Origin of the sequence: Phocaeicola sp. GP0067, from assembly GCF_031119655.1 — a bacterium.
GTDB lineage: Bacteria > Bacteroidota > Bacteroidia > Bacteroidales > Bacteroidaceae > Phocaeicola > Phocaeicola vulgatus.
Map to the genome: position 1 here is coordinate 170300 of NZ_JAVHZY010000003.1, position 57671 is coordinate 227970.

Genomic DNA, 57671 nt, shown 5'->3' on the forward strand with positions numbered 1-57671 from the left:
TGGGGAAAACAGGAAGAATAAAAGAACTTTTCCGGAAAATGTTTGTCTGGTTCGTGAGGGGTGAATTTATGAATTAATGGAAGTAACGAAAGATTGTCTAGTATTTGCCGGTGTGGGTAGACCATCAGTTCTTCGCGGGTTGTCATGCCATTGAGCACACCTACGAAGTCTACTTTGGCTGCTTGGGCGGTTTCTGCGTCCACTGTGCTGTCACCGATGTAGAGTGTTTCGCTTTTCCGGCGATGCAGCCGGCGTAGTGCTTTTTTTATACCTTGGGGATCTGGCTTGGCTTGCTTTACATCCTCTCCTCCGATAATAATGTCAAAAAAATCTTTCGGAAAATGTTGGTCTACCATTTCGCGGATACGAAAACGGAATTTAGTGGAAATGATACCTATTTGGGCACCTTGGCTTTTCAGTGTTTTCAGCACGGTAACCGTTTCAGGAAAAAAGAAAGTGTTGACAGTCATGTATGTATCTGCTTCCTTTACATATTCTTTTTTATATTCGGCTAATGTTTCGGGAGTAGTGATTCCGCTCAAAATACTGAATGAATCTTCCAGTGTTTTTCCAATGGTGCGTTTTATGGCTTCATCACTGATGCCCGTATGCCCATGGCGTTCCAGTACATTACGAAAGCAGATAACGATGCCGCGTGAAGAATCGGCTAGTGTGTAATCAAAATCAAAAAGGTATGTTGTGTATTTCATTCTTTCAAATTAAATTCATTTTAGTGTAATGAATATATTGTCCGCAAGGATCTTGTCAAGGACGGCCTCCACTTAACCAGTGTTTACGGTAATAATCTTCATTCAGGCTGCTGATTATGACTCCCCGGCTGGTACTGGCATGGATGAACTTATTATCTTTCAAATAAATACCTACATGACTGGCAATCCGTTTTTTTCTGCCGTTATGGAAGAATACCAAATCTCCTTCGCGCAAGTTTCTCTTACTTACTTTATGGCAATCTTGGGTACGTTGGTCATCCGAATTACGTTTCAATTTTTTGTGGTATACCTTTTTATATAAATGTGAAGTCAGTCCGGAACAGTCCACTCCCCGTTTGCTGTTACCACCGCCACGGTAGGGGACTCCCAGCCATGCTGCTGATTCTACGTACAGTTGGTGATTGTCTTTCATGTCAATATCCATATTCAGACGGATGGAGGCACGCGCCAGTTCTTTGTAGTTATAACGTGGGGCAGAGGTACCGCATGAAACCAACAACATGGCCAGTGTACCTAATACCAGCAAATGGGATAGTAGTTTTTTCATTCTGTTACATTAAAATAGTCCTCTAATTCCTTTTCGGCGGAATTCCCTTTATTGTCAATATCTCGGATAATCTTTCCGTTTTCCAACAGAGCGATGCGTGGGCATATATCTACTGTGTGGTTCAGATTATGGCTGGATACCAGTATGGTGGCTCCGGTTTCTTCATTATAAGCTTTCAGTAAATGCTTGATAATGGACTGCGAACTAGGGTCCAGAAAGTTGAACGGTTCATCTAGAACCAGTACCTGCGGTTGGTGCAGCATAGCCGAAATGATACCTATTTTCTGTTTGTTGCCTGCCGAATAGTTACGAATCAGTTTTTTTTGTCCGATGACTTCGCCATTCATAAAACGTTCAAACCTAGCGACACGTTTATCTACTTCTTCTTTTGTTAGTCCGTACATTTTTCCTACAAAGTAGAAATATTCTTCGGGGGTAAGATAATCTATCAGGAAACCTTCGTCAATGAAAGCTCCCGTTATATTTTTCCATTCCTCACTCCGGCTCACATCGATGTTTCCGATATGTACACTGCCTCCGTCGGCTTTCAGCAAGTCCAGCATCAGGCGGAACAGGGTCGTTTTTCCTGCTCCGTTATTGCCCACCAGTCCCAACATGTTACCGCTTTGAATGGAGTAATTTTCTATGTCTACAGCCACTTTCGGGCCAAAGTTCTTTTGTAATTGGTTTATTATGATATTCATACGCAATTCGTTTTAACGTGAGTCACGGAAGCCTTCCATATTCTCATAACGGCGCTTCATGAAACGGTTATAGATATTTTTTATCCAAATATTGTGGGTTGCAATCAGTAACAACCCTATAATCATCATGATGATGCAGGCTGTATCCTGTTCAAAGAAAGCTGTCAGAGCTTTGTTGATAATCAAGGGCAGGAAAAAAGCACATGAGATGATAATGGTCTGGAATAAGGAACTTCCCCGATTGCTTCGCATGACATTGGCGTTTAACGGGAGTGTCTTTTTATTGTACACAGCCAGTTGCAGCATCATGGCGAATACGAATCCTGTTGTAAACAGCATATAGGATAGAGCCATGAGGAAGGGTATCTTGCCCTTAGCTACAGGGATCATCATAATCAGGAAAGGGATGAACACGATGATGCAGTTCAGGTAATACTTGGCACGAAGCAAGTTATAGATAGATTCCTTACGGCTCATAAGACCATCCAGATAGTTGCCCTCAAAAGACATCACTTGCCCCAGGGTCATGATACTTAAAATGGCAAAATTGTATATGCAGATAAAATTTATCATTCCTGTTCCGTCATACACATCCGTGAAGGCAATCAGTGCCGAAAAAGCCAGCATGATGATAAATCCCATGCGGAATTGTGTCTTTACGGTTTTGTTACGGAAACACAGTTTTAGTTCCAGACGTAGATATTCACCTACGTCACCATAGCGGTCCAGGAATTTATATTCGGATACATGCTTCATCTTGGTGTCTTCCACTTTGGCTATTTCATTATAGATGAAGTGTAGCTGTAGCTTGCGATTTACTAGCAGAAGTAACAGAATGGCTGCTATGACACCTAGAAAGGCGAGTATGTTTCCTTCTATAAATCCTTCTCCCAAATTCATCATGAACGTGGAAACCGGGTTTCCTTCGGGAATAAATTCAGTTCCCGCTAATAATCCGTATACTCCGATCGGGAGAAGTATATAAAGCAGTTTCTCATTCAGTAAAGTTTTGCATATCAAATACCAATAACTGTTCATAACCATCAGAAGCCAAATGCCGCACAGATAGCATAGGATGCCCGTGAGTCCGTAGAAACGGATAATCGTAAGCAGAGCAAAAGGTATGATCAGGAAAAACCAGAAGAAATTGTAACTGCTGATTCCAGATTGTAGTAACAGGGTATCCACCAGCTTATTCTTTTTTACCGGCATAAGCAGATAGGGCTTGATCTCTTGCGACATGGCCGGTTGGAGCATGAAGCGTAACAGGAAATCAAGTATCAGAAGATAAATCAATCCTTGGTTCATAATATGGTAAGGTTCCATGCTGGGAAAGATATCTTCAAAAGCAAAGGACAGCATGACCCCGATAAAGATGAGGTATGCTGCCCAAAAAGCGACCATAAAGTAAATTAAAAACTTGGCGAAGCGGTTCCTGTCAAATGCAGGATTCCGCTTGGCCGCAAGTTTTTGATTCTGTCTTATAATAGATAGAAGCATAGGCTTGGATTATTTTGTTTCTTCCGAGGTCATGCTTACTTCTACACGGTTATTCTGTTCCAACAAGGCTTTGGTAAATTCTTGCAGATCTTTAGCAGTAATGCTGTTTACGGTATTTGTGTAGCCGGTGTTCATGTCTGTCCCTTCCCAGAAATATTCACCCAGTATATTTACCCAATAACTGTTTTCTTTGGCATTTTCCTTGTATTTCTTCAGCATGAATTCTTTTACCTTGTTCAAATTTTCGGCAGACGGTCCTTGGTCGACAAACTGATTCAGTTCATTCAAAATGATATCCGTCATTTTGGCACGTTTGGCAGGATCGGTATCGAAATAGATTTGCAGAACCGCTTTCTCTTTTGGATATTTGGTCAGACTGCCGAATGCGCTTACTCCGTACGTACCGCCTTCTTTTTCACGCACACTTTCGGTATACATGATATTCAGTATCTGTGAAAGCATACTCATCATGATTTGGTTTTTCAGAGTATATGCACATTTACCATTGTTGATAACCAGTACAGAGGCTTTGGGCGTTTCCAGTTTTTTGCTGAAAATGTTCTTATAGTCGCCTTGGCGCATATCAATGTGATTGTCACGGAAGGTTTCCTTGCGGTTGACAGAAGGCAAAGCTCCCAGATAAGTTGCAATTAACGGCTCTACTTCTTCCGGTTTGATGTTTCCTACAAAGATGAAAGTAAAGTCGCTGGCGTCTTTGAAACGGTCTTTGTACATCTCCATAACTTTGGTATAGTCAATCTTGTCCACCATATCGGCTTTCATACGGATAGTACGCGGATGTCCCATATAGAGGGCTTTTTGCAACGTATCCTGTAAGGCAGTCATGGGGTTGGCCTCTTGATTTGCCAAAGATGCTTGCAGACGGTTCTTGAATGAAGTGAATGCATCATTGTCCATTCGTGGAGCCGTGAATGACAAATAGACTAATTGCATCAAGGTCTCAAAATCTTTGGGTGAGCAGCTTCCGCTCAGCCCCTCTGTATTGCCACCGACAGAAGCACTTACACTCGCTTTTTTACCTGCCAATACTTTCTCCAGATCAACATTGCTGAAGTTACCCAAACCGCCGATACTTGCCACATCATTCATGACATTGATATTGATAATTTCATCATTCGGGAACAAGGAACTGCCACCCGGACTGAAAGCTCTCATTCTGATTTCATCCGCTTTGAAATCGGTCGACTTTAAGATAACGCGTACTCCATTGGATAGAGTCAGGATAGTAGAACCGAACGGACCATTTTCCTGTTTTGTAATCTTTCCACCTTGGGGCTTTTCAGAAATCAAAGGTTCATCAGAAACTTTGTCTTCATAAGCAGTCAGTGTTTCAGCTTTTACCTTATTGACAGCAGCCAAAATTTCTTCCTTGGATGGAACTTTTAATCCTTCCTTTTCTGGGAAGAATACATTTACTACCAGATTGCTGTCGGTAACCAAGGCCGGGATCAGACTGTTTACCATTTCCACAGACAGGTTGGGGACGATCTGATTCATAATGGCATATTCATTTTCAATACCTGGAATCGGTTCGTTGTCAATGAAGTGGCGTACATATTCATCCACGTATGCACCGTTTTTCACTTTATTGCGTTCGTTGTATGCAGATTCTAGCATACGCAGATAATCCGCTTTGGCGCGGGCATATTCGGACGCGGTGAAACCAAATTTATGGACCCGTTCAATTTCGCGTACAATGGCAGTTATTGCACTGTCAATTCCATCTTCTTTGCTTGCTACTATTCCTGTAAAGGCATCTTTTGTTTTGGAAATCAGGAATTCTTGGTCGCTGACTTGAGCGAAGATGAAAGGAGGATTGGCTGTTTGGGTCAGTTCGTTCAGACGGGCGTTCAACATATTTTCTATCATGGATTTCATGTAGTTCACTACCAGATAATCCATGTTTCCCTTTTGTTCATTAGGAATAGCTTCATGTTTGTAGCATAAATAAGCTACTGGGTTTGCCTGTTCTTTATCTGTTTCTATTGCTACAATAGTTTCCTTATTGTCGGGAACTTGGAAGTATTCTCGTTCTGCCGGGTTGTCTGGCATTTTAATAGGAGAGAATATCTTCTTAATCTTTGCCTCAATCTTGTCTACATCTATATCGCCTACTACGACAATACCCTGTTGGTCCGGACGATACCATTTTTCATAATAATCGCGTAATGCCTGATAAGGGAAATTGTCTACTACTTCCATAATGCCGATGGGAAGCCTATAGGCATATTTACTTTCCGGATAAAGGGTAGGGAGGGCTTTTTCGTACATACGCATCATAGCGTTTGTGCTGGTACGCCATTCCTCATGAATCACACCGCGTTCGCTGTCTATTTCCTTAGGATCCAGTGTCAGGTCGTCGGCCCAGTCATGCAAAATCAGCAAACAAGAATCTACAACGCCGTCACGTATCACGGGAACATTGGAAATATTGTATACGGTTTCATCTATGCTGGTATAAGCATTCAGGTTTTCACCGAATTTCACCCCTATGCTTTCCAGATATTGGATGAGGGTTTTGTCGGGAAAGTTTTTAGTCCCGTTAAAGCACATGTGTTCTAAGAAGTGTGCCAAGCCTCGCTGGTTGTCTTCTTCCAAAATGGAACCTACTTTTTGAGCGATGTAGAAATCGGCTCTTTTTTCCGGGAGTTCGTTGTGACGGATGTAATAAGTCAATCCGTTGTCCAATTTACCGATGCGAACGTTAGGGTCCGTCGGGATGGGAGGCATTTGCTGTTGTGCAAAGCCCACCGACACGCTGCCTAGAATAATCCAGGCAGCTGCCATCTTCCTTAGAAAATGTGTCATAGTGTTTGTTGTGGGGTTAGTTTGTTTTTATTATAATAAGTCGTTGGCAGATAGGTATCTTTCTGCTTCTATGGCAGCCTTGCAGCCACTTCCGGCAGCAGTGATAGCCTGACGATAATGCGGGTCGGCCACATCACCGGCAGCGAACACACCGGGAACCTTCGTACGCGGAGTACCTGCTTCTGTTATAATGTAGCCTACTTCGTCTGTGTCCAAATAATCCTTGAAAATGTCTGAATTGGGTTTATGGCCGATAGCCAGAAAGAATCCGTCAATAGGCAAGTCATAACGTTCTTCGTTGCATTCACCCTGACGCTTTACCAAATGAACACCTTCTACGCCATTCTCTCCGTATAAGCCGACAGCGTTGTGCTCGAACAGTACCTTGATGTTAGGATGGTTCATAACACGTGCCTGCATAATCTTGGATGCGCGTAAGAACGGTTTGCGTACAATCAGGTAAACCTGTTTGGCCAGTCCTGCCAGATAGACAGCCTCCTCGCAAGCAGTGTCACCGCCACCTACTACAGCTACGGTTTTCTTGCGATAGAAGAAACCGTCGCAGGTGGCGCAGGCGCTTACACCCATTCCGGCATATTTCTGTTCGTCTTCCAGACCTAGATATTTGGCGGTGGCACCTGTGGATATAATTACAGTTTCTGCCTCAATCACTTTTTCGTCATCAATGGTGATACGGTAAGGACGTTTGCTCAGGTCGGCGGAGGTTGCAATGCCATTGCGGATATCCGCGCCGAAGCGTTCTGCTTGTTTGCGCAAGTCCTCCATCAGTTGGGTACCGCTGATACCTTCGGGATATCCGGGGAAATTTTCCACCTCGGTAGTGATGGTCAACTGGCCTCCGGGCTGTAGACCTTCATATAAGACCGGGGCGATGTTGGCACGTCCTGTATAAATGGCGGCGGTGTAGCCGGCAGGACCTGAGCCGATGATAAGGCATTTAACTTTTTCTGTACTCATAATACTTATTTCTTTACTTAATTTAATTTGATGAATATTATATTATCTCTCTATCTTGAACTCTGCTTGTTATCGTAAGTCTATCACTTCGGCATTTGGGAATTTCTTTTTATCAAACTTGAATGTCGCATTGTCCAGCGGCTGGTTGGTTTGGTAAGAAGTGACGATAATCTCATTTGCCGATTTATTACTTTGTTCTACCTTTATATATAAAGGCTGATATGTTTGGGAAACGAACAAGGTGATGGATGTGATATCCTGTTTATTCTCCGGAGTCAGTATCACTTCAAACCCCTGTTTGCCGTTACGGCTTTTGATCCCTGTATACTTATAATTATATCCGCTTTTGTAAATGGATAACAGTGCATAAGGATTGATGGTTTGCAACTCTTCCGGGGTAGGATTGCTCACATTCACTTCTTCGCTGCTTTCCAGATAACTCCATTGCGTTGTTCCGTCAAACCAGCTTTGTATTCCGCCACTGTTCAGATAGAACCGGTTGCCTTTTAGCAATAAGGTTCCATTTCCTGTCCCTCCAAAGGTGGCACGGATGCCTCCGGCCTGTTGCAGGGCATTGGCGGTTTTGTCCAATATCTCCCGTGCCTGTTTGTCCTTTTGTGCGGATAGGCTGACTGAAAGGAAAAGGATTAATACCAGTAAATATGTTCTTTTCATTTTTATCATAACATTATTAAACAACTTATTGTTGCAGATTGTTCAATTTCATTTCCAGGTCTGTTTCATCCATGCAGAGTACGTCACGCGCCTTGCTTCCTTGAGTGGGGCCAACAATTCCAGCTTTTTCCAGTTGGTCCATGATACGTCCCGCACGGTTATAGCCGATAGAGAACTTGCGTTGGATTAATGAGGTAGAGCCTTGCTGGTGAATCACGACCAGTCTGGCTGCGTCTTCAAACATAGGGTCTAACCGGTTCATGTCTACTTCGCCAACGCTGCTTTCACTCTCTTCGCCTACATATTCGGGCAACATGAATGCGGTGGTGTATCCTTGTTGTTTACTGATGTAATTGGCTATTTTTTCCACTTCAGGAGTATCCACGAATGCACATTGCACACGTACCGGATCATTACCTTGCAAGTAAAGCATATCTCCCTTACCAATCAGCTGTTGTGCTCCCGAACGGTCCAGAATAGTACGTGAGTCCATCATGGCAGCTACACGGAAGGCAACACGTGCCGGGAAGTTAGCTTTGATAGTACCGGTAATAATGTTCGTTGTCGGACGCTGGGTCGCGATAATGGCATGTATGCCTACTGCACGTGCCAACTGGGCGATACGGCAGATTGGTAATTCCACTTCCTTACCCGCAGTCATAATCAGGTCACCGAACTCATCAATGATAATCACTATGTAAGGCATGAAGCGGTGTCCTTTTTCCGGATTCAACTGCCGGTTGATGAATTTCGCGTTATATTCCTTAATATTACGGCAACCGGCTTTACGCAGCAAGTCGTATCGGCTGTCCATCTCTATACATAGTGAGTTCAAGGTTTGTACCACTTTGGTAACATCGGTGATAATCGCGTCTTCTCCATCCGGCAGCTTGGCCAGAAAATGCTTCTCAATCGGAGCATAGATAGCGAACTCCACCTTCTTGGGGTCTACAATTACAAACTTAAGTTCTGCCGGATGCTTCTTATATAATAAAGAGGTCACGATGGCATTTAATCCTACGGACTTACCCTGTCCGGTAGCGCCGGCTACCAACATATGGGGGGCTTTTGCCAAGTCCACCATAAAGACTTCGTTCGTAATGGTCTTGCCTAATGCCACAGGCAGCTCATAGGTGGTTTCTTGGAACTTTTTGCTGTTCAGGATGGATTTCATCGGTACAATGCGCGGATTGGCATTCGGAACCTCAATACCGATAGTGCCTTTGCCCGGTATCGGAGCAATGATGCGGATACCCAGTGCCGACAAACTTAATGCGATATCATCCTCCAAGTTCCTGATTTTAGAGATACGTACCCCCTCTGCCGGAGTAATTTCGTATAATGTGATGGTAGGACCTACACTTGCCTTGATGGAACTGATTTCAATACCGAAGCTACGTAAAACCTTGATGATGCGGTCTTTGTTGGCGTTTTGCTCTTCCATGTCAATATTAGGACCATCATCTTCATATTCATTTAGCAAATCCAAACTAGGGAATTTGTAGTTTTCCAAATCCAGACGAGGGTTGTATGGTGGAAGTACGGGACCTTTGTACGCCTCGTCTTCTTCATTTGTTTCTTCACTGATTGAAAAATCAGGTTCATCTGTATTTTCAACTTCCTCTTCTTCGTTTGTGTAGGCAGGTTCTTCTATCACTGCCGGTTCGGTAACCTGCTTGCTCTCAAAAGGGAAGGGCACTTGTTCTTCCACTTCCTCTTCTTTCTTTGTCGGCTGTTCTAATTCGAAATCTACGATAGCAGGACCGGGATTAGAGAATTCTTTCCTGGATTCTTCCTTCCGGGGAGCTTCTTTAATCGGATTTTCTTCAGTCGCAGAAATTGTTTGATCCTCTTTTTTCTTTCGTCTGAAGCTGGGACGCAGTGCTTTACGGATAACCAGTATGGTTTCGTTACTTAAATAGATAAAGAACAATAGTGCCGCTATGAACAGCAATAATCCCAAACCTGGAATCCCAATTTGTGAAATCAGCCAATTGCTTACATTATGTCCGTGCAATCCCCCCGGATAGATAAAACTATCCCCAAAGGTGCCGTCAAAAATAAATCCCAATGTGATAGAGAACCAGATGAGCAGGATAGAACAGGACATAAACCATTTCCAGATACGGAACTGGTAAGCTTTCATTAATTTCATACCCACTACGGCCAGGAATAAAATGATAAAATAAGCAGCTAAGCCGAAACATTCGTTTATAAGGAATTCGGCAAGTTGTGCACCGCGTGCTCCGGCGTAATTTTTTACATGATTGGCGGTTTGCATCAGTTCACCCGGCTGCTGATTATCCAAAATACTTTGGTCGGCGGCCCCCGTAAAGAAGAAAGAGGTAAATGCCAGTAACAGATAAACTGCAAAAATTACACTGATCAATCCGATTACAAAATGTGTGGTTTCGTTCTTTAAAAAAGCGGAGAATCGTTTGGTAGATACCTTTTTAGGCTCTGTCTCCTTATCTGATTTTTTCTTTGCCATAGGTCTTCGTTCTATTTATTATTTCGCAAATGTACATGAAAAACATTAATTATTGCCTTATTTAATCTCTTTTTTCTTAACTTTGCGATTCAATTTTAATGTTTATGGAAAAGTACAGTCAGGTGATATTTGACAAAAATACAGTAGAGTTTGTAACGGTAGCCGCCGAATTTTGTGGCTTTCTGGAACGTGCCCGTGATATGAAACGCTATGACTTTGTAGATACCGCCTTAAAAATACTTCCGTTGCTTTATTTGAAAGCGACTTTGTTGCCTCCGTGTGAGCCGATAGGAGAGGACGAACCCGAAACCTTCGTTACTGAAGAAGATTATGAACTGATACGTAGGGCTATAGCCGGTGTGTTAGGAGCCAAGGATGATTATCTGGAAGTGTTCTTGCCGGATATGGTGTACAGTGACACGCCCATCAAAAAATGTATTTCAGAGGATTTGGCAGATATCTATCAGGATTTGAAGGACTTTATCAGTGTGTTCCAACTGGGCCTGAATGAAACGATGAACGATTCTTTAGTGGTCTGCAAGGAACATTTCAGAGAGTTTTGGGGACAACGGCTGGTAAACACTATGCGTGCTTTGCATGATGTGAAGTACAGCCCTGCCGATGATGGCGAGGAGGAAGAAATGGAAGATGAGAATTCATTATTATGAAACAAATAAAGAAAACGATTACTAAAGCCGAGATAGCAGCAATGCCCAAGGTGCTTTTTCCGGGACGCATCTTCGTGATTTATACCGAGAGTGAGGCCGAAAAAGCGGTAGCCTATTTGAAAGATCAACGCATAGTGGGAGTGGATACGGAAACACGCCCTTCTTTTAAACGCGGTACTACCCATAAGGTAGCTTTGTTGCAAATATCTACGCAAGATACCTGTTTCTTGTTTCGCCTGAACCGGATAGGTATGCCCGATTCTCTGCAAGAGTTTTTGATGAGCGATACCTTGAAGATAGGTTTGTCTCTGAAAGACGATTTTAACTCGTTGCGGAAACGTGAGGATGTGCATCCCGACCGGGGAAACTGGATAGAGTTACAGGACTATGTAGGACGATTCGGCATAGCTGACCGGAGTCTGCAAAAAATCTTCGCCAATTTGTTTGGCCAGAAGATTTCAAAAAGCCAGCGTCTTTCCAATTGGGAGGCGGATGTGCTCAGCGAGGGACAGAAACTATATGCAGCCACGGATGCGTGGGCTTGTGTGGAAATTTACAATTGCCTGACGGAATTGGAACGTACGGGCGGTTATGAGATAACAGAGGAAGAACCAATAGAAACAACAGTAAATACAAATGGCTTATAAGAAAGTATACCTGAAACCGGGTAAGGAAGAGTCGTTAAAGCGTTTTCATCCGTGGGTATTCTCCGGAGCTATCCAGCGCATTGAGGGAGAACCCGAAGAAGGCGAGATAGTGGATGTGTACACTTCGAAGAAAGAGTTTATAGCTTGCGGGCATTTCCAGATAGGAAGTATTGCCGTGCGCGTGCTCTCTTTCAAGGAAGGTGAGATTGATCATGAATTTTGGAAGCATAAACTGGAAGTGGCATACGATTTGCGCCGCAGTTTGGGTTTGGCCGGTAATCCTGCAAACAATACTTACCGTCTGGTTCATGGCGAAGGAGACAACTTGCCGGGCTTGATTATTGATGTATATGATCATACAGCTGTGATGCAGGCACATTCGGCCGGAATGCATGTTTACCGTATGGAGATAGCCGATGCCTTGTCCGAGGTGATGGGGGATGTAGTCCGGAACATTTATTATAAATCAGAAACCACATTGCCTTTCAAGGCGGATTTGGGACCGGAGAATGGTTTTATCAAGGGGGGAAGCTCCGAAAACATAGCGATGGAATACGGCTTGAAATTCCATGTGGATTGGCTGAAAGGTCAGAAAACAGGCTTTTTTGTGGATCAGCGTGAGAACCGCCATTTGTTGGAGCGTTATGCCAAAGGGCGTAATGTATTGAATATGTTCTGCTATACAGGAGGCTTCTCTTTCTATGCCATGCGTGGAGGCGCGAATCTGGTACATTCGGTAGACAGTTCGGCAAAAGCTATTGATCTTACCAATATGAACGTGGAATTAAATTTTCCGGGTGATACCCGTCATAAGGCGTATGCTGAGGATGCTTTTAAATACCTGGATCGTATGGGGGATCAATATGATTTGATAATTCTTGACCCTCCTGCATTTGCCAAACACAAGGATGCTCTCCGCAATGCATTGCGCGGCTATACGAAATTGAACGCTAAAGCATTTGAGAAAATCAAACCGGGAGGCATTCTGTTTACTTTCTCTTGTTCGCAGGTGGTGGATAAGGTGAATTTCCGTAATGCGGTATTTACAGCTGCCGCACAAAGCGGACGTAGTGTGCGTATTCTGCATCAATTGACCCAGCCGGGAGATCACCCCGTAAATATTTACCATCCTGAAGGAGAGTATTTGAAAGGGCTGGTGTTGTATGTGGAATAATTTGATTGGTTTGTATAATCATATATAGTACAAAGGCGTTTTTACAGAATTTGAAACTGTAAAAGCGCCTTTAAAATTTAAATGATGTTAATTGAAAGCAAATAATTGTAGTGTTATTATGTTTGATAACATAAAACTACTTATCTTTGCACTGTGTTTTTCATGGTATTAGATTTAAGGTTAATGAAGATTGGGTGTCTGGGATAGATACCCTTCTTTTTTTATATATGATATAGGCCGTTTTTTTAGGCTTCTTCTTCCTGAAAAAAAGATTTGCTCTGTTTTTTCTTCCACTTCTTACATTTTCTCTTTTGGGGTGACAGCCCTCTGTTGGTTCTTCTTCAATGCTGTCGGCATAGTTTGTTCTGCCTGGGTTTAAAGCTTTATATACGCTCTCCTAAGTCTTTTCGGGCTGATGATTAAGGGGATTTGTACGGTTATGTAGTACAGACTCCGGCAGTGGACTGTACAGTCGCCTATAGTAGACTGTATAGTCTATTCCAATCGTCTGTACAGTCCACTGCCGGAGTCTGTATTAGGTGGCTGGAAGAAAAAGCTTAATGTAACAGAAGAAAATGCTTAGATGGCGGGTTATAACATCTTGGTAATTATAGTGTTGGTATAAACATGAAAGTAGTATAAATGGGTTGCCTCAATCATGAAGCTCACGGTGGCGCGTTATATAGAAACAGGAGGTGCTGAAGTAATTTCTGATATATTTTAACTGTGCCAGTACAGGATATAACTTTCGTGGCCGCAGATGGAACTTTTGTTGGTAGTGTGGATTGATGAACCATAATTGTCTGTCGGTTATTTCGTATCCATACTTTTCAGCAAGTTGTTCAAAGGTGTCTATGGTCATGCGGCAGCGTTTGATGTCTGATAATTCTTCAATACATGATGGTGTTTCATGGAAACATTTGAGCAGAAACCGATAGAGTATACCGGGACATAAATGAATGAAAGGGAGAGAGGAGACGAACCGGTTGTGGCAAATTTGCTGATGTCCGCCAAATGGCATTTGCCAAGACGGGAATTCCCAGAATATGATGCCTCCCTTAGCTAGAAGAGGAGAGAGGCAACGGAAGAATTCTTCTTTGTTACTGATGTGTTCAATAACATCGTGTATCAGGATGAGCTGGTAACGGGAAGCTGAGGAAAAGTTGAAGAAATCCGTTGTGGTGAATTCTCCTTTGTAGCCGGAGGCGGCGAAGAAGGTTTCTGCCTGGTGTATGCGACTGGCTGCACGGTCTATTCCTGTTACCTTGCAGCCTAGTTCGGCAAAGGGAAGCAGGTTGCCTCCTTCTCCGCAACCTATTTCCAGTATGTGGGTGGAAGGGCTGAGGGAGATAAATTGTTTCACATAGTCTATATAGAAACTACGGGACGTATTCGCTAGCTCGTTAAAATAACATTGTCTGTCTTTATGTCTTTTTTGCATGGTTGTTTTTTATCTTATAGATACAAGGATGGACAAAAGACTGCATGAAGTTTCCTTAATAATTCCAGCGCACCCCCAATTGCAGGTTGAAATGGAGCGGGTGTTTGTCACGTATGGTGTTTTTAAAGCTGCCGTCCTTGAAATAAAAAACTGTTCCGGGCTCAATGAAAGCACCTAGGGTGGGATTTATATTATATTGTATTCCCAATGCGGCGTGTATGGAGAATTGGAACGGTTTTATTTTCAGATTCTCTGTACTGGAATAGATTTTCTCTTTCTGAACGATGAAATCTTGTTCCAGTTTACCCGAAACGGATTTGTCTATTGTGCCTCCTCCTGTGGCATAAAAGGAAAAGGTGCGGGTGGTATAAAGCCGGCGGTCTAATTTCACAGACAAGCCTATGTAGTGGAGCTTTTGTCGTTTAACCCACTTGGAATCTTCTCCTATGGAACTCTCGGACGACAGATAGGTGTATTGCAGTCCTGCGCTGACCCCCCAGTGCCTGCTTATAGATTTACGGAGCGAAAGCTCAATGCTGACGGGGAGATTATAATGGGTATATTCTGTCATGGGTCGTCCCGTGTTGTCATTTGCTATTTGTAGTAGAGCTTCGTAAGCTTGTGCATCGGGAAAGTCCGATGGATATTCCTGCAAATAGTCTTTGAAGTCACTCCAATACATAATTTCATCCTTATGAGAACTCCCTATGTCTCCCCGGGAAAAAGTTTTGTTTATGAAGCCGGTACTTGCTCCGTTATTGCCGGCAGATATGGCAAGTGCCAAAGTATATCCGGAACGCTTATACGGTAATGCAAAGTGCTTGTGTCCGGAAGGGCGCTTGTGTACAGATTCTGTATCCCGGATTGTATCTTGTACCGGGGGCATACATTCTGTTTCTATATTATTTGCCGTATCGGTGTGGATACTTGTTTGGATTGGCGGCCTTGTCAAGGAAGCTGTCTTTGATTTGGTCCTGTCCTGTAACAGTTTGTTTTCAGGCATAATGGAAGGGCTGCCTGTAATGCTTCTTGGCTGGTATGCCGGTAAGGATACAACAGGTGAGGCTGCTTTATGTATTTCTGTCTGTAAAAAATAAAAAGTAGTGGCAAAAGGTATGAATATCAAGAAGAAAACGGCTGCTATACGCATCGTTTTCATCCTTCTTCTCTTATGTAGATAGGGAGTGAAAAATTCCGTTTGAAAATGATTCCAATCATTTCCTGGGAGTGGCTTTTCGTATTCGTTAACCCGTTGTTTCAAGTGGTCTATCCACGGTTCTTCTTCCTGTTTCATAATGATTGTCGAGTTAAGTATTCTTTAATTTTCTGAGCAAGTATACATTTGGCGCGGTACAGTTGTGAGGAGGATGAATGTTCGTTAATGCCTAATGTCTTCGCAATCTCCTTATGAGGCATTTCCTCGAATACGGCCAAGTTCAGTATGGTGCGATAGCCTGTCGGTAATTCAGCTATGAATTTCATCAGGGTTTCAATAGGAATTGAAATCATATCTTCTTCGTCCACAGGTTGCATATTTTCTTCCAGGTCATCTACAGAAAGGAAAGAGCTGTTTTTCTGTTTGCGGAGATGGTGCAAGGAGGTGGTTACCATGATACGGGTGATCCAGGATCTGAATCCATGCAGGTCGGTGGCATGTAGCTGGCCGATGGCGGAAAACACTTTGACGAATCCATCGTGCATGACGTCCAGTGCCGAATCTTCGCCTACATAGCGATAGCACACTCCATACATTTGGCGGGAGAAGAGCCTGTATATGGTTTCCAAAGCTTCCCGCTTTCCGGCTTTACATCCCTCTATTAGTTCTGTGTCATTCATTCTTCTTTTGTCATGTTATTATATGAAGATACAGGAGAGGGTAAAAGACTGCATGGAAACAGAAGTTTTTCTGAAAATAAATGTAAAAAGAAGATAATTGTCTGCATTTGTTAGGTTAAAACAAAACAGATGAAAAATATGAGAATACAACTTTATGCAACACTGGCTTGCTTTCTTTTAACTTTGGTCACAACTTACGGGCAGGGCTGAAAACCTTATGTGGAAGCAGGGATGAATGATTGTATGGCGAACGTTTCATTGTTTATAATCCGTACTGCATATGGTCCGGAAGCGGAAAAGATAAATCTGCTTGCAGGATTGTTGCAGGAGGCAGGATTACAAGGCGAGATTAAGGTTGCCTGTGGAGTGGAAGCACTAGGTTGTTTGTTTGGGCTTAAGCGTTATCAGTCAGTTATTTCTGGATTTTCCTATCATAGCGGGGCAGACAGGAATATCAGCCTGTCAATACGCTGGATGGTAAAAAGATGGTTTTGAAAGAGAGGAAGCGACAGGGTAAAAATTGGTTGAAATGGTTGAAAAGTTGGTCATCCTTTGAAAAAGGGAAGGCCGGCTTTTCTTATTTTCCATCGGAGGATTTACATTTGTGGTATTTAAAACCTATAAAATGAATGATATGAAAGGAAAACAGGGTCTGGTTTGTATGGGCTTGTTGCTGGTGCTCTCTTCTTGTCACACCGGTAAGCAAATCACAGCTTCTGGATTACAGCGGAAGGATTTTCAAACAGAAGTGAATGGGCAGCATACCGATTTATTTACATTGAGCAACAAGCAGGGAATGGAGGTCTGTATCACAAACTATGGGGCACGGGTGGTTTCTATCCTTGTCCCCGACAGAAATGGAAAACGGGAGGATGTGGTGTGCGGATTTTCCACGATTACTGAATATATGGAGCAACGGCAGAATTTTGGTTCTACGGTGGGGCGTTATATAGGACGTATTTTGAATGCGCGTTTCACGCTGGATGGAGTAGAGTATAAGCTGGTCCCTAACAATGGGAAGTCCGGGCATATATCACATGGAGGGAATCCCGGCTTTGCCGATAGAATATGGAAAGTGGAGCAGGCAGATACACATAGGGTCCGTCTGTCTTATCTTTCTCCTGATGGAGAAAATGGTTTCCCCGGAAACCTGAAAGTGACGTTGGTCTATAGTCTTGGTGAGGATGATAATGCGTTGGATTTGACATACGAGGCAACTACGGATGCACCCACGGTGCTTAATCTTTCCCATCATTCTTTTTTTAATATTTCGGGAAATTTTACGAAAAGCGTGGAGGACCAGCAACTTTGGGTAGACGCAGATCGTTTTACTCCATACGATGATAAGAAATGTGTTACAGGAGAATATCTTCCGGTGGCCGGTACTCCCCTTGATTTTCGTATGCCGCATGCTATCGGAGAATGTATAGATGCGGATCATCCCCAATTGAAGGTGGTAAACGGATATGATCATACTTGGGAATTGAATACGAAAGGAGATGATACAAGGCCGGCTGCCTGGGTGTATGATCCAGCAAGCGGGCGTAAGATGGAGATCTTCACCACCGAGCCGGGAATGCAAATTTATACCGGTAATGGACTGAAAGGAAAAATGACAGGTAAAGGAGGGATAGCTTATCCTTTCCGTTCGGCGGTATGTTTCGAAACGATGCATTTTCAAGATAGCCCCAACCAGCCCGGATTTCCTAGTACTGTACTCCGTCCGGGAGAGGTCTTCCGTAGTCATACGGTTTATAAGTTTGAATAATTGGTGCATCCGTCAACTGGCTGATGTGCCAATTAGCGGTGCTATATATGCCCATACGGTTATTGGTATATTGGTAAATTGACATGTCAGCAAATTTTTTTTTCATTTTGATGTAACGTTTCCCTACCTCTATGTGTCATACTGGTGAACATGGAACAAAATAGATTTGAAATAGAGGCAAAACGAATGCGGCCGGCTTTGTTAAGAATGGCTATCCGTTATTTGGAAGACTCCGACGAGGCAGAAGATGCAGTGCAAGATGCACTGTTGAAACTTTGGTTTCTTCGCGACCGTCTGGACCAATACCGCAGCGTGGATGCATTGGCTATTGTTATAACCAAGCATTTGTGCATCAACCGTCTGCGAGTCACTCGGATAGAGAAAGTCGATTTGGAGCAGGGCATCAGCATTGGTGGAGGTGAAAATCCTGAAATGAAACTGGTAGAGGAAGAGAATATGCAGGAGATACTGGAAGTAATAGGTACTTTGCCTGACTTGCAACAGTCTATTCTCCGCATGAAGCACCTGGAAGGTTTCGAAGTAGAGGAGATAGCCCGTCTCACAGGAAGTACGCCGGTGGCGGTACGAACCAATTTGTCGAGAGCTAGAAAAAGAGTAAAAGAACAATTTATGATACACAGTAAGGTATGGAATTAGATAAGAGGAATATAGAAGAATACATTAACCGTTTCCTGGAAGGGGAGACCACGAATGCCGAGGAGCAGGCTATTTATCGCTTCTTCCATACAGGGGATGTACCTTCTCATCTGATGGGATATGCTCCGATGTTTGCCTGGTATGAGGGAGGTATGCAGGGAGAACCGGGTATGTCGCAGCCAGACGGTCAGGAGGAGGTTGCCGGAGGGAAGAGATCGGAAAAGATACCGGTGGTTGGAAAAGAAGGCTTTTATCAGCGTATTCCGGTAGCTGTCTGGAGTGCCGGTATAGCGGCAATGATGGTCATTGCGCTGGGGTTAGGCTTGATTTTCTATTCGGAGAACCAAGCAGGCGGAAGTGGTGAATGGTCGTGCTACGAAGGTAGTTATGTGGAAGTGGGAGGCAAGCGAATTTCGGATGTGAAACAGATTATGCCTTGTATTATTGAAACACTGGAAGAGGCGGAACGGGTGGAGAAACTGGCTCAGGAGCGTGTGGAGGAAATTTGTCGTTCCGAGAAAGAGATAGAAGAAAAGGAATTATTGGTAAGCGAATAAAAAACATAAAAAAAATAAGATATGAAAACAAGATTTATTTTAGGAAGTGCATTGGCGGCTGTTTTGCTGGTGTGGGGTGGAACAGGTAAGGTTATGGCCCAGAAGAATATTGATAAAATGGCGGCGGAACTGGAAAAACGGGATGATGTGGCTATCAACTCTGTAACGAAACGTGACCCTAAAACCCGCAAAGTGGTGAAGGTGGTGAAAAGTTTCTCGTTAAAGGATGAGAATATAGGTGCAAGGTTGATTGAGGCTTTCGAGAAGGATGAGGAATATGCCGAAACTGCCATCAAGGATATGCCGAAGGGAAGAGGCAAGGCGCAGAAAGCGAATTTTACGTTCATTTATAAGACGGATAATGAGAAACGTACTTACACCCTTAATGTCAAAGAAAGCGGAAGTGTAAGCATGACCGTCATTATCAGTCCGATGAAGGATGGGCAAGAAGTATGTTCTGTTGTCCTTGACTCGGAATATTGGGATTCGTTCAATGAGCAGATGGCCGAATTAGGGAATAATCTAAGGGATTCCGGTATAGAGGTGCGCCAAATGAGTCGGGAAGAGATGGAGAAGATGCAGGAAACTATCCGCCAGTCATTGAAAGGACTGGATGCTTATGCCATAGCTGAATAGATGATGGCATTATTTTTCACGAACACAAGATAATAAAACACTCTCTTTTAGTTAGATTACAAAAACTTTTTAATTGTCTTGCCTTTCCGGAAGTTGTGAAACTGCCGGAAAGGCTTTGTTTTTTAAGATGAATCTCCATGAAAAATCGAATTGTTTTATATCTTTGCAAGTAATATAAAAAACACACATTAAAGAAGAAAGATGAAAAACGAAATTACCGGAATGAAACTCAGACTGATAGTCATGAACTTCTTGCAGTTTGCCGTATGGGGGGCTTATCTTACTTCCATGGGGACGTATTTGTTTAATATTGGCTTGGGGGCCAAGATAGGTCTGTTTTACGCCATGCAGGGGATTGTTTCCTTGTTTATGCCTGCCATAATGGGAATTATTGCCGACAGGTGGGTGCCTGCTCAAAAATTATATGGTTTCTGTCATTTTATGGCTGCCGTGTTTATGGTGGCTGCCGGGTGGTATGGCTATGTGGATGGTGAAGCGGTTAATTTCGGTACTTTGTTTACATTTTATTCTCTTAGTGTAGCTTTTTATATGCCAACATTGGCATTGACAAATTCGGTAGCCTATACCGCACTGGATAAAGTAAAACTGGACCCTGTCATCGCTTTTCCTCCCATCCGTATTTTCGGAACGATTGGTTTCATCTGCTCCATGTTGCTGACGGATATCTTGGGATTCCAAAATAATTATATGCAGTTTTTTTCTTGTGCTTGCTTTGGAGTGATACTGGCGGTTTATGCGCTTACTTTGCCTGAGTGTCCTGTAAGTCGTGGTGGAGAACAGAAATCGTTGGTAGATGCTATGGGATTGCGGGCGTTTACACTGTTCAAACAGAAAAAGATGGCTATTTTCTTTATATTTTCTATGTTGTTGGGGGTTTCTTTACAGATAACCAACGGTTTTGCCAATCCGTTTCTCAGCAGTTTCAAGGGAGTTCCGGAGTATGCCGATACGTTTGGAGTGAATCATGCCAATGCATTGATATCTTTGTCGCAGGTGTCGGAAACATTGTGTATCTTATTAATACCGTTTGTGTTGAAGCATTTCGGAATCAAGCGTGTTATGCTGATAGCCATGTTGGCATGGGTACTTCGTTTCGGATTGTTCGGACTGGGGAATCCTGGGCCGGGTGTCTGGATGTTTGTACTGTCCATGATTGTGTATGGGGTGGCTTTCGACTTCTTCAACATTTCTGGTTCGTTGTTTGTTAACAATGAAACTGATTTATCCATCCGTTCCAGTGCTCAGGGATTGTTCGTGATTATGACAAATGGTATTGGCGCTACGGTGGGAACGTTGGGAGCTCAGGCAGTGGTAAATCGTTTTGTTGATATGAACAGCAGTGCTCCGCAGATGGAGGGATGGAGCATGACATGGTTTGTCTTTGCGGGATATGCCTTGGCGGTTGCGGTATTGTTTGCTGTCATATTCAAGTATAAGCATCGTCCCGGGCAAGTTTGATAAATTATTTTTTGACCGTTTCCGATGTAGACGGGAATGGTGGAAGGAAAGTTAAATTATGGATGAAATAGAATTGAAGGTACATGATATGTCCTCTACATTGCAGCCGGCGGATGCATATGCGTTGGTGTTGGAAGAAGTGAACGGTAACCGTAAGCTGCCTATTATTATCGGTTCGTTGGAGGCGCAGGCTATTAAGGTGGTAATGATGGGCTATAAGATGCCCAGACCATTGACGCACGATCTTTTTCTGACGGTGACCAAAGAGTTGGGGACTGCTTTAAAGAAAGTATTGATATATAAGGTAAAGGATGGAGTCTATTATTCCTATCTGTTTTTGGAAAAGGAAGGTGAGGTATTTAAAATAGACTCACGTACTTCCGATGCGATTGCGTTGGCTATGCGTTGCGGGTGTCCTGTCTATACTACTGATGAGATTATGGAAAGTGAGCAGTTGCATGAAGTTGGGAATACGGCATTTTCTGTCAATGTAAATACAGTTGATGTGGTGATGCTGAAAGAAGCATTGTCAAAGGCTATAGAAGAAGAGAATTATGAGCAGGCATCCCGTTTGCGTGATGAGATAAAACGACGGGAACAAGAGGAGGAGAATACAATAGCTTGATATATAAATTGAAAAAACAAGAAGAACTATGCATGTTTTTTATACCCCTGATATAGCGAGTAACCTTGAGCTTCCGGAAGAGGAAGCAGGACATTGTTTACGGGTTTTGCGCCTTTCCATAGGCGATGAGATTATGTTGACCGATGGGAAAGGTTGTTTTTACAAAGCTGTAATCAGTGCTGCAAGCGGTAAACGTTGCCAAGTGAAGGTAACGGAAACGATTCCGCAGGAAAAAGGGTGGAACGGCTGGTTGCATATTGCCATGGCTCCCACTAAAAATATGGATCGTACTGAATGGTTTACAGAGAAAGCGACTGAAATAGGCTTTGATGAACTGTCTTTCCTGAATTGCCGTTATTCCGAACGGAAAGTAATCAAGAAGGAACGTATTGAAAAGATTCTGGTATCGGCAGTGAAACAATCGTTGAAGGCGACTATGCCGGTGCTGAATGAAATGACGGACTTTAATAAGTTTGTTTCACGGGATTTTAAAGGGCAGAAGTTCATCGCCCATTGCTATGAAGGGGAAAAACCTTTGTTGAAAGATATATTGCGTTCCGGAGAAGATGCTTTGGTGATGATAGGTCCGGAAGGAGATTTTAGCGAGGAAGAAGTGGCTAAGGCTATAGCGGCGGGTTTTCAGCCTGTCAGTTTGGGAAAGTCCCGTCTTCGCACGGAAACAGCTGCATTGGTAGCCTGTCATACGCTGAATTTATTAAACCAAAAATAAGAATATGAGAAAAGGTATTTGGGGATTTGCACTCGTAGCGATAGTGCTGCTTATGGCTTCTTGTTCGTCTGAAAGTGAGTATGCCAACGCTATTCCTAAGGATGCGGCAATGGTTATGTCATTCGATTTCAAGACGATGGCGGAGAAGAGCGGCATAAACGGTAAAGGAGGAGAAAAGGTTGTGGCCAAACTGACGGACGCATTGAAAAGCGGTTTGGAGGGTGAAGCTTACAAGACTGCCGAGAAGATTATTCAAAATCCGTCTGAATCGGGCTTGTCTTTTACCGATAAGGTGTATATGTTCATCACTCCTCATTCTAATGCTTTTGCTTTATTGGCGAAAGTGGATGATGAAGGTAAAGTGGAAGCTTTGCTGGAGGCATTAAAGAATGAGCAGATATGTACGGAGTTGAAAAGTGAAAGCGGATGTACATGGACACAGATGGGTACGGCGCTGTGCGCTTTTAATAAGGGGACTTTCTTATTGATGGGTAGTAATAAAGGAGATGCCCTCAGTTTGAAAGGAAGTTTGCTTTCATTGATGCGTCAGGATGCTGAAAACAGCTACGTAAAGACTACAGACTTTGGTAAGTTGGCTTCGGCAAAAGGTGAAGTCGTTACAGTGATGAATATGTCGTTCATTCCTAATGATATTACCATGCAGATGCGTATGGGAATGCCCGCCGATTTGAAACTGGAAGATATCAAATATCTGGTTTCCGCTACTTTCGAAAAAGGCAAAATTGTAGTGGACGTGGAGACTTTGATTGAAAACAAGGATTTGATTGCTATGTATGAAAAACAGTCGGCTGCTTCCTCATGTATTAAAGGAGCCTGTTTAGAGTATTTCCCAGCCAATACGTTGGTTTGGGCAGGAGGTAATATCAATGGAAAGGGTATTTATGATTTGCTTTGCGAAAATCCTACCATCAGGCAAGCGTTGGATAATCCGATGTTACCAATAGATATTGAAGGTATATTCTCTTCTATTCATGGAGATGTTGCGGTTGGCTATAATTCCTTGTCGAATAATGACTTGCTGATTTATGCTGATGTAACGAATAAAGACTTTTTGCAGTCCTTCGAAGACCTGAAACCTTTGTTGGCTATGACCGGTGGGCAGATGCAGTTGAACTCTACGGGTAAAGACCAATACGAGTTCCGTATGTATCGCCAAAGCATTTGGTTTGGTGTGAAGGACAATCTGCTTTATATCTCGAACAATGAAAGACTGGCAGATGAGGCAGGCCGCCGTTACGGAGTTTCTTTGCAGAATACTCCTTGGGCCGGACAGGTGACAAAGAACCGTTTCTTTATGGCGTTCAATGCGGCGCAGCTGGTGAAGGATGTTCAGGAGAATCCCCGGTTAACCCGTATGCTGGGCAGCGATGCCGCCATGTTCAATGCCATCCTGGGACCTTGCGACTATATGGATGTGATGGCTCCCGATTGGAAAAGCGCCCAAATGAATATTGTTATGAAAGATAAAGAGGTCAACGTGCTACAGTTGATTGTACGTGGATTGGAGAATTTATGAACACTATAGAATTACAACAGACCCTCCCTGCCGTTTTTGCAGGGAGGGATTCTATTATATCTGATGTCTGGCATCAGTCGTTGACTCTGAAGCGTGGAGAAGCTTATTTGGTGGAGGCAGCGTCCGGTACAGGAAAATCATCGCTTTGCAGCTACGTATACGGATACCGTAACGACTATCAAGGTATCATCTGTTTTGACGGGAAAAATATCCGTACGCTTTCGGTGCGCGACTGGGTGGAGATTCGGAAATGTTCCATCAGTATGTTGTTTCAGGAATTACGTTTGTTTACAGAACTGACAGCGTGGGAGAATGTGCAGTTGAAGAATTCGCTGACCGGATTTAAATCTAAGAAAGAAATCAAGGCTTGGTTTGAACAGTTCGGCATTGCCGATAAATGGGATACGCCAATAGCTAAAATGTCTTTCGGACAACAGCAGCGTGTTGCGTTGGTCCGCGCCCTTTGCCAACCTTTCGATTTTATTTTTCTGGATGAACCTATCAGCCATCTGGATGAGGAGAATGGACGGATTATGTCCCGGATATTGGTGGAGGAAGCGGATAGACAGGGGGCAGGTATCATTGTGACCTCTATCGGCAAGCATTTGGAGTTGAACTACACAAAAACGTTGAAGCTATGAGGTTGGTCTGGAAATTATTACGTCAGCATATCAGTTTTTCACAATTGGCGGGTTTTTTCTTTGCCAATCTGTGCGGTATGGTCATTGTGTTGCTGAGTGTTCAGTTTTATAAAGATGTGTTGCCGGTTTTTACAGAAGGTGACAGTTTCATGAAGAAAGACTATGTGATAGTAAGCAAGAAAGTGAGCACATTGGGTTCTTTTGTCGGTAAAAGCAAGACTTTTTCCGAACAAGACATTGCTGAAATCAGCGAACAGCCGTTTACCAAAGGGGTAGGGGCTTTTATCCCTTCCCAATTTAAAGTGTCGGCAGGCATGGGGATGGAGAACGTGGGATTGCACATGTCTACAGCCATGTTCTTTGAGTCTGTTCCCGATGAGTATGTGGATGTGAACCTGGATAAATGGGAGTTTGATGAATATGAACGGGTCGTTCCTATTATCATCCCCCGTAATTATCTGAATCTGTATAACTTCGGTTTTGCACAAAGCCGGAGCCTGCCGCAATTGTCGGAAGGGGTGATGGGTATGGTTAATTTGGATATACGTATTACCGGTGTGGGGCGTACGGAAAACTTTAAAGGAAAAATAGTTGGTTTCTCTAATCGTCTGAATACGATTCTTGTTCCGGAAACATTTATGACGTGGGCCAACAATGAGTTTGCCCCGGGGCAGAAAAGCGAACCGTCACGACTGATTGTTGAAGTGAACAATCCTACGGACGACCGTATTGCCAGGTTCTTTAAAGACAAGGGATATGATACGGAAGATGACAAGTTGGATGCGGGAAAGACTACCTGGTTCTTGAAAGTGATTATAGGAATTGTGCTTTCTGTAGGTTTGCTTATCAGTGTGCTCTCTTTCTATATTTTGATGCTCAGTATTTATTTGTTGCTGCAAAAGAATACATCCAAGTTAGAGAATCTGTTATTGATAGGTTACAGTCCGGCTAAGGTGGCGCTCCCTTATCAAATGCTGACATTGGCACTCAATGCTGTGGTGCTGTTTTTATCAGTGGGAATTGTGATTTATGTGCGGAGTAACTATATGGATATGATAGGAAAGTTATTCCCACAATTGGAAGCAGGAAATTTAGGACCGGCCTTGGTTATAGGTGTTTTGCTTTTTGTGGGTGTATCCTTATTTAATATAGTAGCGGTACGTCGTAAAGTGGCATCTATATGGATGCATAAAGGTTGATAATAGTTATGGTATCTCAGACAGAATTTACGCTTCGTCCCCGTACCAGGGGATTTCACCTGATTACTGATGAAGTGGTGCGCAATTTGCCGCCACTTCCCCAAACAGGTTTGCTTTATTTGTTCATCAAACATACTAGTGCGGCATTAAGTATCAATGAAAATGCCGATCCGGATGTCCGTACGGATATGGAATCTATTTTTAATCATTTGATAAAGGAACGTGAGCCTTATTACGAACATACTTTAGAAGGTTGGGATGACATGCCTGCTCATGCAAAAGCAACAATTATAGGCGTCAGCCTCACTATTCCTATTACAGAAGGTCGGTTGAATATGGGTATTTGGCAGGGAATTTACCTTTGTGAGTTCCGCAACCATGGAGGTGGTCGTAAAATTGTAGCTACTGTAATGGGGGAATAACTTTTTCAGATGTTCATCCGGGTTATTATTTATTTAAAAAAATAGATTAATTCCACTTTAATCAGAACTCTTTTTTTAACTTTGTACCAATTCTTGAAAACAGATGAAAATTCATTTGAAAACAAGAAGGAACATATATAATTAAGAGCGTTTAAAATATTACCTTGTCTTAGAAAATCCCCAATTTTCAAAGCTGCACAAGTGTAATACAACAAGCGCTCACGTCTTGTGTTTATACTCCTTAACAGGATTAGTATATTCATAAAGACGTGGGACACTGTTGTTATTATTTGTGCAGCTGGTATGGGGATACCTCTAAGGCAGATAAAATATTAAGCAGGTCCCACGTCTCTTTTTTATGTCTGTACCATAAAAATGAACGGATAAAACTAGCCTGAGTGATGAAAATTATTGTTTGGAATTCGCAGGATAAATGTGTGGCTGATTATCATAAATTGATAAGAGGCTGCGATGTGTTGTGCCTGTTGGATTGCGGGCAATGGACGGTTCCGGTGTATGCACTTCAGATACAGAATGGTCTGTTTCACTGGAAAGATGAGCATGAAGGCCTTTCCTATGATATATTTTATTGCTTGGAGAAGGTGGCGTTTATATGTCGGGATGGTTTGTACAGCGGAGAATCTGTTCTATATAGCATTCATTCCAATATAGGATCTTTGGTAGGTATTCGTTTGCAGGATGATTTTTGGCTGTTTGCCAACCATGAGTCTAATCGGAGCAATGCCTGTCATATAGGTGAGTTTTATTTGCGTGAAATCTCAGATCGTTTCAGAAAGGCAGCTTTTGTAGCCGATTTTAAGGAAAAGTCTTATTCTTGGGCACAGGAAACGATAGGTAGATTATATTGTATCGCTCCTCCCAAAGGATACCATCCGCATACCATCAATTATTTATTTACCATTCATGTGGCCTGTACGGATTTCTATTTGTTGGAAGGCTATAGTAGGGCTTCCAATCAGCCTACTTTCTTTAAATTGGAAATTTAATATGTTCCGGATTATAATTTTTCACTTTTTCCTTTGATAATAAAAGAATTAGTGTATATTTGCACATGAACAGTAACATTTTATAAGGAATTTACGTTATGGGCAGAGAACTTATATTTGACCGGTTTTCGCAGCAGGCTCTCCAGACCTTGCACCGGTATCGTGCCGTTATGTTCAGTCCTACGATGCTCATGTCTTTGGTTGTTTACCTATGATTTTTTTATCCTTAATTCTTACACATTAACATGAGTTTACTATGGACAACAGACCGACTATCGCTGAAGTACAAGAATGGGTACTGAAGCTTTATAACACGTGTGAACAAACCATCACTAGTGAGGAACGTAAAGAACAGCATAAATATGCCGTTATGGTACAACGGCCACAGGACAAAAAGTTCCTGGTGAAGATGCTGGACGAATCTTCTCAAATTCGTGATCGTAAGAAATTGGCAGAACGTATCAAGAAGCTGATAGACCGTTATGGTGTACCTGAGTTCTTGAATAAGCGTGATGCTTTCCTTTTTAAAATGTACCAGGCTTTTGGCCACCATTTTGATTTTATTGCCATACCAATCATAAAGAAGCGCCTTCGTATGGATACTTCTAAAGTGATTCTGGATGAGGCGCGTCCTAAATTAACAGCCCATTTGGCTGCCCGTTTTAAGCAAAAGATTGGTCAGAATGTAAATTTGCTGGGTGAGGTCGTATTAGGAAACGGAGAAGCAGACCATCGTTATTTCCATTATTTAGAAGCTTTGGAGGCTCCCGATATCAATTATATCTCCGTGAAAATATCGGGTATCTACGCACAGACCCATGCGCTGAATTATGAAGAAAGTTTTCCGGAACTGGTGAAACGTATGTGTGCGCTATATCAGAAAGCGATTGATTTTCCTTACGTAGATGAGAATGGTGTAAAACGTTCCAAGTTTGTCAATTTGGATATGGAGGAGTATAAAGATGCTCACTTTACATTGCGCTTGTTTAAAGAAGTGTTGAGCAGACCGGAATTTAAAAACTATTCGGCAGGTATTGTTGTACAGGCTTATCTGCCCGATGCGTATGAATTTCAGACTGAATTGTTGGACTTTGCCAAAGCGCGTATGGCTGATGGCGGTGCGCCATTGAAAATGCGGTTGGTAAAAGGTTGTAATCTGGAAATGGAAACGGTTATCTCTTCTCTTCGTGGCTGGCCTAATCCTGTGAGGACATCGAAAACAGAAGTCGATGCCAATTATTTGCATATTCTGGAACGGGCTTTGTTACCGGAGAATGCAAAAGCCTTGCATGTGGGGGTCGCTTCTCATAATTTGTTCACTATTGCATACGCCTATCTGTTGAGTCGGAAGCTGGGAAGCGCGGAGTACATGACTTTTGAGATGTTGGAAGGTATGGCTGATCATGTATGGCGTGCCCAATCCCAATTGGGAAATCATGTGATTTTATATGCACCGGTGGTAAAAGATGAGCATTTCCTGAATGCAGTATCTTACTTGGTCCGTCGTATGGATGAAAATACGGCTCCGGACAACTTTCTGACCCATTCGTTCAATTTGAAGCCGGGTACGGATACTTGGCGCTTCTTGCAGAACCAGTTTGGGGAAGCTTATAAGATGAAAGATGTTATTACGCATATTCCTACCCGTACACAAAACCGCTTGCATCGTTATACTCCCGTTCCACCAGCTGATGTAATGAAGAATGAACCTGATACTGATTTTGATTTGGCTCAGAACCAGGAGTGGGTTCGGAATATTTTTGCGAGGTGGAAGAAGTCACCGGCGGATTCACCTGAAATCATTCCTTTGCAGATAGGAGCTGAAAGGGTGGTTTGTGAGAAGCGTCATAAATATATGGACCGTTGTCAGGATGATGAAGTTTGTGTATGTGAAATGTCACAAGCTGATGCCGGACAGGTGATGAAAATTTTGGAAATAGCCGAAAAAGATCCTGCCGGATGGAGAAAGACCACATTGCAGGAACGGCATAAAATAATGTATGAAGCTGCCAACAGACTGGGTGAGATGCGTGGTGATTTGATAGGTTGTATGTGTGCTGTGACAGGGAAGACAGTGGTGGAAGGCGATGTGGAGGTATCGGAGGGGATCGATTATGCTCGTTTTTATACCACTAGCATGAAGCAGTTTGCAGAATTGCCGGATGTGGATATTGCTCCTAAAGGGACTATTTTGGTTATTTCTCCGTGGAACTTTCCGTGTGCCATACCTATTGGTGGTATTGTGGCAGGACTGGCAGGAGGAAATACTGTGATTCTGAAACCGGCTACTGTTGCCGCTCCTGTGGCATGGTTGTTTGCCAAGGCATTTTGGGATGCAGGTGTGCCTAAAGAGGCTTTGCAGGTTGTCATTACAGACCGTGAGGCATTAAAGGTATTGACTACGGCTCCGGCTGTCAAACATATTATTCTGACAGGAGGGACAGACACTGCCCAAAATATTGCACGCAGTAATCCGGCTACTCCATTGTCGGCAGAAACCGGTGGTAAGAATGCAATTATCTTGACAGCTTCCGGTGACCGTGACCATGCTATTATGAATATTGTGGCTTCTGCTTTTGGCAATGCCGGTCAAAAATGTTCCGCATGTTCTTTATTGCTGGTAGAACGCTCGGTCTATGAGGATAAGAACTTTCAAGATAAGTTGAAAGATGCCGCAACTAGTATGAAGGTGGGTAGTGTATGGAATCCTGGGAATGTGGTAGGTCCGATGATTACCAATAAGAATGATAAATTATTGAAAGCTCTGGAACTGGAAAAAGGGGAGTCTTGGCTGGTTCCACCTCGTTTTCTTGATAAGCATAAATATGTATTGGCTCCTACAGTGAAGTGGGGGGTACGTCCCGGCAACTATTCATTCAGAACGGAATTGTTCGGTCCGATGCTGAGCGTGGTTTGCATTGAGAATTTGCAGCAAGGCATTGATTTGGTAAACAGTTTGGAATATGGTTTGACTTCGGGCTTACAGAGTCTGGATGAAGGCGAACAGAAATTGTGGAAAGATTCAATTATGGCAGGTAACCTTTACATCAATCGTGGTATAACGGGGGCCATTGTAAATCGTCAGCCGTTCGGTGGAATGAAATTGTCGGCTTTTGGTGGAGGTGTGAAGGCGGGTGGTCCTAACTATTGTGCTTGTTTTGTAAATATTGCAGATAAGCCAGGCAGTACCACCGACTATACACAAAGTTATGTGAAGGCATACGAGCAGGAATTTGCGCATGCTCGTGATGTCAATAATCTGTATGGCGAGCAAAATGCATTCCGCTATCTGCCTTTAAAGAATATGGTTTTGCGTCTTTTCCCGGGAGATAACAATGAAGATGCAAAGATGATTGCTTTGGCTGCCAGAATTTGTCATACTCCATTGAGTATTAGTTTTGAACCTAGTGATGACCGTACCGCTGCATTGGCTTCTTTGGGATGTCCTTTAAAAGAAGAAGCGTTGGCCGGATTCCTGAAATCAATGAAGAATTATGAACGTATCCGCACTTGTGGGGCTGATATTCCGATGGAAATGTACGAGGAAGCTGCACGTATTGATAAGTATATTGCTACAGCTAAACCGGTGAAAGACGGACGTGTGGAATTGGTTCATTACATCAAGGAGCAAAGTATTTCATTTGAATATCATCGTTATGGTAGTATTCTGGAGGTGCCGTCGGTAGAATGATGAAATAGCTTTTATTAGTATGTCTTTAGTATAACTTTATTAGGAGTCTCGAATTGTATGGGACTCCTAATTCTGTTTTAGAAATTATTACTAGAATTTTTGGGTGGGAGAGAATAAATGTGTATATGTTCAGACGTTTTTCACCAGCAGAGGCAATAGTAAGGGCAAATAATCTTTTAATTCAATACGTAATTGTTTTAGTGCCTGTTGAATGCGATAGTCAATGGTTTTGGGTGATACTCCCAGTATTCCGGCTATTTCTTTATAACTCATATTCTTAAAACGGTGCATCACAAATGCTTCTTTATAAGATTCAGGAAGTGCTGTCACCGCTTCTTGGATGCGTGTGGTCAACTCTTCTATAAGATAAAAATTGGGTTCGTCTATCAAGGATTGCATCTCTTCATAGAAATAGTTTTCGGCCCGGCTTTTCACTTCCTCTTGCTTGATGCGGTTTATAGCACGATGATATACAATAGAGAATAAATAGCTGCTTAATGAAGATTGGATAACAACCATCTCTTTGTTTTTCCAAAGCCACAGCATGGCATCTTGCACACATTCTTCTGCATCTTCTAATTCTACGAATTTGTTTCCGTATGCACATAACATGGGGTAGTATTTCCTAAAAAGTATATCAAATGCCTTTTCGTTACCATCTTTGATAGCTAATAATAGGGATTGGTCTTCATAGTTATACTTTGTTTCCATTATTTAAAGGTTGATTTGCGTGCAAATATAATCTTTTAAAACTAAAAAAACAGATTGTATTTCGGTAATTCCATTCTATGGAATACTTTTTTAGAGGGAGTCTTGATTAAAGTCATTTGTAGTGTGCCCTTTGGGTGTTATGTATGACCAAAGGGCACATAGGAAATATATTTAATTATTTTTTCACTTTGAAGCGTAATACTATCGGTTCGTTTTTGAGGTTACGGGGTAAGAACACCTTTGTCTTTTCTTTGTCTTTGGTATATTTTATATTTTTATTGCCTTGTAGTAGAGTCATCTTGCCGTTAGGGATATTGCCGGTCCATTCTATTGTTTCTGGAAGTTCCTCTCCTTCTGGTAAAGCGTAAATGGCATATAAAGTTTTTCCATCTTTGTCTGCGGTGAACCATATATTCCCATTGTTATATATAGGAGTTGTACGGGTGGCATAAATGGCTTTTCCGTTTATTTTCAACCATTGGCCTATTTCATGTAAACGTTTTGTTACTTCGTCTTCAATGATACCATCTGGTGTCGGACCTACTCCTAATAATAAACAACCTCCTTTGGCAGTGATTTCTATTAAAATATTAATAATTTTTTGTGATGATTTAAAAGGAGCATTAGGTGTCCAGCCCCAATCATTGCTTAGTGTGATACAACTTTCCCAAGGATAGTTAAGCTGCGTTTCGGGAATACCACGTTCCGGTGTCTGGTAGTTTTCGTTTTTACCACGTATGCTGCGGTCTACCGAAATGAGTCCCGGGTGTTTCTTGCGTGCTTTTGACAATATTCTGTCCAAGTGAATATCTTCACCTGTAATCCATCCTCCGTCTAACCACAAAATATCAAAACTTCCGTACTCGGACATCAGTTCGTCCAATTGGTTTTCGGTATAGGTCTGATAATTCTGCCACCAGTCGGGATGACGTTCTTTTTTGTAATTGATTCCTCGTTGAGGAGTGGCAAAATAAGGATTCCAGAACCATTCGCAATGCCAGTCGGGCTTAGAAAAATAGCATCCTATCATGAAGCCTTTTTTTCGGAATGCATCAAATACATGATAAGCCACGTTTTTGCGTGGATTGTTTTTAAAGGCTCCATGTGCAATGGAGAAATCTGTATATTTAGAGTCAAAGGTACAGAAACCGTCATGATGTTTAGTGGTGAAAATCATGTATTTGATTCCAGCATCCTGCATTACATCCGCCCATTGTTCTGGATTGAAGTGAACTGGATTTAATTGATCTTTTAGTCCGAAATACCATTTTTTATATTCATCGTATGGCATTCCGTTTTTGCGTGAGATCCAATCCACATCTTCGGAACAGATAGACCATGATTCAACAATTCCGGGTACAGAGTAGAGGCCCCAATGAAAGAGAACACCGAATTTCTGATCTTGCCATTTTTCCAGTTTGTCTAGAACCAGGCGGTCATCAGGCCATACATAGCCGGCCTCTTCTGATTGTTGGTGTACGAATCCTTCCACTTGTTGGGAATAAACATTAAAGCAAAATGTTGTGCTGATGAGGCAGCATCCTAATAGTTTTTTGTAGTTTTTCATACTGTGGGAATTATATGATTATCTTTTGAAACAATTTTTTCTTCAGCAAAGGTTATAATTAAAAATGAAGGAAAAAAACTTTTGAAAATAAATATATTTTTGTTTAGGAATATGTTTTTTTCGCTTGCCATATAAATAGATGGCTGTTGCCTGTTTGTATGAATTGAGAAATTAGAAACCTTTAATTTATAATGGAATGAAACGATTTTATTTCTTTTGTTCGCTTATGCTGCTTGTGCTACCTGCTTTAGCACAAGGTGTTTGTCTCAGGACGAAATCAACAGAAATTCAAATTGATCAAGAGGGATGTTTTTCTTCTGTACAAGTGGAGAAGAAAGAAATTCTGGGAGCAGGAAAGTATCCTTTATTGACTATTGGTATGGATAACCAATTGCTTGTCCCTGTAAAAATGGAGTCTAATGACTCTATACTTCAGCTTCGTATGTCGGATGGGGGAGAAGTCGTTTTACAATATCGGCAAAGTGACGTTTGTGTTACATTAGAAGTGAAAGATATTCCCCAGCGATATGACATTTTGATTTATGGTCCGTTAGGTGTAAATATTCATGAAGTAGTAGGAGATGTGATTGGAGTTGCGCAAGGTAAAGGTGTCGCTTTTGGAATCCAGGCACTCAATATTAAAACAAATGCTGGTATTCCCGAAGAGTATGGAGCATTAGTTACCCGTCATTATAGATATGTGGGGAAGGAATCACAGTTATCTGTCGCTAATATAGCCAGTTATCGGTTGGCGGCTACTGATACAGGAGATGGCACTGTTTTTCAGTTTTCCGCACGTAAACGTGATAGAGATGAGTACCGTTCTGTTTTGCAATTAAAAAAGTCATTGGCGTTGTCTGTAGAAGGTGAGGACGGAGCTATAAAAGGTTCAAAGATAGCTATGTTTGGTTGTAAGCAGAAAGATGCTTTGGCTCGTATTGGTGAAATTGAACTGGAGCAGCATCTTCCTCATCCGTTATTTGATGGCGAGTGGGGGAAAACCTCCAGAGCAGCAATGAAGTCTTATCTGATTTCGGATTTTTCGGAAAACAATTTGGATATGGTACTGGATAAGGCTGAGATAGCAGGCTTCAAGTATATTTATCATAGCGGCCCTTTTAGTGACTGGGGACACTTTAATTGGAATTCTTCTTTTACCCGGAATGGTGATGAAGGTGTAAAGTGTATGGTGGATAAAGCCAAGGCAAAAGGTATAAATATGGGGGTGCATACTCTCAGTAATTTTATAACGACTAATGATTCGTATGTGACACCGGTTCCTTCCAGACATTTGCAGAAGCAGGGAGTGCTGACTTTAACAGATGATATTACTGAAAGCCAAACAGACATCCGTATTCAGAAAAACGATTTGTTTGAAATCCCTCTGTCATTGAATACTCTTCAGATAGACGATGAACTTATTATATATAACAAAGTGGAAAAAGAAACGGACTTCTTTTTATTGAAGGATTGCAAAAGGGGAGCTTTCAAGACAAAAGCGTCCGGTCATTCTTCAAAAACTCCTTTATATAAATTATCTGATCATGCCTATAAGGTATTCTTCCCGGATTTGGCTTTACAAGATACATTGGCAGACCGGATTGCCGATTTGATGAATAAGACCGGCTTAAGTCAGATTTCTTTTGACGGATTGGAAGGATGTTCCTATACCGGGCATGACGAATACGCTACCTCCCGCTTTGTGACCCGTTGTTATACTCAGTTTGATCATAATGTAATAAATGACGCCAGTCGTCTGAATCATAATTTGTGGCATATTCATACAAGAATGAATTGGGGTGAGCCCTGGGGAGAAGCTATGCGTACGGGGCAAGTGGCTAATAGAATTAAGAACCAAGATTTTTTTCAAAGGAATCTTTTTCCACGTATGCTTGGATGGTTTCTTATTCGATTGGCCGATCGGAAATTTGAATGTTCCACTTTGGAGGATGTGGAGTGGGCTTTGTCCGAGGCGGCAGGTTTTGATGCCGGTTATGCAATGACCATTAATACCACTACCTTAAATCGGCATGGGCAAATAGACCGATTGTTACAGGCTATCAAACATTGGGATATACTGCGTGAGGCTCAAGCTTTCACGGAAGAACAAAAACAGCGTTTGAAAGATCCGCAGTCCGAATGGCATTTGCAAAAGGTGGATGAGAAGAATTATCAGCTTTATCCTCTGTTTGTGTCCAAACGTTATTATTGTAATTTAGCAGAACTTCAGCCGGGGCAGCCAGGAGGAGCTGACTGGATATGGGAAAATAAATATTCCGGCCCATGTAAAATTCAAGTAAAGCTGGAAGGAGAAGGAACTGTTTCCAACCTGTCGTTTACTACTTCGGCTGGTACTGTTAGATTTCCGTGTAAGTTGGAGGGTGGACAATATCTGTTATATGATTTTGACGGAAATGCTACTGTAACTGATAAAAATTATAATGTCATAGAGGTGGTCGATGTAGAAGGGGCACTTTATCTTTCCGAAACTTCCTCTCCGGTATCTTTTTCTTGTGAACCGGAAGTAGGAGAGGCTCCTGAAGTAGTTGTACGATATATAACTCATGGAAATCCTGAAAAAGTTTCTCTATGAAAATATATTTTTGAAAATAAATGCATGTTTGTTTAGGAATGTATTTTTCCCGCTTGCCATATAAGTAGAAGGACTTAAAAACATATGTATGGAGTATAATGAAAAGAATATAGAATTGCTACTTCCCCGTTATTGTGAGGGTACTGCAACGGTAGAAGAGCAGCGGCTGGTAAAAGATTGGATGAAGGAGTCTGAAGAAAATCGCCGGATAGTGAAGCAGATGGAAATGCTTTATTTAGCGGCTGATACTATTCATGTAATTAATAAGGTAAATACAGAAAAGGCTTTAGTTAAGGTAAAAGGTAAAAAGACTGAAAGAAGGAAGGTGGCTTGGTGGGAGTGGGCACAGCGTGTTGCCGCCGTGTTATTTCTCCCACTGCTTGCTACTTTTTTGGTAGAACATTATGGTGGAAAGGATGTGGATGTACAAATGTTGGAAGCTAGGACAAACCCGGGAATGACCACTTCGGTAGTATTACCCGATAGTACGGTGGTTTTTTTGAATTCAGAATCCTCTTTGCGATATCCTTCTTCTTTTAAGAATAGCAAGGAGAGAAAAGTTGAGTTGAAGGGCGAAGGGTATTTTGAAGTAACTAAAGATGCGGAAAAACATTTTATTGTGTCTACAGTTCACTGTTCGCAGGTAGAGGTGTTAGGAACCAGTTTTAATGTAGAGGCTTACGAAGAGTCTCCTGAGGTATCTACCACTTTAATTGAAGGTAAAGTCAACTTCAGTTTCCAAGAAGGTGTCCGGGAAAAACAGGTTGTGTTAGCTCCCGGTCAGAAAGTTGTGTATGATTCCAAAAAAGGAACAGCAAGTTTATTTGAGACTTCCGGTGAAACGGAAACTTCATGGAAGGACGGCAAGATTATTTTCGATAATACTTCTTTGAAGGATGCTTTACGGATTTTAGAAAAGCGATATAATGTGGTGTTCATTCAGAAAAATCCTGCACATAAGGCTGCTTTTACCGGGACTTTTACCAGTCAGCGTTTGGAGCGTATTCTGGAATATTTTAAATTATCTTCCAATATACACTGGAGATATGTAGACGGTAAGGATGCGTCACAAAAAAAGACCCATATAGAGATTTATTAATTAAATAACCTTAAATTGGAATATAATATGAAAGAACTATCACCTTAAAGTAACAAAAAACATACGGGAAAATATTGGCGTATCTTCCCGTATGGAAAATCGGTTTTCAAATTAAAGCTTGTTTGGCGACAAGCTCAATCAACTAATTTTAAAACTTAAGTCATTACAAAAGTATGAAAAATAATTGTAGTATCCAATTTTCGAGGATACCAAATCGTCTATGGCTTTCCTCGAAAAAAATCCCAAGAACTATGAAACTATTTACTCTTTTCTTTGCTTGTTCCCTAGGACTGGCTCATGCATCCGAATCGTATGCGCAGACGGCCATAGTCAATGTGGAGGTACAGAATAAGACTGTAGGGGAAATTTTGAAAAAAATTGAAAAGCAATCGGATTTTGATTTTTTCTTTGATAATACGCTTATTGATTTAAACCGTCGTGTATCAGTAACTTCTCGTAATAGTGATATCTTTAAGGTGCTGGAGAAGGTATTTAAAGGTACAAATGTGAAATATTCTGTTTTGGATAAAAAGATTGTCCTGACTATTAATGCTGACAATGTACAGACAGCGCAGCAGACTACTTTTAAAGTAACCGGAAAAGTAGTGGATGAAAATGGAGAGGAAATCATTGGAGCTTCCGTATTGGAAAAAGGAACAATAAATGGTACTGTCACTGATATGGATGGAAACTTTGAATTGAAAGTTTCCGGCAAGGAGGTTATTCTCGAGGTCTCTTATATCGGTTATAGCAAAGCCATAGTAAAAACAAAAGCAGGTACTATTACAAAAGTTGTATTGAAAGAAGATACGGAAGTGCTGGATGAAGTCGTTGTCGTAGCTTATGGCACTCAGAAGAAATCAAATTTGACAGGTTCTGTAGATGTAGTTAGCTCCAAAGAAATGGAGAACCGTCCGGTCACCAGTGCAAGTTCTATGTTGCAAGGTAAGGCTAGCAGTATTACATTCAGCACTCCGGCAGGTGGTAATGCTCCGGGATCTGCACCTACTCTTCAAATTCGTGGTCAAGCTGCTTTGAGTGAAACTACTCCTCCCTTAGTTGTTATTGATGGTATTCCTTCGGATATGGGGGCTTTTAATGCGTTGAATCCTAATGAAATTGAAAGTATTTCCATTTTGAAGGATGCTGCTGCTTCGGCTGTTTACGGTGCTCGCGCACCTTACGGTGTGTTGCTTGTTACCACTAAGATGGGAGGACGGAATGAAAAGGCTGTAGTAACCTATTCAGGCAACTATGGTATTGTCAATCCAATCAATATGCCCAAAACACTCGACTCATACACATTCGGAGTGATAAGAAACCAATCCTATATAAATGCACGCTCGCAGGCCCCGTTTACTGATGAAGATTTGGATATTATCAGAGATAATATTCTGAATCCAGGTAAGTACTCTTTGGCTGACTTGGTGTCTGATTCTGGTAATATGTGGGGAAAGTCGTTGGTCAATACTGATTGGATGAATATAATGTTAAAATCTTCTTTCCGCCATCAACATGATCTCTCATTAAAAGGAGGTAGTGAAAAGTCTTCCTATTCAGTATCCATAGGTTATGTATATCAGCCGGGTATTTTGAATTTTGTGGAAGATATGGACAATTATAGTCGTTTTAATATCAACGCAGCTATTGAATCGGATGTTGCTAATTGGTTGAAAGTGACTTACCGTAATCGCTATTCGTTTGCTGTAACGAAAGAACCAGTCAGTGAATATGCCGGTGGACGCCAGCGAATGTTTGATTATGCGTTTGGTGCTTGGCCTACCTCTCCACTTCAATATCCTGATGGAAGTTATGCAGGAATTATTGCGACTAGTATGAATGGTGGTATGAAAAAGAACATGGGGCATCGTCTCGATAATATTTTGGCTTTCGATTTTAAACTGGCTGAAGGATGGACTGCACACGTGGACGGAACGTGGCGTATGAACTTCAGTGACTACCAAACTTTGCGTATGCCGGTATATGGAACATTTCCTTCGGGGGATGAATATTTGATAAATGGTACAGAATCTTCTATAGATAAAGCTACTGCTTCCAACCAATATTGGACTATACAGGGATATACGGCTTACCAACTGCAGCTTAAGCGTCATTCATTCCGTATCCAGTTGGGTGCGCAGGCAGAAGAGAATACCTACAGAAAACTGTCTGGTACAGCCAAAGAACTTTTCGTCTATGATATGGAGTCTGCGCACATTGCCCAAGGTAACCGTACATTTGATGATTCTATAAATGATTGGGCTACCGCAGGTTTCTTCGGACGTTTTAACTATAATTGGGCAGAACGCTATTTTGTGGAAGTGAATGGTCGTTACGATGGATCCGGACGCTATTCCAGAGGAAACAGATGGGGCTTCTTTCCCTCAGTATTCGGCGCATGGAATATGAGTAATGAACCGTTTTGGGAAAAACTGAGAGATGTAGTGAACTATGCTCGTGTGAAAGTTTCATATGGGACACTGGGTAATCAAGGTAATTCCGCAGGATATTTGCATATTCCTACCATGGAAACAGCAGCTCAAGGTCCATGGATTATTAATGGTAAACGTCCTACTTATGTAAAAACTCCAGGTTTGTTGAATAAGGTGCGTACTTGGGAGAAGATCACGACATTTGATTTAGGCTTGGAAGCTAGATTCTTGAACAACCAACTGTCTATGGAATTAGGTTACTTTAATCGTTGTTCTTGGGACATTATCGGTCCTCCTACTCCGTTGCCTGCTGTATTGGGTGCTAATGCTCCGTCTGTAAATAATGCAGAATTGGTAACTAAAGGCTTTGAAGCACAGCTTAGTTGGAGAGATAAGATTACTTCGAGATTGGATTATAGCATAGGTTTGAACCTAGCAGATGCTACCACAGAAGTAACAAAATATAATGCAACTTCTAAATCATTAGATTCCAACAAATGGTATGCAGGAAAGAAATTCGGTGATATTTGGGGGTATGAAGTAGATGGGTTGTTGACGAAAGATGACTTTGATGCTAATGGCAAACTGTTAATTGACCAAAGCAAAATTCATGCCAATTGGTATCCTGGTGATATCAAATACAAGGATTTAGATGGCGATGGCAAAATTACTCCGGGTAACTCAACAGCTGATGAGCCAGGGGATCGCAGAATCATTGGTAACTCTACTCCTCGTTTTAGATATGGTATTAATTTGGCTTTGGGATATGAATTTGAAAAAGCTGGTCGATTGGATTTGAGTATGTTCTTCCAAGGTGTGGCTAAGCGTGATGTATTTATGAGCGGATCTTTCTTCTTCTTCGGGACAGGTGGTAGTGATAGTGGTTCTTCTGCTGTTTCAATTTATGATAATAAATGGCATAAGGACTTCTATAGGGATGAAACCTGTAACTCACGTTTGTTGGAATTGATGGGGGAAAACAAAAATGCATTCTTTCCACGCCCTTATGAAACAACTGAAGGAAACAAGAATTTTCAGACCAACACTAGATTTTTGATGAACGGTGCTTATCTTCGTATGAAGAACTTGCAATTGTCTTATACATTGCCCAAACAATGGGTTCATAAAGTGGGAATGAGTAATTGTCGTGTTTATTTCTCTGGAGAAAATTTGTTTGTCCTCTCCGGCCTGCCTTCTTATATTGACCCGGAATCGGTGAATAACGGAAGAATGTATCCGCAACAGGCAGTTTATTCATTTGGTGCTAATATTAGTTTCTGATAAATGTAAAAAAATTGAAATATGAAATATAATAAGATAATACGGAATTTTGCATTGATGGTCGTGGCCTCTTCTACACTTATAGCCTGTGATGATTTTTTAGACAGAGAGCCACTTGATCAAGTTTCTCAACCTACATTTTGGAAAACGCCTGAACATTTAGATGCTTATATTGTTGGTAAATATGGATGGCTTCCCGGGGCTATCACTGACTGGGGAATGGGTTATTTTGTAGCTGATATAACTTCAGATAATATGGTGAACCGACTTACTCATGACAAATGGATGAACGGTGAAAATAACACCACCCCTACATCTGGAGGAAATTGGAAGTGGGGACCTGTTCGTGAAATTAATATGTTTTTCGATAATTACTCCAAGTGTACTTCTCCTTTCAGCGCTTATGAACAGACTTATGGCGAAGCATGTTTTTTGAGAGCATTGGTATATCATGGACTTGTGGCTAATTTTGGTGACATACCTTGGTATTCATCTGAACTTAATACTACGGACGAGGATATGTATAAGGCCCGTGACAAGCGTTCGGTAGTCGTCGATTCAATTATGAATATGCTAGATCAGGCGGTGGAACACTTGAAACTGCGTTCGGCGGTGGGTGTAAATCGTTTGAACAAGGAGTCGGCACTAATCTATAAGTCACGAGTGGCTCTGTTTGAAGCTACTTGGGCTAAATATCACAAAGGAACTCCTTCGGCTTCAGATGTGGATGCTAACAAGTATTTTCAGAAGGTGATTGATGCTTACGAACAGTTTAAGCACGATTGCGGAAACTTTGAAGATTATATCTATACTACCGGAAACCCGGACAAGGACTACTATAACCTGTTCAACCGCTTTGACTATTCCGATATTAAAGAGGTAACGTTGAGCAAGGATTATAATGCCAATTTGGGTATTAAGAATAACCTGAATACACAGGTCTGGCTGTATGGATACTATGGTGGCGCCTATACCCGTAGCTTGATTCAGAGCTATCTGACGAAAGAGGGACAATCTATCGACATTACCGACGAGGACGCCGTGAAGGGAAAAGGCGTCGCTTACCTGAATGATTTGGCTGAGAAGCTGGATTCCCGCTACAGACAGAGCGTATTCACTCCGGGCGACTTGCTAAATACGGTTACACCTCCTTATGTAGACTCGTTGTTTGCTTTGCCACAAATCAACTTCTCGCACATGGGACGTATTACGACTACCGGCTGGCATCCTAAAAAATCCCACAATCCGGAGGCTCCTATTGTTAATCAGACCGACCCGTTAGTAGATGGTATCAGCTTCCGTGTTGCCGAACTGTTGCTGAACTATGCGGAGGCATACGTGGAGTTGCACGGAACCTATCCTGACCTGACGGACAATATCGACCTGCTACGCAAACGTGTGGGCATGCCTACCTTGACATCGGTGAAACCTACTGTAGAGGATTACTGGCCCGACTACGGTTATCCCGTTTCCGATGAACTGGCTATTATACGTCAGGAACGTCGTGTGGAATTGGCAGGTGAAGGTTATCGTACCAACGATTGGAAACGTTGGAGAGCACACAAGCTGTTTGAGGGCGAACGTCCGAAAGGTTTCCGTCTGTGCGTGGAAGATTATGCCAACGAAGTTGAAAAGAACATTCCCATACCGGTAGATGAAAACGGTTATCTAGACCCGTTGAAGACTAGCCTGAACGGTGGTACTTACCACTTTAATGCAGACCGCGATTATCTGAGCCCGATTCCGACGGATGAAATCCTGAAGAATCCGAACTTGACCCAAAATCCGGGTTGGGATACTCCGAAAATGTAATTAGTCTAATTTTTGTGTAAGATGGAAGACGGTGTGTCAAAACTCATCACGGCTTGCACAGATTGACACAGATTTTTTTTTAGACATTGAATAGTTGAGTTGGATAATCTGTGACAATCCGGGTAATCTGTGGTGGAAATCGGTTTTGGCACACTTTCTTTTCTAAAAACAGAATCGTATGAAAAGAAAATCTAATGCCATTTGTTTGTTGTTGATGCTTGTCGTGACTGCCTGTGCCGGAAGAAAAGAGTACAATGATGGCTATATAAAATATGGTCCGTTAGAAATTTCACAGACGGATAAAGAGATATTACTTGAAAAAATCCGGGAGTGTGACCCGAAATATGACCCGGAAGGCTGCATGCTGACCCAAGTTCTGAACGGATGGAACTATCACACAGATGCCCAAAGTGGCACTTACCACGATACTCGCGCTTCGCTGTTCTATGCCGTGGATTTGTTCGATAGCCAGGAACCGCAATACGAACAGCGTGCCATCGACATTGTAGATAAGGTCATATCCGTGCAGGATACAGACCCTAATTCTCCTTCCTGCGGTGTTTGGCCCTATTTTGAGGAGGAGCCGTTGGCAACGAAAAAGACGCCGATAGACTATAACTGGGCGGACTTCAATGCCGTTTGTCTGTTGGATATCTATATGGAACACCAAGATCGCCTGCCTGCCGAGTTGCAGGAGAAAATGAAGAATGCACTGATTCTTGCCGCCCGATCGGTACAAAAAAGAGATTGTGAACCGGGCTACACTAACATTGCTATTATGGGAACCTACGTCACCTACATGGTGTCCCACCTCTTCGACCTGCCCGAAATGAAAAAGTATGCCAATGAACGCTTATATACTTTTTATCAATATACACAAGAACAAAAAGGCTTTACAGAATATAACAGTCCCACCTATACTATTGTGGCACTGGATGAACTGAACAGAATGCAGCGTCATATAGTAGAGCCGGAAGCTAAAAGGATGATTGATGAGTTGTATGAAATGGGGTGGGAAATGATTGCACGTCATTATCACAAGCCCTCTGGACAATGGGTAGGTCCAAATAGCCGCTCTTACAGCACCTTAACTGATGCTTCCTTCTATGACATCTTGAAAAAGGCTTCCGATGGAAAAATCGATTTGGGTTGCGGCAAGCCGCGTGCAGACGTAAAGTCCACTCACCACATCCCCGAACATCTGCTTCCTTACTTCTTGGAGCCAGAATATCCGAGAACGGAAATAGATGTCTTCGAATATAACGAACCTCAAATAAAAGGATATACTTATCTTACAGATGAATACGTGCTTTCCACGGCTTCACGTTCCAGTATGTGGAATCAGCGTCGCCCATTAACTGCATACTGGGGAACGGTGGACTGGCCGCACTACCTGCAAGTGCGTTTCCTGCACGACTTTTTCGATTTCAGCACCGTATATATGCACACACAGCAACAACAGAACAAGGTGGTGGCTGTGATGGACTTCGGAACGGATGGAGGAGACAAGCACATTACCATCGGACGCATTGAGGAGGGCAAATTCAAGGCGAGCGACCTGCGGCTTCGTTTTGAGTTGGGTAATTGCCGGGAGACTTGCATCCAGCTGCCTTCCTGCGACAACGATGCTTTTACCTTGGAAGTGGAGGGGGTGCAAATAGCCATTCAGTTGCTTGAGGCCCGGTTCGGTTCTTGGAAAGGACATTGGGAACAAGGGAAAGACGAGAAGAATGCCTGGATAGATTATGTGATTTATGCTGGTGAGGAGAAGGATTTTGATTTGACAAAGATAGACCAGGCTGTCTATGCATTGGCTTTGTCAGTAGGAAGCAAGGTAGATGAGGTAGCCATAAAGGATACCAAGTCGATTCTTTCCGAGGGAATGTTGCAGGTTTCATGGGGCAGATTGTCCGTCGAAGTACCTGTAAAACCGACTGAAAAACCGATTAAATCAGTAAGCCAATGGTTCTATTGAGATATGCCAAAGCACTACTGAGTTGCTTGATTTTCTGTTCCATACTGCCTGTGTTTGCCACGGTACAAGAGATGGAAGTGATCTATACGTCGGAACTTGCCAATACCCGACATCCTTTGGTAGGGTATTGGTTCATCACTCCCGAAACACTGGAGGGGGATGTTTACTTGAAGCAATTGGAAGAGTATGCCCGGACCACTCCTTACACCTTAATTTTTCTGACGGCGCGCAACGGCGTAGATTTTTATGATGTAGAAACCATGCATCCGGTGTTTGAACGCCTAGTGGCGAAAGCAGACAGCTTGAACATCGGCATCGGGCTGCAAGTCTGGCATGCACGAAACTATACGGAGGAGAATTGCAGTCGCACGATTGTGGAAACGGAAACCAGACTGAATGCCAACGGTACTGCCGTGTGCAGCAACAAGCCGCATCATGTCCGAACGGTAAAGCCGTTCAAACAGGAACTGTTGCGTGCCTACGCTTTCCAGAAATGTGGCACGGATACCTACAAACCCGGTTCTCTTCACGAAATCACCCGCTGCTGTGTGCAGAAAGGAGACGTGGATAGGTTCCAGATAGAGATTAACGCTGGCGAGGAACTGGCGGGCTACGATGTGTATGTGATGTCGGAAATTTATTATGAATGGCCGACTCTGTTTGCCGATTACACGCTTGACAGCTATTACCGGGTGTTGAAAGCCTATTCGGACATCCCATTCAAAGGAATCGGTTTCGACGAGTTCGGCTACATGGCTGTACAGCCTGGCTTCATGATGAAGGACGACGAAACGTTCCGCATCCGTCATTATTCGTTGGCAATGAAGGAACAATATCGCCACCAATACAACCGGAATCTGGATGAAGATTTGTTCCAGATGCGCTATTCGCCCGAGGGAAATGACACCGAGAAGATAAAGGCGAAGAACTTTTATATGGATGTGATGAGGCATGGACCTTTGAGAGCGGAAAGAGCCTTGGCGCGTTTTGCCAAAAAACTCTATGGCACGGACGTTTTCTTGGGACTGCACAATACCTTCCATAATGCGTTTGATGAGGATGAAATCTGGTCTACCGGCATCAATTGGTGGACGTTGCCCCGCGACTATGGGCATAGCGATGAAAACATCGCCACTGCCATACAGATGGGAATCGGCATGGCGAATACACAGAATGTGATGTACAACATGTATTATCACAGAAATTTGGATATTTTCGCAAGCAAAGCTTTGACGGATTTACAATATGGCATACGGACGCACTACCATGCCATCAATGACAAAGGTGCATGGGGAGTCTCTTTGGAATCTTCCGAAGTGGCTCCTACTATATGGAAAGTGGAGCGCATGGCGAAACTGCTGAACCATTTCAACGCTACATACGCCGACTGCCGTATTTTGGTTATTGCCGGCATGGAGGCGTTGGCAAACTGGTATCCTGATTACGGGAAACGGGGCAGGTATGACATTAACAACACCTTGCAGTTTCAGGAGAAAGTGCAGGAAATGTGGAAGGCGGGCTATCTGAATGCCTTGGTGCCGACTGATTTGATAGAGAACGATGTACTGACACTGAACCACGAGTACAAACCCATGATGAACGGACATGTCTTTGAGGCGGTCGTTTTGCTGAACCCTCAGTATATCAAGCCCAAAACCGCCGATTTCATCAGACGTTATGTCAATGCCGGAGGTAAGTTGCTGTTAGAAGGGGAAGCGCAAAATGACTTTTATGCGAATGACCTCAGTGAGTGGCAAAAGGAGGTGGCAGGAAAGGCTGTGGCAACCCGTTTCTCGCTGGAGAATGTGGCTAAGTTGGGGATTCTTCCCAACGGCTATGTTGAAGGGAACCGTTGTGCGGACGGTGCCGTGGTTGTGACGGATTATCTTTCGTTGAAAAACGACTCCCGCACTGAGTTCTCTATCCGGGTGGGTAATCATGTGTACACTGGCAAGTATCAGGGAATGGTGGCGTTGGATATTGATGAAACAGGGACAATCAAACGTTTGGCTTGCGGTGCTTTCGATGAGTTGTTCCGTGACGGGAAGTCAATCCTAAAAATAAAATCGCCAGCGGACATTGTATTGGTTACAGATAAACAAGGTCTGAAGATGACGGTAGTCGGTTCGGAAAAGAAAAACAAATTAATATACCATGAATAGAATGAAACGTTTTAATTATACTTTTATTTTACTTCCGTTCTTGGCTTGCTGGTTGTTGTTGGCAAGCTGCGGTGGCATGAAAGTGGAATGCGAAGGCTTTGAACCTTCCGTTACTACGAAGTTGGTGGAAAAAGATATGAAGCTGTATCTGAAAGAGATACCCGGAGCAGAGAAGGTGAACTACGTCTTGTGTGTGGACTCCACGCTGGAGGATGGATCGTTTGGTTATCGGGTGGAAGAGAACCGGATATGCCTGATAGGCGGAGATGAACTGGGAGCTGCGCACGGTTTCTATACGCTGCTTGAGGAACTGGGCTATACGTTTGATGTGACCGGCGTTTCCAAGCCTGGGGTGAAGAAGAAACTTTCACAGATAGAGAGCAAAATGGTAACTCCCAAAGTGCGTTGGAGAGGAATCCGCCAACATGTGAATTTCCCGATGGACATTTCTTCTTATAAGATAGAAGATGCCAAGGAGTATCTGAACTCTTTGCTGCGTATGCGTTTTAACAAACTGGTGATTCACAGCTATCCGGGTCAGTGGTACGAAACGCAAATAGGAGACAGCTTGGCGCTTGCCGGTAATTTCTTCTATGGAAATGTGCATTACATGTATGACAACGAACGGTTGAAAAAGAACGTGTCGAGAAATGACAGCATTTTTTGTATACCGGGTGCCGAACCCCTCTTTTCCAATCCTGCCGAGCGTAGCCGATTTGCAGTGGCTTGGATGCAGAAGCTGATAAACTATGCCGCTGATTTGGGATTCTATGTGCAATACTCTTTCGAGCCTCGCTACGCAACCATTGAACAAACTGTGCAAACCACCGAAGACATCCTGAGAAGCTATCCCCGACTGAATGCCTTGGAGATGATAACGGAAGAAACCGGAGGATGGGGACCGCGTTGCACGGAAGAGGAGGTAAGAAACACACTGAATGAATATTTCCCGGAGGACATTGCCAATGATTCTACGGTATGTGCTCCCATTCGTTCCCAACAGTCTGACTTGAATGCCTTGTATAAGCAGGTAGGTATCATTGTGAAGACTATAGAGAAGTTGCAGGCAGAGAAGCACGATGGACCGGAATTGAAATTAGGTATCTATTCTTCCATCACGGATTATACGAAAGGGGGGTACCGGTTGGCACGTCTGGCTTTGCCGGAGACTCCTATCTGTCTGATGCCTTCGCATGGAAGCGAGGGAACGGCACAGGCTGTCATGGACGTCATCCACACTCCGGAGGATATGCGTCATACGGAACTATACTCCTGGATAGAGTTTGACGGATTGATGTACCTGTATCAAAACTCGGTTGAGGGCAATGCACGTCTGATGGGATATATCGAGCAAATGCTGCCCGGTGAACAGCATGGCTCTTTGTTGTATAACCACTGGCGGACGGCAGAGAACCGAACATCGGCGCGTTATGCCGCGGAGTCAACATTGAAAGGGAAGCTCTCTTCCTATTTTTTCTATCAGGAGTATGCGGCAAGATTGGGCATCGAAGATGTGGAAAGGTATGACAGTGTAATGACAATGGTGAATGAAGGAGATAGTTATGCCAAGAAACACTTGGGGAATATTGGCTTCTGCTGGATGGGAGCCTGGCGTGCGGGAGGTTCGTACACGTGGATGAGAAAGGAACAGATAAAAGCTGCGCATGATTACTATCTGGAAGCGGGAAAAGTCCTGTCCGACTTGATTAAACCGCTCGATAAGTCGAGTGAAGCCTTTCGTTATCTGTCGTTCATCGGTAATCGGATTCTCTGTTCGGTTATCTATTTGCAGGCTTTCGAAGAGGCTGTTGAGATACAGACCATTCGTAAGGAAGAGGATGGAACGGTTTCGGAAGCGGAACAGCTACGTGCGCAGGAGATTTGTAATCGTGCCTTGTTGCTGTTCGACCAATACATGGAAGTGCATGCGCAGATGATGCCTGATCGTGGATGCGAAGGAACTTTAGTAAGCCTTTGGAATGCGCCTGTCAGAGGATTGAAGATCTATCGGTCTAAATTGGGAGGGGTGGCGCCCGAGGAATTGCCTCGTAGCAATAAGCCGGTTGACGCACCGCCTTTGCCCATCTTTTACGAGAAAAAGTAATAGTTGTATCTTTTATAAATTTATATCAAACAAATGAAAATATGAAATATGTTTTATGCTTGCTTTTGGCGTTGGTTGTTGGAGGGAAAAGTTTTGCAAAAGGTAACGGAGATTTGAATTTGAAGAATTTTCCCGAAGGATATGTCCCGAAAGAGATTGGTGCCAAGTTGGGCCGCCACTTCATACCGGGCAAACACTTTCTGCATGATGGCAAATGGATTCATTATGCCGAAGTTTGTACGTGGCTGGGGGCTTTGCGCTATGCCCAGGTAGCCGGTGATGATGAACTGATCGGAATGTTGGAGAAGCGTTTTGAACCTTTGTTCACGGAGGAGAAGGTGTATCTCCCGATTAAGAACCATGTCGATTTGAACATGTTCGGTTGTTTGCCTTTGGAATTTTACCGAATCACTAAGAATCAGAAATATTATGATTTGGGAATGCCTTATGCCGACACGCAATGGCAATTGCCAGCTGACGCCAGTGACCGAGAAAAGAAATGGGCGCAAAAAGGCTTTTCTTGGCAGACCCGCCTTTGGATTGACGATATGTTTATGATTACTATTGTACAGAGCCAGGCATACCGGGTGACAGGAAACAAGGAATATATTAATCGGGCGGCAAAGGAGATGGTTTATTATCTAGATGAATTGCAATGCGAGAACGGATTGTTTTATCACGCCCCAGACGTTCCTTTCTATTGGGCACGCGGAAACGGCTGGATGGCAGCTGGCATGACGGAATTGTTGAAAGCGCTTCCCAAAAACAATCCAGAGCGTAAACGTATTTTGAAGGGATATTTGACGATGATGAATAGCTTGAAAGAGTATCAAGGAGAAAACGGAATGTGGAACCAGCTGGTGGACCAGCCGGACTGCTGGCCGGAAACTTCAGGCTCGGCAATGTTTGCTTATGCCATTATTACCGGTGTGAAGCAAGGATGGCTCCCCAAGAAAGAATATGCCCCGATTGCGCGAAAAGCGTGGTTGGCACTTGTCCCTTATATCAATGAGCAGGGCGATGTGACTGAAGTATGTGTGGGCACCAATAAGAAGAATGACAAGCAGTATTATTACGACCGTCCCCGCATAACCGGCGATTATCATGGGCAGGCACCCTACCTTTGGTGCGTAACGGCGTTGATGGAGTAATAACGTATAAACTATATTGCAAAATGAATATCAAAAGGTTTTTGGGATTTGGTTGTATGTTGGGGCTTTTTTTAGGAAGTTCAGCTAAGACCATTGATGTATATGTATCCCAACAGGTTTCAGGACAGGGAGATGGCAGTAAGAACAATCCGTTCGTTTCCCTTCAGCAGGTGACGGAAAAACTCAAAGAGTTGCGTGCAAGCGGGAATATCGATCCGGTAAATGTATGTATTGCCCCTGGATTGTATGAACTGGAGGCTCCGTTGCGGATGACTTCCGAGCAGAACTCCGGAAATGATGGAATGGTGACATTCCGTTCGTGGGGAAAAGGAGACGTCGTATTGAGCGGCGGCAGGCACATTACGGATTGGGTGGAAATAGAATCGAACCACTGGGTGGCAGAATTACCAGAAGTGAAAAATGGAAATTGGTATTTCCGACAATTATTTTCCGGGCATAAACGTTTGGTACGTGCACGTACCCCTAATGAAGGATTCTTCAGAACAAAAGGTGGGCTTTCCATTATAGGAAAAGCCAATCGTGTATTGGGTGATTCTGAAAAGGAAGCAAAATTCTGGTTATCACGTTGTGGTTTTGCGTATACAGGCGATGACGTTCGTTATTGGGACGATTGGCAGAACGCCGAGATATTGACCTTCCATAGTTGGGAGTGTTCCTGGCAATCCATCTTGTCGATAGATACGCTTAAAAATGAAGTCTATTTCACCTCTCCTTGTCGCTATCCTGTAGGAAATTTCGGACAGAATATGCGTTACAGGATTGAAAACATACGTGAGGCTTTGGATGAAGCGGGGGAGTGGTTTCTTGACAGGAAAAGCGGCAAGTTGCACCTGCTGACCAATGAGGGGGAAAATCCCAAAGAGATGAATATCCATGCTCCCCGGTTGGAACGCATTGTGGATTTCGAGGGTACCGCCCAGTATCCGATAGCGAATGTGCAGTTTGAAAACATTGATTTCCAATATACCTCTTATCGGATGGGGCTGTATGACATTGCTCCCAACTGGCCGGCAGAAATCCAGAAAAGCATTCCCTATTTCCCTTCGGATATTCGACCGGGATTTACGGGCGCACAGGCAGCACCTACGGCAGGTGCCTCTTTACATTTTGAATATGCTGATAATATTACGTTCGGACAGTGCGGCATGCGTCATTTGGGAGCTATCGGCGTAGCCATAGCCAAGGGATGCCGTGGCATAAAACTGAATGGTTGTGAAATCTCTGATACCGGTGCGGGAGGCATATACATTGGCTTTGATATCCGCCAGGTTAAGGAAGCCGGTGTGCCGGAACGTGACGTCCCTCGCGATAATGTGATAAGCAATTGCTTGATTACCAGCCTTGGACATGTTCATCCTGCTGCCGTTGGCGTATGGATGGCTCAGACTTCCAATAACAAGATTCTGAAAAACGAAATATCTTATGTAAGCTACAGCGGCGTGAGCATGGGATGGACCTGGGCTTTTGACCCGAATTACACCAAGAACAATTACATCGCCCATAACTACATACACCATGTGGCACAGACGCTGGGTGATGCTGCGGGCATTTATTCATTGGGCGATTGCGAAGGTTCGGTATATGATGGTAACTACATTGACCAGATATACAAAGGTGAGGGAGTCTATGGCGTGGTAGACGCGATGGGATTTGATGAGTGCAGTTCGAAAATCACGATAAAGAACACGGTGGTGGGCAAGGTAAGCGGTAAGGTTGCCAGCTTTGGCAGAAGTTCATCGGCGGAATTGCAGACTTGGGAAAATAATAATTTCGACATGAACACTCCCAGACCAGTCTTCGACAATCGTCCGGGTATGGACGCCGAACAGCTGACCGTACACGCTTGTTTTCATCCGATCAGCACGTTCCTCAATTTGTCGGGGCGGAAGGAGCAGCGTTGGATTGTACGGAAAAACGGCTCGTTCGGTACGGATGGATTCTATGGTATGCTCATTCAGGGAAAGCAGGCTGTAGCCTACTTGAACATAGGCGGAGGCAACGACAACCTGTATGAGATAGCTTCGGGTAATGTGGTGGAGGATGATAAGGAGAATACGGTTGCCTTCAGCTATGACGGCAAGACGTTCCGCTTCTACTTCAACGATGAACTGGTGGGCGAAAAGACCGTTGACAAGAAACGTACTCCGGGAAAGGGCAAGCTGGAGATAGCGCCTATCAGTTCCAATTCATTGCGTAATGGCATACAGAAACTGTATATAGCCAATCGGGCGATAGTGCCAGCTGAGACGGCAAACGTTCCTGCCTCTTTCAGTTGGACGGCTCCCAAACCGAAGAGGCTGTCGATTGATGTGCAGAAAGTTATCCGTGAAGCCGGACCGGATGAAAAGTACTTGAGGCATTTTGCCTTTCAAGCGGAACGCGGATTGAAAAAATAAGGAAGGATTTAATGAAGAAACCAATATGAAGAAGATTTCACTTTATTTCGTGTTATGCTTTTGGTCTTTTGGGGCGCAGGCGCAGGTGGAAAATCTCCCTTTCAGGAATGCTGATTTGCCCTTGGAGGTGCGTGTGAAGGATCTTGTAGCACGATTGACGCTGGAGGAGAAAGTACTGTTGATGCAGCATCATTCTCCGGCTATTCCACGTTTGGGCATACCGGCGTATGACTGGTGGAACGAGGCATTGCACGGCGTGGCGCGCACGTTGGAGAAGGTTACTGTCTTTCCGCAGGCCATCGGCATGGCGGCTACCTTTGATACAGAAGCCTTGCAAAAGATGGGGGATATTACCTCTACGGAAGGACGTGCGCTTTTTAATGAAGATTGGAAAGCGGGTAAGACCGGTACGCGGTATCGCGGATTGACTTACTGGACTCCAAACATCAATATCTTCCGCGATCCCCGTTGGGGACGCGGACAGGAAACGTATGGAGAAGACCCTTATCTTACCGCCAAGATGGGCGCGGCAATTGTACGCGGCTTGGAGGGAGAGGATCCGCATTATTTGAAATCGGTAGCCTGCGCCAAGCATTATGCAGTGCATAGCGGTCCCGAATACAATCGCCATTCATTCGATGCTCGCCCCTCTGTCTTTGATTTGTGGGATACCTACATGCCGGCTTTCCGCGAACTGGTTACGAAAGCAAAGGTACACGGGGTGATGTGCGCTTACAATCGGCTGAACGGTCAGCCTTGTTGCGGCAATGACCCCTTGCTGGTGGATATTCTGCGCAACCAGTGGCATTTCGACGGATATGTCACATCCGATTGTTGGGCATTGAAAGACTTTGCCGAGTTCCATAAGACGCACCCCGAGCATACAATAGCAATGAGCGATGCCCTGCTTGCCGGTACCGACCTGGAATGTGGCAATTTGTATCATTTGCTGGCAGAGGGTGTAAAGAAAGGGCTGCACTCGGAAAGGGATATTAACGTATCTTTAAGCCGTCTCTTTACTATCCTATTTAAGATAGGTATGTTCGACCCGGCAGAACGAGTGCCCTACAGCTCCATCGGACGGGAAGTCTTGGAATGCGAAGCGCATAAGCAACATGCGGAGCGCATGGCTAAGGAATCTATCGTCTTGTTGGAGAATAAGAATCACATTTTGCCTCTTGATGCTTCAAAGATAAAGAGCATAGCCTTGATTGGGCCCAATGCCGATAACGGGCAGACCCAGCTGGCTAATTATTTCGGGACTCCTTCTGAAATCGTTACTCCTTATATGAGTCTGAAGCGACGCTTGGGCGATAAGATTAAAATTAATTATTTGCCGGGAGTAGGTATCGTGGATAAACTGAAGGATGCTCCGTCATTCGTACAAGTAGCTCATAAAGCCGCGCAGTCGGACGTTATTGTTTTTGTGAGTGGTATAAGTGCCGATTATGAAGGTGAAGCCGGAGATGCCGGAGCAGCAGGCTATGGAGGGTTTGCCAGCGGAGACCGCACCACTATGCAGCTTCCCTTGGTGCAGATTGAGCTGTTGAAAAAACTGAAGAAAACCGGACGTCCTTTGATTATAGTCAATATGTCGGGCTCGGTAATGAGTTTTGAGTGGGAAAGCCAGAATGCCGATGCGTTGCTTCAGGCATGGTATGGCGGACAAGCAGCGGGAGATGCCATTGTCGATGTGCTCTTTGGGCATTGCAATCCGGCAGGACGCATGCCGTTGACAACCTATAAAAGTGACAATGATTTGCCTCCTTTCGAGAACTATTCGATGCTTGGACGTACTTACCGCTACTTTAAAGGGGAACCGCGTTATCCGTTTGGATATGGCTTGAGTTATACCACTTTCGCCTATTCGGATGTGCAATGTGTGGATGAAACTCATACCGGTGATACAGCCCGGGTCACTGTTACCGTTTCCAATACGGGAGATTGTGACGGCGATGAGGTGGTGCAACTTTATGTCGTGCATCCCCAGGACGGCAGGAAGCAAATTCCTCTTTGTGCATTGAAAGGTTTCAAGCGGATTCATCTGAAACGAGGAGAGTCCACCAGTGTTTCTTTTACGTTGACGCCTGAGGAGTTGGCTCTGACGGAAACTGACGGCAATTTGGTGGAAAAGAACGGTCAGGTGACTCTGTTCGTAGGGGGAGGACAGCCCAACTATGCGGCAGGCGTATCTTCTCTGTTGACGATAAAGGGAGCACCTTATCAAGTTTGGTAATAATTTAAATGATAAAGCCGTTTGAGATACCGGCATCTTAAAAAATAAGATAGAATGAAATATACAAGTTTTGTGTTTGCAATTTTCTTTTCCGTATGTGGATTGTCGTCTGTTTCGGCGTATGGTTCCTACGAGAAAACACAGTCAGCCAAGGGCGGTCAGAATATTGTTTATATATCTAGTAATGGTAATGATAGTCAAGGGGATGGTACCGCCACTTCTCCTTTCTACTCTTTGAACAAAGCACTTGAAGGGAAACTCTCTTCTGACGGGTCGGCTGACACCTTGTTTGTGCAGGTGGCTTCCGGTGATTATTACATGGAAGCCCCTCTTTCTATTGAGACGCCTTCTTCCCGTCCTGTGGTTATCAAATCGCAAGGGAAGGAGAAGCCGCGTTTCATGGGAGGTCTTTGCATAAAGGGATGGCAAAAATGTGAGAACGGGTTGTATAAAGCTTATATCCCGGAGGTGTTAAGGTATGGATTTAACTTTGAGCAGTTTTATGTGAACGGGCAGCGTGCTATTTTGGCTCGTACTCCCAACGTGGACTGGTTTTTTGTAAAGTCGTCCAAAGAAACCCCGATTGTCAAGGGGGGCAGCCTTGCTAACTATGCTGTCCAGCAGATTGATTTTGAGTATTCCGACTGGGAATCAATGAAAGGACTTTCCAGAAAGGAACTGAAAAACATCAAGTTTCGTTTCTACCACAAATGGGACATTACGCGCAAGAACCCGAAATATGTGGAGGTGGACTCTGCCCGCATCTATATGGAAGGAAGGGGCATGAAGCCGTGGAACCAGATTCTTAAAGGTTCCCGCTACTTTATGTATGACTACAAGGCGGCGCTGGATATGGCAGGTGAGTGGTTTCTGGACCGTGAAACCGGCTATCTCTATTATATGCCTCGTGAAGGAGAGGATATGAATACAGCGTTTTGCGTCGCTCCGGTACTGCATCAATGGATTTCGGTGAAGGGAGAACCGGAGAATCCTGTGAAGAACATAAAATTCAAGGGATTGTCGTTCCAATATTCTTCTTACATGGTTCCCTTCGAGGGCGAAGAGCCGATGCAAGCAGCAGCAGGCACAGAGGCGGCCATCCAGTTTGATTTTGCGGAAAACATCATTTTTGAGGATTGCGAGATGCTTCATACCGGTGCATATGGCATCAGCTTCGGACGGGAGTGCCACCAGAATAGAATCGAGCATTGCTACATCGCCGATTTGGGCGCAGGTGGCATTAAAATAGGCGAACCTTATTTGAGAGCCACTACGCGTAAAGTGACCAGCGGCAATGTCATCAATAACAATATTGTCACCGATGCTGGACACGAACAACCCTGCGGAGTAGGAGTTGCTTTGTTTCATACCAGTGACAACCAAGTGACCCATAATGATATTTTCGACATCCTTTATTCCGGTGTTTCCGTAGGATGGGTATGGGGATATAATGAAGATTCGGCTTCACCGATTCCTGTATTGAATGAAAAGGGAGAGATGGAAACTGTGATGATGAAGAAGCATAGCCCTTCCGTGCACAATATCATTATGTATAACCGCATCCATCACATCGGATGGGGAGAGCTATCGGACATGGGAGCTGTCTACACCTTGGGCGAGTCTGAAGGAACCAAGGTTTGCAACAACGTGATAACAGATGTGTTGTCCTATGATTACGGAGGCTGGGGACTATACACTGATGAAGGTTCCACAGGAGTGGAAATGAGTAATAATCTGGTGCTTCGTTGCAAGAGTGGCGGTTTTCATCAGCATTATGGGAAAAATAACAAGATAGAGAATAATATATTAGCGTTCGGCTTTTATCATCAAGTGCAGTTGACGCGTGCGGAACCACATCTTTCCTTACATTTTAAGCATAATATCATCTTGCATGATAAAGGGGAGACTTTGGTCAGAACTTGGGATAAGGCAAATGTGGATATGGATTATAATTTATATTGGCGCACAGATTCCACTCCCATTACTATGATGGATAAGAGCTTTGCGGAATGGAAGAAGATGAAGGAGCCTCACTCTGTTATGCTCGATCCTTTGTTTAAGGATGTGAAGAATGACGACTATACGTTAGTTTCACGAAAAAATATCCGTAAAATAGGATTTAAACCATTCAACTATTCCGAGGCCGGAGTGTATGGTGACAAGGAATGGCGCAAGAAAGCTTTATTATCTCTTCAGAAACTGGAATTGTTTAAGAAGATGGCTTCCATAAGATTGCAAAAATAACTTTAATATGACTCAGGGGATATCCTCTAAAAACTGAATGATTGGAGAAATGAAAAAATTAATTTTATGTTTGTTATTCTTGATCGTTGGGGTTGAATTACATGCTTCTTCTGCCCATGGTGACAGCTTGCGCATTATGTCTTATAATATACACAATGGAATAGGAATGGATGGAAAAGTGGACTATGCACGTATAGCCAATGTTATATCCGATGTGAATCCCGATGTCGTTGCTTTGCAGGAACTGGATAGTATAACTCATCGTAGTCCTGTAAATGTGTTGGAAGAAATAGCCAGTGTAACAGGGATGAATTATGTATTCGGACCTGCTATCAGTTACGGTGGTGGTAAATATGGTATTGGTGTCATGTCGAAAGAAAAACCGTTGAATGTCAGGAATGTATCTCTTCCGGGAAGAGAAGAAGCCCGAACGTTGTTGGTCGTGGAGTTTGAGAAATATATTTTTCTCGCTACTCATTTTTCTTTGACTGCTGCTGATCAGATAAAATCAATAGAGGTTATACTGAAGGAGGTGTTTTCTAAAGAAAAGCCTGTTTTTATGGCAGGTGACATGAATTCTGTACCTTCTTCTTTAACTCAGAAAAATATTCGGAAATATTTTAAGGTTTTGACCGATGACCGTTGGATAACTTGCAATGGGGAGTGCATTGATTATATTTATGGATATGAGAAGAAAAAAGGAAAATTTGCAGTCAG

At 43.3% G+C, this 57671-nt stretch carries 42 protein-coding genes (2 of these 42 running past the window's edge); 29 read left to right on the forward strand and 13 right to left on the reverse strand.

Features of this window, described 5'->3' with window-relative positions; translation table 11 throughout:
* The 8 genes from RE317_RS04030 to RE317_RS04065 all read right to left on the reverse strand — a co-directional run.
* Window positions 1–710, reverse strand: partial view of an HAD-IA family hydrolase gene (locus tag RE317_RS04030; RefSeq protein ID WP_308821637.1) — the 5' end (the start) only. Its footprint begins 1360 nt before the window's first position; the window shows 710 of its 2070 coding nt (coding positions 1–710); the start codon lies at window positions 708–710; its stop codon lies off the left edge, out of view.
* A 55-nt stretch (window positions 711–765) separates the two neighbouring features.
* Window positions 766–1278, reverse strand: a complete 513-nt coding sequence (locus RE317_RS04035; protein ID WP_008781820.1) for a C40 family peptidase — start codon at window positions 1276–1278, stop codon at window positions 766–768.
* Window positions 1275–1982, reverse strand: a complete 708-nt coding sequence (locus RE317_RS04040; protein WP_005839367.1) for an ABC transporter ATP-binding protein — start codon at window positions 1980–1982, stop codon at window positions 1275–1277. Before RE317_RS04040 ends, RE317_RS04035 begins: the two co-directional genes overlap by 4 nt.
* A gap of 12 nt (window positions 1983–1994) precedes the next feature.
* A complete protein-coding gene (locus RE317_RS04045) occupies window positions 1995–3482 on the reverse strand; it encodes a DUF5687 family protein (protein WP_012055789.1) in 1488 nt (495 codons plus the stop codon).
* Between the two features lie 9 nt (window positions 3483–3491).
* Window positions 3492–6311, reverse strand: coding sequence for a pitrilysin family protein (locus tag RE317_RS04050; RefSeq protein ID WP_032937694.1), 2820 nt, complete (start codon window positions 6309–6311; stop codon window positions 3492–3494).
* 30 nt (window positions 6312–6341) lie between these two features.
* Window positions 6342–7289, reverse strand: a complete 948-nt coding sequence (trxB, locus tag RE317_RS04055; protein ID WP_005839361.1) for a thioredoxin-disulfide reductase — start codon at window positions 7287–7289, stop codon at window positions 6342–6344.
* A gap of 69 nt (window positions 7290–7358) precedes the next feature.
* On the reverse strand, window positions 7359–7973 hold the full coding sequence (locus RE317_RS04060; protein WP_005839359.1) for a LolA-like putative outer membrane lipoprotein chaperone: 615 nt from the start codon (window positions 7971–7973) through the stop codon (window positions 7359–7361).
* 16 nt (window positions 7974–7989) lie between these two features.
* Window positions 7990–10455 (reverse strand): DNA translocase FtsK, encoded by a 2466-nt coding sequence (locus RE317_RS04065; protein WP_005839358.1) that lies wholly within the window; start codon window positions 10453–10455, stop codon window positions 7990–7992.
* Window positions 10456–10559: 104 nt separating this feature from the next.
* On the opposite strand from RE317_RS04065, the gene RE317_RS04070 reads away from it, so the two are divergent.
* Genes RE317_RS04070 through RE317_RS04080 form a run of 3 tightly spaced genes read left to right on the forward strand, consistent with a single transcriptional unit; the run spans window position 10560 to window position 12944 of the window.
* A complete protein-coding gene (locus RE317_RS04070; protein WP_005839356.1) occupies window positions 10560–11123 on the forward strand; it encodes a DUF5063 domain-containing protein in 564 nt (187 codons plus the stop codon).
* The gene (locus RE317_RS04075; protein ID WP_008781822.1) at window positions 11120–11770 is read left to right on the forward strand and encodes a 3'-5' exonuclease; all 651 of its coding nucleotides are present in this window, start codon (window positions 11120–11122) and stop codon (window positions 11768–11770) included. Before RE317_RS04070 ends, RE317_RS04075 begins: the two co-directional genes overlap by 4 nt.
* Window positions 11760–12944, forward strand: coding sequence for a class I SAM-dependent rRNA methyltransferase (locus RE317_RS04080; RefSeq protein ID WP_005839352.1), 1185 nt, complete (start codon window positions 11760–11762; stop codon window positions 12942–12944). Before RE317_RS04075 ends, RE317_RS04080 begins: the two co-directional genes overlap by 11 nt.
* Before the next feature lie 652 nt (window positions 12945–13596).
* On the opposite strand, the gene RE317_RS04085 is transcribed toward RE317_RS04080, so the two are convergent.
* The 3 genes from RE317_RS04085 to RE317_RS04095 are packed head-to-tail and all read right to left on the reverse strand — an operon-like array spanning window position 13597 to window position 16221.
* Window positions 13597–14385, reverse strand: a complete 789-nt coding sequence (locus RE317_RS04085; RefSeq protein ID WP_008669485.1) for a bifunctional 2-polyprenyl-6-hydroxyphenol methylase/3-demethylubiquinol 3-O-methyltransferase UbiG — start codon at window positions 14383–14385, stop codon at window positions 13597–13599.
* A 55-nt stretch (window positions 14386–14440) separates the two neighbouring features.
* On the reverse strand, window positions 14441–15679 hold the full coding sequence (locus RE317_RS04090; RefSeq protein ID WP_008669486.1) for an autotransporter outer membrane beta-barrel domain-containing protein: 1239 nt from the start codon (window positions 15677–15679) through the stop codon (window positions 14441–14443).
* Window positions 15676–16221, reverse strand: coding sequence for an RNA polymerase sigma factor (locus RE317_RS04095; protein WP_005839346.1), 546 nt, complete (start codon window positions 16219–16221; stop codon window positions 15676–15678). Before RE317_RS04095 ends, RE317_RS04090 begins: the two co-directional genes overlap by 4 nt.
* A gap of 231 nt (window positions 16222–16452) precedes the next feature.
* Here RE317_RS04095 and RE317_RS04100 point away from each other — a divergent pair, with 231 nt between their 5' ends.
* The 14 genes from RE317_RS04100 (at window position 16453) to RE317_RS04165 (ending at window position 31170) form a co-directional block, all read left to right on the forward strand.
* Window positions 16453–16716: a hypothetical protein gene (locus tag RE317_RS04100; protein ID WP_234248226.1), complete on the forward strand. Its 264-nt coding sequence runs from the start codon at window positions 16453–16455 to the stop codon at window positions 16714–16716.
* A gap of 139 nt (window positions 16717–16855) precedes the next feature.
* Window positions 16856–17989 (forward strand): aldose epimerase family protein, encoded by a 1134-nt coding sequence (locus RE317_RS04105; protein WP_008669488.1) that lies wholly within the window; start codon window positions 16856–16858, stop codon window positions 17987–17989.
* Window positions 17990–18175: 186 nt separating this feature from the next.
* The gene (locus RE317_RS04110; RefSeq protein ID WP_008669489.1) at window positions 18176–18646 is read left to right on the forward strand and encodes an RNA polymerase sigma factor; all 471 of its coding nucleotides are present in this window, start codon (window positions 18176–18178) and stop codon (window positions 18644–18646) included.
* Window positions 18637–19203: a hypothetical protein gene (locus RE317_RS04115; protein ID WP_008669490.1), complete on the forward strand. Its 567-nt coding sequence runs from the start codon at window positions 18637–18639 to the stop codon at window positions 19201–19203. Before RE317_RS04110 ends, RE317_RS04115 begins: the two co-directional genes overlap by 10 nt.
* A gap of 21 nt (window positions 19204–19224) precedes the next feature.
* Window positions 19225–19839 (forward strand): DUF5024 domain-containing protein, encoded by a 615-nt coding sequence (locus RE317_RS04120; protein WP_008669491.1) that lies wholly within the window; start codon window positions 19225–19227, stop codon window positions 19837–19839.
* A 201-nt stretch (window positions 19840–20040) separates the two neighbouring features.
* Window positions 20041–21318, forward strand: coding sequence for an MFS transporter (locus RE317_RS04125; RefSeq protein WP_005839335.1), 1278 nt, complete (start codon window positions 20041–20043; stop codon window positions 21316–21318).
* Between the two features lie 58 nt (window positions 21319–21376).
* Window positions 21377–21943, forward strand: coding sequence for a bifunctional nuclease family protein (locus tag RE317_RS04130; protein WP_008669492.1), 567 nt, complete (start codon window positions 21377–21379; stop codon window positions 21941–21943).
* 28 nt (window positions 21944–21971) lie between these two features.
* A complete protein-coding gene (locus tag RE317_RS04135) occupies window positions 21972–22673 on the forward strand; it encodes a 16S rRNA (uracil(1498)-N(3))-methyltransferase (RefSeq protein WP_005839331.1) in 702 nt (233 codons plus the stop codon).
* 4 nt (window positions 22674–22677) lie between these two features.
* Window positions 22678–24210, forward strand: coding sequence for a DUF4836 family protein (locus tag RE317_RS04140; RefSeq protein WP_005839329.1), 1533 nt, complete (start codon window positions 22678–22680; stop codon window positions 24208–24210).
* On the forward strand, window positions 24207–24851 hold the full coding sequence (locus RE317_RS04145; protein WP_005851731.1) for an ATP-binding cassette domain-containing protein: 645 nt from the start codon (window positions 24207–24209) through the stop codon (window positions 24849–24851). Before RE317_RS04140 ends, RE317_RS04145 begins: the two co-directional genes overlap by 4 nt.
* Window positions 24848–26050 carry a hypothetical protein gene (locus RE317_RS04150; RefSeq protein WP_008781827.1) on the forward strand — a complete coding sequence of 401 codons (1203 nt, stop codon included), beginning with the start codon at window positions 24848–24850 and terminating at the stop codon, window positions 26048–26050. Before RE317_RS04145 ends, RE317_RS04150 begins: the two co-directional genes overlap by 4 nt.
* A gap of 8 nt (window positions 26051–26058) precedes the next feature.
* Window positions 26059–26472, forward strand: coding sequence for a secondary thiamine-phosphate synthase enzyme YjbQ (locus RE317_RS04155; RefSeq protein ID WP_005839323.1), 414 nt, complete (start codon window positions 26059–26061; stop codon window positions 26470–26472).
* A gap of 401 nt (window positions 26473–26873) precedes the next feature.
* Window positions 26874–27479 carry a hypothetical protein gene (locus tag RE317_RS04160; RefSeq protein ID WP_008669498.1) on the forward strand — a complete coding sequence of 202 codons (606 nt, stop codon included), beginning with the start codon at window positions 26874–26876 and terminating at the stop codon, window positions 27477–27479.
* Window positions 27480–27735: 256 nt separating this feature from the next.
* Entirely contained in the window at window positions 27736–31170 is a 3435-nt protein-coding gene (locus tag RE317_RS04165) for a bifunctional proline dehydrogenase/L-glutamate gamma-semialdehyde dehydrogenase (RefSeq protein ID WP_008669503.1), read from the forward strand.
* A gap of 129 nt (window positions 31171–31299) precedes the next feature.
* Here RE317_RS04165 and RE317_RS04170 read toward each other — a convergent pair whose 3' ends face one another.
* Both RE317_RS04170 and RE317_RS04175 read right to left on the reverse strand, forming a co-directional pair.
* Window positions 31300–31881, reverse strand: a complete 582-nt coding sequence (locus tag RE317_RS04170; RefSeq protein ID WP_008669505.1) for an RNA polymerase sigma-70 factor — start codon at window positions 31879–31881, stop codon at window positions 31300–31302.
* A 175-nt stretch (window positions 31882–32056) separates the two neighbouring features.
* On the reverse strand, window positions 32057–33448 hold the full coding sequence (locus RE317_RS04175; RefSeq protein ID WP_008669507.1) for an alpha-L-fucosidase: 1392 nt from the start codon (window positions 33446–33448) through the stop codon (window positions 32057–32059).
* A 196-nt stretch (window positions 33449–33644) separates the two neighbouring features.
* On the opposite strand from RE317_RS04175, the gene RE317_RS04180 reads away from it, so the two are divergent.
* The 12 genes from RE317_RS04180 to RE317_RS04235 all read left to right on the forward strand — a co-directional run.
* Window positions 33645–36041: a hypothetical protein gene (locus RE317_RS04180; RefSeq protein WP_008669509.1), complete on the forward strand. Its 2397-nt coding sequence runs from the start codon at window positions 33645–33647 to the stop codon at window positions 36039–36041.
* A gap of 88 nt (window positions 36042–36129) precedes the next feature.
* Window positions 36130–37140 carry a FecR family protein gene (locus tag RE317_RS04185; protein WP_008669511.1) on the forward strand — a complete coding sequence of 337 codons (1011 nt, stop codon included), beginning with the start codon at window positions 36130–36132 and terminating at the stop codon, window positions 37138–37140.
* A gap of 251 nt (window positions 37141–37391) precedes the next feature.
* Window positions 37392–40853, forward strand: coding sequence for a TonB-dependent receptor (locus tag RE317_RS04190; RefSeq protein ID WP_008669513.1), 3462 nt, complete (start codon window positions 37392–37394; stop codon window positions 40851–40853).
* Between the two features lie 21 nt (window positions 40854–40874).
* Window positions 40875–42665, forward strand: a complete 1791-nt coding sequence (locus RE317_RS04195) for a RagB/SusD family nutrient uptake outer membrane protein (RefSeq protein ID WP_008669515.1) — start codon at window positions 40875–40877, stop codon at window positions 42663–42665.
* A gap of 178 nt (window positions 42666–42843) precedes the next feature.
* On the forward strand, window positions 42844–44640 hold the full coding sequence (locus RE317_RS04200) for a hypothetical protein (protein WP_008669517.1): 1797 nt from the start codon (window positions 42844–42846) through the stop codon (window positions 44638–44640).
* Entirely contained in the window at window positions 44628–46802 is a 2175-nt protein-coding gene (locus tag RE317_RS04205; RefSeq protein ID WP_008669519.1) for a hypothetical protein, read from the forward strand. Before RE317_RS04200 ends, RE317_RS04205 begins: the two co-directional genes overlap by 13 nt.
* Window positions 46795–48906, forward strand: coding sequence for a hypothetical protein (locus tag RE317_RS04210; RefSeq protein ID WP_008781832.1), 2112 nt, complete (start codon window positions 46795–46797; stop codon window positions 48904–48906). Before RE317_RS04205 ends, RE317_RS04210 begins: the two co-directional genes overlap by 8 nt.
* A gap of 41 nt (window positions 48907–48947) precedes the next feature.
* Complete coding sequence (locus RE317_RS04215) at window positions 48948–50057, forward strand: glycoside hydrolase family 105 protein (protein ID WP_008669523.1); 1110 nt, start codon at window positions 48948–48950, stop codon at window positions 50055–50057.
* Window positions 50058–50080: 23 nt separating this feature from the next.
* A complete protein-coding gene (locus tag RE317_RS04220) occupies window positions 50081–52474 on the forward strand; it encodes a right-handed parallel beta-helix repeat-containing protein (protein WP_008669526.1) in 2394 nt (797 codons plus the stop codon).
* 25 nt (window positions 52475–52499) lie between these two features.
* Window positions 52500–54710, forward strand: coding sequence for a glycoside hydrolase family 3 C-terminal domain-containing protein (locus RE317_RS04225; RefSeq protein WP_008669528.1), 2211 nt, complete (start codon window positions 52500–52502; stop codon window positions 54708–54710).
* 54 nt (window positions 54711–54764) lie between these two features.
* Complete coding sequence (locus tag RE317_RS04230; RefSeq protein WP_008669530.1) at window positions 54765–56954, forward strand: right-handed parallel beta-helix repeat-containing protein; 2190 nt, start codon at window positions 54765–54767, stop codon at window positions 56952–56954.
* A gap of 49 nt (window positions 56955–57003) precedes the next feature.
* On the forward strand, window positions 57004–57671 hold the 5' portion of the coding sequence (locus RE317_RS04235) for an endonuclease/exonuclease/phosphatase family protein (RefSeq protein ID WP_229531994.1). Its footprint extends 76 nt past the window's final position; only the first 668 of its 744 coding nucleotides appear in the window; the start codon lies at window positions 57004–57006; its stop codon lies beyond the right edge, outside the window.

What these genes read in the sequence shown, in the direction of transcription:
- RE317_RS04195 (WP_008669515.1), top strand. Translation starts at nt 40,875, where the DNA reads ATGAAATATAATAAGATAATACGGAATTTTGCATTGATGGTCGTGGCC.
- RE317_RS04100 (WP_234248226.1), top strand. Translation starts at nt 16,453, where the DNA reads ATGAATGATTGTATGGCGAACGTTTCATTGTTTATAATCCGTACTGCA.
- RE317_RS04110 (WP_008669489.1), top strand. Translation starts at nt 18,176, where the DNA reads ATGCGGCCGGCTTTGTTAAGAATGGCTATCCGTTATTTGGAAGACTCC.
- RE317_RS04165 (WP_008669503.1), top strand. Translation starts at nt 27,736, where the DNA reads ATGGACAACAGACCGACTATCGCTGAAGTACAAGAATGGGTACTGAAG.
- RE317_RS04205 (WP_008669519.1), top strand. Translation starts at nt 44,628, where the DNA reads ATGGTTCTATTGAGATATGCCAAAGCACTACTGAGTTGCTTGATTTTC.
- RE317_RS04170 (WP_008669505.1), bottom strand. Translation starts at nt 31,881, where the DNA reads ATGGAAACAAAGTATAACTATGAAGACCAATCCCTATTATTAGCTATC.
- RE317_RS04125 (WP_005839335.1), top strand. Translation starts at nt 20,041, where the DNA reads ATGAAAAACGAAATTACCGGAATGAAACTCAGACTGATAGTCATGAAC.
- RE317_RS04225 (WP_008669528.1), top strand. Translation starts at nt 52,500, where the DNA reads ATGAAGAAGATTTCACTTTATTTCGTGTTATGCTTTTGGTCTTTTGGG.
- RE317_RS04210 (WP_008781832.1), top strand. Translation starts at nt 46,795, where the DNA reads ATGAATAGAATGAAACGTTTTAATTATACTTTTATTTTACTTCCGTTC.
- RE317_RS04175 (WP_008669507.1), bottom strand. Translation starts at nt 33,448, where the DNA reads ATGAAAAACTACAAAAAACTATTAGGATGCTGCCTCATCAGCACAACA.
- RE317_RS04230 (WP_008669530.1), top strand. Translation starts at nt 54,765, where the DNA reads ATGAAATATACAAGTTTTGTGTTTGCAATTTTCTTTTCCGTATGTGGA.
- RE317_RS04130 (WP_008669492.1), top strand. Translation starts at nt 21,377, where the DNA reads ATGGATGAAATAGAATTGAAGGTACATGATATGTCCTCTACATTGCAG.
- RE317_RS04040 (WP_005839367.1), bottom strand. Translation starts at nt 1,982, where the DNA reads ATGAATATCATAATAAACCAATTACAAAAGAACTTTGGCCCGAAAGTG.
- RE317_RS04090 (WP_008669486.1), bottom strand. Translation starts at nt 15,679, where the DNA reads ATGAAACAGGAAGAAGAACCGTGGATAGACCACTTGAAACAACGGGTT.
- RE317_RS04065 (WP_005839358.1), bottom strand. Translation starts at nt 10,455, where the DNA reads ATGGCAAAGAAAAAATCAGATAAGGAGACAGAGCCTAAAAAGGTATCT.
- RE317_RS04185 (WP_008669511.1), top strand. Translation starts at nt 36,130, where the DNA reads ATGGAGTATAATGAAAAGAATATAGAATTGCTACTTCCCCGTTATTGT.
- RE317_RS04050 (WP_032937694.1), bottom strand. Translation starts at nt 6,311, where the DNA reads ATGACACATTTTCTAAGGAAGATGGCAGCTGCCTGGATTATTCTAGGC.
- RE317_RS04080 (WP_005839352.1), top strand. Translation starts at nt 11,760, where the DNA reads ATGGCTTATAAGAAAGTATACCTGAAACCGGGTAAGGAAGAGTCGTTA.
- RE317_RS04160 (WP_008669498.1), top strand. Translation starts at nt 26,874, where the DNA reads ATGAAAATTATTGTTTGGAATTCGCAGGATAAATGTGTGGCTGATTAT.
- RE317_RS04095 (WP_005839346.1), bottom strand. Translation starts at nt 16,221, where the DNA reads ATGAATGACACAGAACTAATAGAGGGATGTAAAGCCGGAAAGCGGGAA.
- RE317_RS04070 (WP_005839356.1), top strand. Translation starts at nt 10,560, where the DNA reads ATGGAAAAGTACAGTCAGGTGATATTTGACAAAAATACAGTAGAGTTT.
- RE317_RS04190 (WP_008669513.1), top strand. Translation starts at nt 37,392, where the DNA reads ATGAAACTATTTACTCTTTTCTTTGCTTGTTCCCTAGGACTGGCTCAT.
- RE317_RS04155 (WP_005839323.1), top strand. Translation starts at nt 26,059, where the DNA reads ATGGTATCTCAGACAGAATTTACGCTTCGTCCCCGTACCAGGGGATTT.
- trxB (WP_005839361.1), bottom strand. Translation starts at nt 7,289, where the DNA reads ATGAGTACAGAAAAAGTTAAATGCCTTATCATCGGCTCAGGTCCTGCC.
- RE317_RS04150 (WP_008781827.1), top strand. Translation starts at nt 24,848, where the DNA reads ATGAGGTTGGTCTGGAAATTATTACGTCAGCATATCAGTTTTTCACAA.
- RE317_RS04145 (WP_005851731.1), top strand. Translation starts at nt 24,207, where the DNA reads ATGAACACTATAGAATTACAACAGACCCTCCCTGCCGTTTTTGCAGGG.
- RE317_RS04085 (WP_008669485.1), bottom strand. Translation starts at nt 14,385, where the DNA reads ATGCAAAAAAGACATAAAGACAGACAATGTTATTTTAACGAGCTAGCG.
- RE317_RS04120 (WP_008669491.1), top strand. Translation starts at nt 19,225, where the DNA reads ATGAAAACAAGATTTATTTTAGGAAGTGCATTGGCGGCTGTTTTGCTG.
- RE317_RS04115 (WP_008669490.1), top strand. Translation starts at nt 18,637, where the DNA reads ATGGAATTAGATAAGAGGAATATAGAAGAATACATTAACCGTTTCCTG.
- RE317_RS04060 (WP_005839359.1), bottom strand. Translation starts at nt 7,973, where the DNA reads ATGATAAAAATGAAAAGAACATATTTACTGGTATTAATCCTTTTCCTT.
- RE317_RS04035 (WP_008781820.1), bottom strand. Translation starts at nt 1,278, where the DNA reads ATGAAAAAACTACTATCCCATTTGCTGGTATTAGGTACACTGGCCATG.
- RE317_RS04105 (WP_008669488.1), top strand. Translation starts at nt 16,856, where the DNA reads ATGAAAGGAAAACAGGGTCTGGTTTGTATGGGCTTGTTGCTGGTGCTC.
- RE317_RS04135 (WP_005839331.1), top strand. Translation starts at nt 21,972, where the DNA reads ATGCATGTTTTTTATACCCCTGATATAGCGAGTAACCTTGAGCTTCCG.
- RE317_RS04140 (WP_005839329.1), top strand. Translation starts at nt 22,678, where the DNA reads ATGAGAAAAGGTATTTGGGGATTTGCACTCGTAGCGATAGTGCTGCTT.
- RE317_RS04215 (WP_008669523.1), top strand. Translation starts at nt 48,948, where the DNA reads ATGAAATATGTTTTATGCTTGCTTTTGGCGTTGGTTGTTGGAGGGAAA.
- RE317_RS04220 (WP_008669526.1), top strand. Translation starts at nt 50,081, where the DNA reads ATGAATATCAAAAGGTTTTTGGGATTTGGTTGTATGTTGGGGCTTTTT.
- RE317_RS04045 (WP_012055789.1), bottom strand. Translation starts at nt 3,482, where the DNA reads ATGCTTCTATCTATTATAAGACAGAATCAAAAACTTGCGGCCAAGCGG.
- RE317_RS04180 (WP_008669509.1), top strand. Translation starts at nt 33,645, where the DNA reads ATGAAACGATTTTATTTCTTTTGTTCGCTTATGCTGCTTGTGCTACCT.
- RE317_RS04200 (WP_008669517.1), top strand. Translation starts at nt 42,844, where the DNA reads ATGAAAAGAAAATCTAATGCCATTTGTTTGTTGTTGATGCTTGTCGTG.
- RE317_RS04075 (WP_008781822.1), top strand. Translation starts at nt 11,120, where the DNA reads ATGAAACAAATAAAGAAAACGATTACTAAAGCCGAGATAGCAGCAATG.